This is a genomic window from Tychonema sp. LEGE 06208 (assembly GCF_015207505.1).
In the GTDB taxonomy this organism is placed as follows: Bacteria; Cyanobacteriota; Cyanobacteriia; order Cyanobacteriales; family Microcoleaceae; genus Microcoleus.
Genome location: NZ_JADEWT010000036.1, coordinates 1 through 48,966 on the forward strand (window position 1 = coordinate 1; position 48,966 = coordinate 48,966).

Genomic DNA, 48,966 nt, shown 5'->3' on the forward strand with positions numbered 1-48,966 from the left:
CCATGCCCCATGCCCCATGCCCCATGCCCCAAATAATTGTCCCCGCACCTACTCGCGAAGCAGGTACGGGGATTAATTTATCAAAAAAGTTGTGTTGTGCAGCTCTAGTGCTGCGGGCGATCGAAGAGTTCACATTTTCTTCATCCAATACTTTAACAAATTTTCCTTGACCATGTTCTGCCGCATAACTTCTAGCAGATATTCCTGAGCTTGGTCTAGGCTTAAGCTTTTGACTTGTTCGCTGAGGACTTGCAGTTTGAACTGCTGTTCCATGCTGAGGCTGGTTGTAGGCATATCCATAATTCGCTCCTCCAGTTTGCTGAGATCGATGCGAGATAGATCGAAATGACGTTTCGCAGGATTTGTTGTGTCTCCTACATTGTAAACTATCATAACATTCGCTTGACAATATGTCCAAAGTAGACATTTTGAGACTAATTTGTGCCGCAAAAGTACATCTAAGTGGGGAGAGCTTTATCATAAAAAGGCGTAAAGACCGGGAAGCCTAAGCCAAAGGAGTTAGTTTGTATGGATGCAATGGAGTTTTTTCAGAGTAGTGCTGGAGAATGGCGTTCTCAGCGGAGCACTCACCACCTCGCTTTCCGCCAAGCGGAGATTGGGGATTCAAATATTCAGGTAACGGCCCTAGGTGCGGATGACGCGCGAGTGGCTGAAATTTGCCAGATGCACGAGGTAGATCCGAGTCGGGCTGCTGGGGGAGCATTTGTGACTTGGCACGGCACTATGGCGTGGGATAAGGATGATGAGAATCACAAGGGCTCTACCGTATTCGCGATCGTCCCAGATCCTGAGAATCCGCGGCAGGGTTTGATGTTGCGGGAACGGGGCTATGCGGAAATTGTGCCGGTGGCCGGCCGTTTTGAGATGGATGATGAGGATGCGCTGCTGCTGATTACGGAATACGAGACGATGAGTTCGATCGAGCGTTTTTGGTTTGCCAATCCCAACGTGCGGATGCGGACGAGTAGCGTCAAGCGCTTTGGCGGTTTCAGCACTTCAACTTTTTGCACTGAAATTCGGGTGGAACCAGACTCGGATGCAACATCAGAAGCAGCAGGAGCTCAAGTGCCCGCCAGCGAGTTTTATTCGGCTCTGGGCTGGTAATTTAGTCATTAGTCATTAGTCAGCAGTCAGCAGTCAGTAGTCATTAGTCAGCAGTGGGCTGAGTCTCGAAACGACGCCAAAGTAATGACTAATGACCAATGACCAATGACTAATGACCAATGACTAATGACTTCCCCAAAGTCAACAAATGTTACAGATTGTTGCAAAAAATCAGGAAAACCAGATTTAGATTGCGGGAATCCCCTAATCTGTATGTTGGTTAGTTGTATCGTTATGCTGGCAGCTCGCGGTATCAACTATTTCTGAAATTTGAGATAACGGAGATTATAACGTGGCGCTTCCTTTGTTAAATTACGCCCCTAAGAGCCAAAATCAGCGTGTTGCTGGTTATGAAATAGGGGGCGACGAGCAGCCGAGAGTTTTCACAACTGAAAACGTGCTCTCGTCGGGAGACATGGAAAATTTGATTTGGGCTGGATATCGCCAGATTTACAGCGAACACCAAATCCTCAAGAGCAACCGCCAAACGTTTTTGGAGTCGCAACTGAAGTTCGGCCAGATTACGGTGCGGGATTTCATTCGCGGTTTGGCGACTTCGGCTCCTTTCTTGGAGCGGAATTACCAAACTAACAGCAACTACCGATTTGTGGAAATGTGCGTGCAGCGCGTTTTGGGTCGGGATGTGTACAGCGATCGCGAAAAGATTGCTTGGTCGATCGTGGTAGCCACTAAGGGGCCTCAAGGGTTTATTGACGAGTTGGTCAATAGCGAAGAGTACCTGGGCAAGTTTGGCTACGATACAGTACCTTACCAACAGCGCCGGATTTTGCCTCAGCGTGTTGGAGGAGAAACTCCTTTCAACTTGAAGACTCCTCGCTACGGTGAGTACCACCGCTCGCAGCTAGGCTTCCCGCAAATCATTTGGCAGACGACTGTTCGCCGTTTTGTTCCTCAAGAGCAGCAAGCGAAGGCTGGCGATCCGTCCAACTATTTGGGTATGGCGCGGCAAGTCGCACCTCCTGCTACTCCTCCGCAGCGGGTGCCGTTGGCCAATATCAATATCGAGACGATGGTTCCTTACCGTCGGTAATTGATGCTGCCTGGTGCGATTATTTGTGTCGGGCGATCGATTTTGAGTCTAAAAGAATTTTGAGTTTTGAGTTTTGAGGTTTGAGTTTTTTGATAAACTTGGAATCCAAAACTCAGGACTCATAATTTTTAGCCCACATTCCGCCGTGGTAAAACTTCGTGTTACAGCGAACTCAGGTTAATTCGGCTCCACGACCTTACCGTAGTCTAATTTAATGATGCGATCGCAAAAATCAAAATAGCGGTCATCGTGACTAATTGCCAGGACGGTTTTACCTCGGTGTTTTAACTCTGGTAACAGTTGTTTGTAGAAGATTTCTCGGAAGTTGGGATCTTGATCTGCTGCCCATTCATCGAATAAATAAATGGGACGATCTTCTAAATAAGCAGTTAGGAGTGCCAGACGTTTACGCTGTCCTTGGGAAAGTTCAATCGTGGAAAAACGACCATTTTTAATTTTCATTTTTTGGTCTAATTGAAGTTTTTTCAGATAATTATCCGCTTGAATATCTAGATTATCTAAATCTAGTCCCAGCAAACGTTCAAATAAATAAAAATCATAAAATACAGTAGAAAACAACTGACGGTAATCTTGACGGTTACGATCGCTAACCATCTTAGCATCGAGATAAATCGCGCCCGCATCAGGAATATACAGTCCAGTAATTAGTTTTGCCAGAGTGGATTTACCACTACCATTTCCACCTACAATAAAAATTATTTCTCCTGGATATAACTTTAAATCAATTGGTCCCAATGTGAAACTTTCCTCCTGCTCTTTGCCGTAGGTATGACTAATACCAATGAGTTCAATACTCTGGAAATTAAGCGGTGTTTGAAGTTCAGAAGAAAATGCTTCAGAACGACTAGCAAGTGATAACCCCAATTTTTCAATATTGTGCAACGCGACGCTGGCGCGACTCAATCCAGGTAGCAAAGCAAGCGCTCGCTGTAACGGTTCAGTTAAATAAGTAATGACAAGTACGTAACCTGATAAAACAGTGGCATTAAGAGGCGTAAATTTGGGCAAAGCGAAGACTAATAAACCGACAATTACCAAGAATATTAATTGTCCAACGCCGTTAGAAATACCGAATAGTTTTACACATTCAATGTCGTAATAAAGAGTTGCTGCCGCTGTAATTTTCAGTTCTTCATTGACAAAAGCTTGATGGCGTTTGCTATTTAATTTTAGTTCTTTAATTCCATTAGTAATCGTGTGAAAATGTTTAAATAAATTATCTTGCTCTTTTCGGGCAAGGCTGAGAAATACCTGAGCTTTTGCTGACAAAATTTTCAGCAATACTAAGGCAAATGTTAATGCGATCGCCGTCACTAAAAATACTACCCACGACAACCAGTACAAGTATACCAAGCAACCTAAAATTAGTGCAATATCAATCCACAAAAAGGGGATGCTACCAATCGTGTTGCCAATCATTTCGGTATCTTCTGTTAAAGTGGCTATAATCCGATTCGTCCCGATTTCTTCTAGATGCCGAAGGGGACAAGCTAAGATCCAATCACTTAATTTCAACCGCAGTTCGTAAACGCTATTCTATGATACACTAGATAATAAATACTGAGATGTAAGATTAGTTAAAAAAGCGACGGTTGCTAATCCAATAAAACCTAAAAAGAGTTGTTCTGTTTGATTAACAGTGCTACTAATGGCATTATTAATTAACGCAATTAATGAAGCGCTACAAGCCCCGCTGATTGAACCTGTGAGGGCTGCGATCGCAACTGTAAACCAAGACGACTGGAGGAGAAACCACATCATCTTCATGATAATTCAACCTCAAAAAATGATTTTTATTTTGGGTTTTATAAAATACTAGAAATTAATTTTAAATTTCCAGGGTTTTTTTCAAATCGTGTTCCACATAATCTGGTTCACGAAATGGCTTACCATCTATCTCTACCCAAGCATGAGCTTCAAATGGTTTAAGCTTCACTCCTGTACACCATAAAACTGACTGACCTTTGCTTAAAGCGAAAAGTACGAAAGCTAATGAGAATTCTAAGCAAGCAGATCTTCCCAAATAAAATGAGCTAGATTGATGTATGGCTGTCCACGCAGTGTCTGCTTCTTCCCTGCTCATTTTACGAAAGTAGGAACGTCTTGCTAGGCGAATAAACTTGACAATCGTTATAAGAGAAAAAAGTCGTAGCATGACATGTGCTGCGGTTAGAGCCAACAAACCTCTGAGCCTATCTACCCATTTTAAGCTTGAGTCAATCGAACTCAATGACATTATTTTACTCATGATCGATATTTACTCCTGACACTAACGTTTATTGCCAATCTAGTTTTTAACTCAGTTATACTTGCTTAAAAAAATATTATAATTATTACTTAGCCAGCCACAATAGCTAGTTTATATACCGGTGGGTCTTCTGTCAAGCAAGCCAGCTTTTAACAGAGAAAAAACAAAATTCTCCATATCTTTTTTAATCACATCTTTTGAGGCATTATATGATTTTGATACTTCGTTGATTGCCAAATCAAATGAGTCATATTTTTCCAAAGCTTGCCAAAATTCAACTGCACTGTCTTTTAAAGCATAGTAAGTGTTTTTACGTAAATCCATTAAGATTATAACATCTTCAAGTATCGTTGTGGTAACGTATTTGGGAATATAAAATTTTGGCATTGTAATTTGTCCTGTTAAATACAAACAATGAAAATTAGCATCTTTAGACTTTAAGCATTTTCACTTTAAATAAGCTCGATCAAAAAAATGGTTAGAGTTAAGTACGCTACGCAGCCAAAACTCAACTTCTAATGTAATTTCAAATTGGCATAAACCTATATTAAATCCCATGCTAAAATTTTCTATTGCAATCCTAAATTTTTCTAGGTCTATTAATCCAAGGTCTGCTAAACAGGAACTTTGGAGCAATTCATTAACCTGGGTTTGATTCTGCCGTATGCCGTCAAACATATCACGCGTGTAGTCACCTTTAGTTGTTCTGTTTAGTATAATCTCTGGTAAATCATAACGAAAGGCTGCATGTAGTAGTGGCTTAAACATAAATGGAGTGGTTTTTTCCTCAGTTCTTGCACAGAGACAAGCATCAACTACCAATGAGTCCAAATAAGGGACATCTAGATTGACGCCATAAATTTCAGCTACCTGCTGGAGAATCCTGCAACTGCGCCCCATAGCATAAATACTCTCAATAGCACCATGCTGACCTGGCTGGTTTGAAAATGGTTTAGCATCTGCCATGTACTGTTGTAACTGCTGTATGACCAACTCAGTGGTTTTTTGTGTATACCAACTAGCACAACTTGGAGGACTAGACCAAGCTATAATTTTCTGAATTTGTTCATATGATATTTGACCACTTTTTAGTTTTTTAGTTTGCTGCAACAGCCAACGACGGTAAGAGGTAGTTGCCAGCTTTACAGAATTACTTATTAAAGCTATTGGTGAAATATTTTTAACTTTTGCCCAACCAAAAGAATGCCGAATTAGTGTACCTAAATGTGCATTCTGAACAAGATCTGCCAGATATGAATAGGGTGCCAAAAGAACTGCGTCACCACCATCTCCGCTCAGATGCAACTGAGAGCCTTTCGACTTAACGACTTCTAGACCATAGAGAAATCGGCCCAAGGTAGTCGCAACTGGCGCAGGCTCATCGGTCATTGGCATTTCATCCAGATTGCTATAAGCCATAGGAAATTTGTTACTATCCAAAACTACGGAGCTAATATTGGGATAAAAACTAGCCGCCTGCTGTGCATACTTTAAATCTTCCAGCTCAGTAACAGAACTACTTGCAAACGTTATAGTGTGCAATTTACGACCCTGATTAGCTAAAGTTTTAGCCGCTATTAAAGATAAGCTGGTAGAGTCCATACCACCACTCAGATCGCTAGTTACAATGTCGTATAAATCTACTCTTCGTTCAACAGCAGCGATCAACTGTTCTCGTAACTGTTCGGCTGCTTCTAACCTGTCTTTAAGCTCTGTTGGCTCTGTCCAGTATGGCTCACAGACAACCTTGCCAGGGGATACTTGCAGATAGTGGCCTGGAGGAACTATTTGTATGTTGCAAAAAGGAGAGGAATTTTTATCTATACCTATCATTCCAGGATACATTAGCCAAGCAGCAAGCCAAGATAAATTTACTTTTGCATCGATCAGTTCTTTGATCGCAACACAATGCGAAGAATACACGATCGAAGAATTTTTTACCGTGTAAAATATGGGCTTAAGGCTTGCTCTATCTGTAAAAATATAATTTTGATTCCCATCTTTGACAATAAGGTTGTAATTACCTGGCAACTTCATTAAAATCCTGTAATCTTTAGTTCTTACAGCCAAATTAATTTGGTCAAATAGAGGCTCACTATGTATCAATAATCGACCAATAATCGCCAGCTCGACTTCTCCCTGAGATAAGTAAAAATAGTCAGTTTTCTTCCAAGACCCGCAGAGGAAAAGATAACTTTTATCTTTCCATATAATCTGAGAGTTACAAGGCTTTGCGAAAGCTAGAGCAACATCTTCAGCTTCAGCTAAAAAGCCATAAAACCAACGAAACATTGTTTGCTTCATATCTTTAATTAAGCTTTGAATTTTATACAATGCCGATCAAAACTTGTTGTTATAAAGTCTTAGTACCTGTAAGTTTTTACTCTCAAACTACCCACAACTTTTTTTATTATTAGTTGTTGAAAACAGTATTTATCATGCTGTTGTGAAAATATTCTGTAGCGCGAGCACCACGCTCGCGCTATAGTCTACAGAACAAGCGGAAACGTTACAACCATAAGATACCCTACTTACCAGTAGAATCTTCTCTGATCTCGCGTGTCAGCTAAACCACCACCCAACGTGGCTTCAACTACGTTGCCAAGTGGCAATAGTTGGGGAGCTTTATATGGCTTCAGTTTGATATCTTGAGCTTGGTTTTGTAATGATTGATGATCGGTGTTCATACACTTCTCCTTTTTCAGCTTTTAGTAACTGCTTTTATAAATATATCACTAAGCCAGCAAGTTTTGGCTCAAAGCATTCATAGTTTTTTTTTTATCGTAGATACCTTGAGGTATTAAAAAAGCTTTTCAATTGAGATTTACAATATCGAATAAAATTAAAAATAAAACTCAAAGAGATACAGCAAAATATTTGAATAGAGAGAAAAAACATGAGCGATACAGTAGACTATGCCTTGACCGATGTTGTGATGGATGGCTATGTTTTACAACCAGACGGGCAACCGATTCCCCAAAGTTCTTCTCCAACAGTCATTGCTGCAGCATTACGGCTTTTACAGGTATCGCCAGGTGCGAGGATTTTGGAAGTGGGGACGGGTTCAGGTTACAGTACGGCTTTGTTGGCTCACCTTGTCGGTTCTGACGGCTTTGTCGTCTCTTTGGATGTAGACTCAAATCTGGTTAAACGTGCCAGCAGTTTATTAGCCAAAGATAATTTAGCTAATGTAAAAGTTGTGGTGGCAGATGGTCGAGAGGGCTACTCAACAGAAGCACCTTTTGACCGCATTATTGTGTGGGCAACCGCGGATCTACTCCCACACACCTGGATTGAACAATTATCTCCGGGTGGGTTAATTGTCGCACCTGTCCGATTAAGGCAATTAGCTGCTACTACAGCGATCGCCCGCGTGCGTTTGGATACCAATAAAAACCTGGTGGGAGAACGGGTAATTCCTGGGGGATTTGTCCCCTTAACTGATAAACCCTTAACTCGCTGGTATGGCCCTGCTCAAGATGCCGACATTAAAGCTGAAATTAAGATAGAAGATCCTGAAATGGAGACAGATGTAATCTGGGCTAGTGCTGAGTGGTTGCGACAAGAACAACAGAGGGAGCAAGCAGAACAAATCCTTGAATTGATGCAAGTAGCTTCACACCAGGACAGCCCTCTCGACCCCGATGAGGATGTGGAAGCTTTGCGCGCTTACTTGTTGGCTACCTATCCAGAGGGTCTGACAAGTGCATATACGCCGACTCTCGGACCAGCTATTGGTTGCAGTCAGCCCGGAAGTCTGGCTTTGCTGTCTCTGTGGGGCGAGGGTTATGCTGCGGCTGGGGAACGCGAGGCGGCAGTAAAGGTTTCAGACTGGATTTCCAGTTGGCGTACCAGTGGGCGACCGAGTTTTGAGCAGTTGCGACCTGTTTTAAACTACGTTGAGTGCGGCTATCAAGTAGGGGTAACGCTGTAGTAAGGTCTTTAGTCCTTCTTTCTGAATAAAAAAAGAAAGGACTAAAGTCCTTACTACAAACGGCGCAACCGCAATATTTTCAACAGGGTGTTGAATTGATCTGGTAAAGGTGCGATCGCCTCAATCAACTCTCCAGTTAAGGGATGTTGCAATTGCAGCCTCCAGGCGTGGAGGGCTTGTCCGGTTAAATTTACGCCGATGGAACGGTTGGAACTGTACATCGGGTCGCCGATAATGGGATGTTTGATTTCGGCTGTGTGGACGCGAATTTGATGGGTACGGCCTGTTTCTAATTGATAGTGGATTAAGCAATAGTTGCCGATTCTTTCTTTGATTGTCCAGTGAGTAACTGAGGGGCGGCCGCCTTTTTCTTCTGGCACTACTGCCATTTTTTTGCGGTCTGTGGGATGCCGACCGATTGGTAGGTCTATTGTGCCTGTTTCGGTGTTAGGAACTCCGTAAACTACGCCTAAATATTCGCGGCGGGCGGTTTTGGTTTTCAGTTGGGCTTGCAGGTGTTGGTGGGCTATGTCGGTTTTGGCGATCGCGATCGCACCTGTTGTATCTTTGTCTAATCTGTGGACGATTCCGGGGCGTTGAACTCCGCCGATTTCTGCTAGGGGACAATGGGCTAAGAGGGCGTTGACTAATGTGCCGTCTTGATGTCCTGCTGCTGGGTGGACGACTAATCCGGCTGGTTTGTTGATGATAATTAGGCTGTCGTCTTCGTAGAGGATGTCGAGGGGAATTGCTTGGGGTTCTAATTTTGTGGGCTGGGCTTCGGGTAAGGTGAGGTGGATGCGATCGCCCGTTTTGACTGATATTTTTTTCGAGGTGCAGGTTTGGTCGTTGACTTTGACGTGGCCTTGTGATATGAGGGTTTGCACGCGCGATCGGGATAAATCTGGTATCTGGTTTGACAGCCAAATATCTAATCGTTGATTAACATTATTTTGATTCAATTCCCCTGTATTTTCGACTGTATACATTTGTTCCGTGTCTATTTCTATCATTTAGTTTATTTGTAATTGGTAATTGGTGATCGATCATCGATATACAATTATACCTTAATGTAAAGTGCGTTGCTATTAGATTGTCGATTTTTCTTAGGGATTTAAGGGTGGCGAGGTACTCTACGGCTACGGATCAGATTGTTATTGAGAATATTTTAGCTCGATATTTCAATAGTCCAGATGTTGAAGAGGAGTAGTAAGGAAGCAAGTTATTATGTCCTATAATAGAAACATATTTATCGGAGATTACCATGCAAGCATATAAGCTTAGAGGTAAAATCGATGCAACTGGCAACTTGGTAGTTGTGGAACCTGTGAATATGCCACCGGGAGATGTGGAAATCATCGTCTTGCAGCTAGCCGAGCCGGTTAAAGGAGCTGACGAGTACCCAGAAACCGGGTTTTTACCAACATCCTTCACAGAAACTGCAAAAAACCCGGTTTCTTTGCTGGTAATGAGTAAATTTATTATAAAAATAACTTAAATCCAGCCGCAACAAAAATGGCAGAAAACTCCCTACGCATCAACCACGATACAGATTGCATCCAACTATTCTGGCAGCGGGGCAACTCAGCACCCCGAACCGCCCCTCCCGTCACCTTTGAACATCCCTTTGACAGCAAGGTATTAGCCGATTTGCGCTGGTATCTCGAAGAATATCTGCGCTTTCCCTACGGACTTGAACCGGAAAATGCTAAAAAAATTGAACAGAAATTGCAAGCTTGGGGACAGCAACTATTTGACTTAGTATTTCGCAGCAGCGAGAAAGCGCGGGAGTTTTTTCAGGAAGCGACACGAGCCGGATTAGATAAATGCGAAATTAGTATTGTTTCCGACAATCCAGCCGTGCTCAATTTGCCCTGGGAATTGCTGTTTGCTCCAGATTATCAATTTCTCGCACCTTTGCTGGCGGGGATGTATCGCAGTCTGAGCGAGTATGCAGTTCGGGCAGAATTGGGAACAATGTCTGACGAACAATTAAATATTTTATTAGTGATTGCTCGACCCTATGGAGAGCGCGATATTAATTTTCAAACCATCGCCCGCCCCATGCTAGAGGCACTCAAACCTATTCAAAAACAGGTAAATCTCACCGTATTGCGTCCGCCTAGTTTAAAGCAGTTTGAAGCAGAACTTAACGCGCGGAAAGGCTTTTATCATATCGTGCATTTTGACGGACATGGAGACTTTCAAGCTGACAGCAAAACTGTTCAAACTCAGTACGGCAAATCGGGAGAAGGCGTTTTAGTCTTTGAAGATAATGACGGCGAACCGGAAATAGTTACTGCAAGGGAAATTGCCCAATATTTGACTGATTGCCGCGTGCCGATTTTTATTCTCAATGCTTGCAAGTCGGGACAAGCTGGGGAAGAAGCTTTTTCTTCCGTGGCGGGACAGTTGGTGAAGTTGGGCGCGAAAGGCGTTGTCGCAATGGCTTATTCCGTATACGCGACAGGCGCGAAACACTTTATGGGACGGCTGTACGGGGAATTGGTGCGGGGACAAGACATCGCCTCTGCGGTGGCGGCGGGGCGCAAATCTATGTCCATCGACAAGCTGCGTGACAGTCCCAAAGGGCTGTTACCCCTGCAAGATTGGCTGGTGCCGGTGCTGTATCAACAGGAACCTTGCAGGCCTTTTCGGCCGAAAGCTGCGACTTCGAGTTTTGCAGATTTGATGGCGGAATCTGACACAGAGGCTACGCTGGCGGTAGATTTGCCAGAAGTTAGCGGTTACGGTTTTATCGGGCGAGATTACGATATTTTGTGTTTGGAAAGAGCTTTTCGCCAAAATCATATTGTATTGTTGCAGGGGATGGGCGGCGTTGGGAAAACTGAGTTAGCCGGAGGTTTTGCGCGGTGGTTGGGTGATACTCAGGGGCGAAAAAGTGGCGTTTTCTTCACTTCCTTTGAACGCGGTGCGGGATTGAGTCAGGTAATCAATCAAATTGGTAGGGCAAAGTGGGGCGAAAAATTCGCTTCAGCTACGGCAGAAAAACAGCAAGATGTGGTGCGAAAATATTTGCAAACTAATCCTTGTTTGCTGATTTGGGATAATTTTGAACCGGTAAATGGGTTTCCCCAGGGAAATCCGCCGCTTGTACCTGCTGGGGAAAGAGAAAGTTTGAAACAGTTTCTGAAACAGTTGCGCGGGGGGAAATCTTGGGTGCTGATTACGAGTCGGCGCGAGGAAAATTGGTTGGATTGCGGTTACGCGCTGCGGGAGTTGCGGGGATTGGTGCAGCCGGATGCGGAAGAGTTGGCGGCGCGGATTCTGAAGGAAGCGGGGGTTGACAGGGCGAAATTGCCTGGGGAATATCTGGAGTTGCTGAAACTGTTGGGGGGACATCCGCTGTCGCTGAGGGTGGTGTTGCGGCATTTGAAGGCGCAGACTCCGGTGCAGTTGATTGAGGCGCTGCGGCGGGGATTGGATACTTTCCAGGGTGCAGAGGAGGAAGGGAGGGAGAAATCGCTAACGGTGTCGCTGGATTATTCCTTTGCTAATTTGTCCGCACGGGCACGGCTGCATTTGCCGTTTTTAGGACTATTTTGCGATCGAGTTGATGCACATTGGCTTCATACTTTTTCAGAAAGTCCTGATAGTGATTTTGGACAAGCATATCAGGCGGTGTTTGGGGAAAATTTGCAGAAATCGGATTGGATTGTACTGTTGAATGAAGCGACTGCGGCAGGAATTTTGGAACATTTGGGGGAAACTATTTACCAAATTCACCCGGCATTGCCTTGGTATCTGCGACAACAGTTAGACAAAATGGGTTCGCAGGAGGTAATCAGTAACTTGGAAAAAAAGTTGCTGTTTTTCTACGCAATGTTGGCGTATAAATACCATCAGGAATTAATCGGCAATGCAGAACTGGCAAGCTTTGTGCTGCGAGTGGAAGAACCGAATTTATTGCAACAATTGCGACTGGCAGAACAGCAACAGCAATGGAATTATGCTCAAGCAATTATGCAAGCTTTGCGAGAGGTGTATGAACGGTGGGGACGCAAACCGGAACTTAAGTCGCTACGAGAACAAGGGCTAAAGAACGTGGGCATCGATTTGGCACAAGCCAAGGCGAAGGGTAAAGATGCTTTTAATTTCTGGATGCATCTGCGGGGAGAGGATGCGAATGAAGCTCTTCTAAGTGCTGATTTGGAAACAGCAAGAGCAGTTTATCAAGAAATTCAAGATGAACTTGCAGCTTTAAATGACCCCTTACTCAATAACAATATTGCTGTTATGTGTCACCAACTGGGAATGGTGACCGAAGCGCAACGGCGCTTTGAAGATGCGATCGCTTTTTACAACAAAGCTCTCAAAATTAGAGAAGATGCGGGAGATTCTCACAACGCTGCTAATCAATATCACCAACTGGGAAGAGTAGCCTTACAGCAACAGCGTTTTGAGGAAGCGATCGCTTTTTACAACAAAGCTCTCAAAATTAGTGAAGATGAGCAGGATTTTTACAATGCTGCTAAGGAATATCACGAACTGGGAAGAGTAGCCGTACAGCAACGGCGCTTTGAGGAAGCGATCACTTTTTCCAACAAAGCTCTCAAAATTTTTGAAGACGCAAGGGATGCTTACTCCGCTTCTGCTGTTTATCAACAACTGGGAATCATAGCCCATGAGCAACGGCGGTTTGACAATGCGATCACTTTTTACAAAAAATCTCTCCAAATTAGTGAAGATGCGAGGGATTTGTACAGGGCTGCTAGCGACTATGACCAACTGGGAAGATTAGCCCAATTGCAACGGCGCTTTGATGATGCGATCGCTTTTTACAATAAAGCTCTCCAAATTTATGAAGAGGCGGGGGATTCTCACAACGCTGCTAAGGAATATCACAATCTGGGAGTAGTAGCCCAAGAGCAACGCCGCTTTGATGATGCGATCGCTTTTTACAATAAAGCTCTCCAAATTTATGAAGAGGCGGGGGATTCTCACAGAGCTGCTAGCGACTATCACAATCTAGGAGTAGTAGCCCAAGAGCAACGGCGCTTTGACGATGCGATCGCTTTTTACAACAAATCTCTCAAAATTACAGAAGATGCGGGGGATTTTCACAAGGCTGCTGCTGTTTATCACAATCTAGGAGTATTGGCCCAAGAGCAACGGCGCTTTGATGATGTGATCGCTTTTCACAATAAAGCTCTCCAAATTTATGAAGATGCGGGGGATTCTCACAGGGCTGCTAGCGACTATCACAATCTAGGAGTAGTAGCCCAATTGCAACGGCGCTTTGATGATGCGATCGCTTTTTACAATAAAGCTCTCCAAATTTATGAAGAGGCGGGGGATTCTCACAACGCTGCTAAGGAATATCACAATCTGGGAGTAGTAGCCCAAGAGCAACGGCGCTTTGATGATGCTCTTGCCTATTTCCAAAAAGCATTTGCAGCTATGAGCGCAGCAAATGATTTGCCTCAAGCTTCCTCAACTCTAACTGCATGGGGCAGAACCTTAGAAGCCCAATCGAATTGGACGGAGGCGGTGAAAATTTACATTCAAGCCTTAAAAATTGACATCGAGCATAACTCTGAATGGGTTTGCTCCGATATCACAGATTTAGGGCGGATGCTCAAGCAGTTGGGAGACAGTCAGTTTCAGGTAATTTGGCGAGAGTTTACGGGTGATGAGTGTCCGGGAGAGTGGTTTTCAGCTATTCAGAAAGCCAGTGAAACAGAGGAGGAGGGAGCAGATTAATTGTGACAGGATTTACGATGGGGGCCCAGAAACCGGGTTTTTGTGAAAATATTCGTTGCGACACGCAGATTCGGGAAAAAACCCGGTTTCTTGGTGTGACGCATGGGCTCAGAAACCGGGTTTTTGTGAAAATATTCGTTGCGACACGCAGATTCGGGAAAAAACCCGGTTTCTTGGTGTGACGCGAGGGCTCAGAAACCGGGTTTTTGTGAAAATATTCGTTGCGACGCGCAGATTCACGAAAAAACCCGGTTTCTCTGGTCGTAGCGAGTAATTCCTAACTGGTATAATCATTACAATCAAAATTGTTTAACTAACTTACTCGCAATTAACAATATGGAACCGATACTCACTCCCGCCGAAATCAATAAAATGCGGCAAATGTTGCAAGATTATGCTCCCGCCCAAGAAGCCTTTGCAATGCTGGAAAAACACCAGGGCAGACTTGACAGTAGTTTTGATGAATTGTGGTTTGAAAACAACAATCTTGAATCTTACAACCGCAAATCCCTATGGCAAGTCACGCTGAAAACTCTCCGCGCGGAAATCTGCGGCAATGATGGTTTGCGCGCCCAGTTCAAAGACTACACCAAAAATCCTGGAAGTGCACCTTTGCTGACGGGATTGATTGTTGCTGTTGTCGGTTTGGGCGCTTCGTCTGGAATACCGATCGATCCTAGTATAGCTACTATTGTTGTTCTGTATCTGCTCAAAATTGGTCTTAATATTTTTTGCGAATATACTGAACCTGTGAGTTAGAATTTAGGCGCGATTATCTCGTGGATGATTCGGCGATTGAAATTAGGGCAACCACGGGGGGATTGCCCCCTACTACACAAACAAAGTCCGCCTCCGCGGACTAAGAATCACATACTTTATATATTTTTCCACTCATTTACTTACAATTATCGCAGTGCCCGCACCGCATAGATTTAGCCTCATTTGCAAAGCCAAAAGCTTGCAGCAAAAATTGCCACCGGCACTTTCGGTGTTTGAGATATTGTGCCATTTCAGCAGCGGCGGTAAAATTTTGTTTTGCGCCTTTTTGCTGTGCGGATTTGTCGATCGCATAATTGAAAGGATCTTGCCATGTTAATTGTCCGCTGCTGTGCAAGATGGAAAGGGCGATCGCGCTTTCGGGAAATTCGCGAGAAACTGCTTCTACATCGCCTTTAACTGGCAGTTGTTGGGCCAACTGCTGCGCTTCTCGGTATTGCGATCGCAATTTATCTTGAAAAAATTGTGCTCTTTGTTTGTCATCGGGATAAAGCAAACCCGTAGGTTCGCTAATCAACGTCAGGGCGATCGCCGATTTGCCGTCGCGTCCGCCTCTACCAATTTCCTGAATGTATTCCGATAATAGCAAAGGTGCTTGAAAGTGAACAACCCACCGCACATCCGGCTTGTTAATTCCCATCCCGAAAGCACAGGTACAAATCACAAATTTAAGATCGTTATTTAGCCAAGCTGTTTCTATGTTTCGGCGCGATTCAGGACTCAAACCTGCATGATAGGCTGCGGTTTTATAACCTGCACCTTCCAGCAAATTAGCCAAATTTTCGCTATCTTTTCTTGTGCGGACGTAGACTAAACCTGCTTGTTTTGGTCGAGATTTAATAAAATTTAATAACTGTTGTTTGCGTCCCCTCGGTGTCCAGACAGTCTGCACTTGCAGGTGCAGATTAGAACGGTAGGGACTTAGCAAAAATGCTTCTGGTTTTTGCAGTTGCAAGACATTTTTGATGATTTTTTGTGCTTCCGGGTTGGCGGTAGCGGTGAAAGCTGCGATCGCAATTTTACTACCTTCCGGTTTAGCTTTCAACAAAGCCGGTCGCACTGTTCCCAAACGGCGGTAAGCTGGTCGAAAGGTATCGCCCCACTGCACTAAACAGTGAGCTTCGTCTAATATTAAACCGTTGATTTGGATGTGGGGCTGACTGAGAATTTCCCAGACTGGTTTGCTGAGCAATGTTTCGGGAGACAAATACAGCAATCTCAACTTGTTTTGTTGCAGCGATTGCATTGTTTGTCGGCGCTGCTGTGCTGACAGTTGACTGTGGAGGAGGGAAGCGGGGAGATTGCGATCGCGCAATTCTTGCACTTGATTTTCCATCAAGGCGACTAAGGGCGAAACTACCAAAGTCAAGCCGGTTTGTAACAAAGCTGGCAGTTGAAAGCAGATTGATTTGCCGCCACCTGTAGGCATAATTATAATTGTATCTTTTCCTGCTAATAAACTGCTAACTATTTCTCCTTGCGGCGGTCGAAAGTCGTCGTAGCCCCAAATTTTTTGGAAAGCGGCGCGCGCTTGATTTAATAATGTTGGTTCTGGTTGGTATTTCATTTTATTTATTCCCAAATCAGAAGAGTTAATTATAGCAGACAGTCCTGGATGCAGAAGATTGAGATATATCTAAGGTGGCGCGCCCTCAGCCATTAATACCAAATCCGTTAGTATCGGAACGATTCATTTATCTGTCTGTTCTCGCTCCTCGGTACGGAAGCATCTCCGACTTGGCAAAAAGCATTTTTTGTTGAGAGTACGCGCACAGATTCTCCCTCTGCGTCCTCTGTGCGCTCTGCGGTTGAATCATTCCGGTGGAGTCGGATTTGATAGGATAACCTCGCGGCTGGCGCTCTTCAACACTAAGGGCGTTGGCACCTTACAAAATGAGTAAAATTATCATTGCTATATATTATGAATTTTGTTTGAGGCGCGATCGACAAATAAACGGAAAATGTCATATTTATTTGAGAGTTGGAGTTTTGGATTTGAGATTGCGATCGATTCTAGAGGCTGGTAAATCTCCGAATATCTTGAGCAATCCAAAATCCAAAATCCAAAATCTACCATCGCCTAAGATTGACCGTCTCGGCGGCCGAGTTCGTAAACGCCGCCGCCAATACAGGCGATCGTCCCCATAGATACCGCCCAACCAGTACCCAGAGACCATTCGACTCCCCAATTGCACAATCCGCCCGCAATCAAAAAGGGCAGAATGCTCAACAGGGAAGCGTAAAAGGCATTTTGAGATTCTCTGGCTTGGCGGGTTCTCTCAAACTCCGCTTCCGAGGTGTAGAGGGATCTTTCGGCAAAATTCATCCAGCGGTTGAGTTGCAGGATTACCCATTCTGTCAGGGGCGACAGACCCCAGTACAGGGCTAAAGACCACAATGAGGCACCGGCGATCGCAGTTGCGTCTATGGCAAAACTAAAAGGGAAAATTTCAGTAAGCATTGCTTATGTGTGTTATAAATTTGAGATTTGAGACTGCATCCAAAATCCCGTACTAAACTATAGTGTCAAACAAAAGCTCGATCGAATTCAACCGCAGCACAAATTTCACCGGGCCAATGACTTTCTGTTCGCTACAATATTTAAGCCGAAGGCTTGACACCAGTTCTCTATGCAGTAAGATACACCTTGGTTAACTGATTCGCTAGTAGATTCAGCACGCGAGGCAATCTTGCAGCGAATTGGCACAACAGACAACGCAGATTCGCCCACACATTAAACTTTCAGGAGTTAAATAAATCGTGCAAGACTCTAGGGGCCCGCTGACGGTTAAACGCTTTTTTCGCCTTAGACGGATACTACTGTTAGTTCTTTCGCTCTGTATCGTGGTGATTAGCCCTTATTTACAGCAGGAGTTGGTCAAGGCTCAGTCAGCTTTACCAACCAAAATCGCTACGGGTAAGTTGTGGCAAGAAGCTTCTTTCCCAGTCGAAAATTTTGAAGCCTACAGTTCCACCTTCGGCCCCCGTGGTGGAGATTTTCATTACGGTTTGGACATGGCGGCGCCAGAAGGTAGCTATATCCGCAATTGGTGGGGCGGTCAAGTGGTGGAAGTTTGGGAAGATGGCAGGTGCGGCACTGGTATGGTGGTGCGATCGGGAGATTGGGAGCACATCTACTGTCACCTCAGAGGTAGAGTAGAAAAAGTTAACGGCGGGCGCTATTATGTCGATCGCGAAGGCGGCCTGCAAATTTGGCAGGGTCAAACGGTGCCGGCTGGTGCGAGAATTGCCAGAGTGGGAATGACCGGCCGCACGACCGGCCCTCACCTGCATTGGGGATTGAAGTACGGCGGCCGCTGGGTAGACCCGGCTTTGGTACTTCGCGAAATGTATTCCAATCAGTCTTAATTAGTCATTAGTCATTAGTCATTAGTCATTAGTTAAGATAAAGAGTCATTAGTCATTAGTTAAGATAAAGAGTCATTAGTCATTGGTCATTAGTCATTTTTTTGGGTTAGTAGTAAAGTGCTTCAGGCGCACTCTAAAAATAGAGTCGGTGCATAATTCCTACTTCGTTAACTAATGACTAATAACTAATCACCAATGATTGATGACTAATGATTCTTTACCTGAATTAATGACTAATGACTGATGACTGATGACTAATGACTCTTTACCAACTGCCAACTGACAACTGACATAGTCATTAGTCATTAGTTAAGATAAAGAGTAATTAGTCATTAGTTAAGATAAAGAGTCATTAGTCATTGGTCATTAGTCATTTTTTTTGGGTTAGTAGTAAAGTGCTTCAGGCGCACTCTAAAAATAGAGTCGGTGCATAATTCCTACTTCGTTAACTAATGACTAATCACTAATCACCAATGATTGATGACTAATGATTCTTTACCTGAATTAATGACTAATGACTGATGACTGATGACTAATGACTCTTTACCAACTGCCAACTGACAACTGCCAACTGACTCTTTACGCTGGTTCCAATTCTTTTTTGGTCAACTCGGCGTATCGATCGACAATTTTGCGGAATTCATCACCGTCGATCGTTTCTTCATCCAACAGCACTTCAACCAGCTTGTCTACCAAATGGCGGTTTTCGCGGATAATCCGGCGGGCTTCTTCGTAGCAGTGAATAGCAATTTCCCGGACTTGCCGATCGATCTTGATAGCCATTTCTTCGGAATACTCAGCCCGCGAATTCCAGCTTTGGCCCAAAAACACCTCATTGTTCGGACTTTCCAAAGCCACAGGCCCCAAATCCGACATTCCGTAAAGCGTTACCATCTGTCTCGCTAATTTGCTGACTTCTGTGATATCGCTGCTGGCGCCGAGAGTTACTTCGGCATCGCCATAAATTTCAGCCTCTGCAGCCCGTCCCCCCAAAGCTACTGTAATCCGGCTTAACAGCCACGCCCGACTCCTCAAACCTTCGCTGTCGATCATTTCGTCGTCGAGCACGTAGTTGGCAAAGCCTGCGATACCGCCGGAACGCGGAATAATCGTGACTTTTTCTAGGGTGTCGGTATTTTTGAGCATGGCTGATACGAGGGCGTGTCCGATTTCGTGGTATGCTACTAGCCACTTTTTCTTGCTGTCGAGCAGTGGATTCAGAGTAAGCCCGATCGTGATTCGGTCGATCGCATCGTGAACTTCTAAGTTACTAATCGTGTCTTTGCGCCGCCTCGCGGTGAGAATTGCCGCTTCGTTAAGCAAGTTTGCCAAGTCAGCGCCGGAAAAGCCGGGAGTGCGGCGGGCGATCGTATCTAGGGCAACTTCTTCGTCGAGTTTTTTGTTGCGCGCGTGAACTTGCAAAATCCCCAAACGCCCTTTGTAGCTGGGTAAATCTACCGTTACTTGGCGATCGAACCTGCCGGGCCGCAGCAGGGCAGTATCGAGCACGTCAGGGCGGTTAGTCGCTGCAATCACAATCACGCCGCTGTTACCCTCAAAGCCGTCCATTTCTGTCAGCAACTGGTTGAGAGTTTGTTCGCGTTCGTCATTTCCACCGCCGATCCCAGCGCCGCGCTGCCTTCCTACCGCATCTATTTCATCAATAAAGACGATGCAGGGGGCGTTTTCTTTAGCTTTTTTGAACAAGTCGCGGACGCGGGAAGCGCCGACTCCGACGAACATTTCGACAAATTCGGAACCGGAGATGCTGAAGAAGGGGACGGCTGCTTCGCCTGCGATGGCTTTTGCCAACATTGTTTTACCGGTTCCCGGAGGCCCGATCAACAAAACTCCTCTGGGAATTTTCGCGCCTATGGCGTTAAAGCGTTCGGGTTTTTTGAGGAAGGTGACGACTTCTTGCAGTTCTTCTTTGGCTTCTTCGATCCCTGCTACGTCGTCGAACATCACGCCGGTTTTGGCTTCCATTTGGAAACGGGCTCGGGATTTGCCGAAGTTCATGGCATTTCCTTGGGATTGGGTCGATCGGCGCACAATAGCCATCAACACCGCCAACACTGCAAAAATCACCAGTAAGTTTATTACTAAACTGACCGCCGCGGCATTGTCGGCTGTTTGTTTGACTTCAAAGTCAATCTTTTTGGCGCGGATTTGCGAGTAAAGTTCTCGGTTGTTGTAATCGAACAGAGTAACAGTTTGTTCTCGATCGGTTTTTTGATTTTTTAGCTTAACTTTTGCAGTTCTTTGAGTTTCGTCTATTTCGATTTTACTGACTTGCCCTTTCTCTATGTTGTCCATGAGTTTGCTGTAACTCATGGTGTTAGGCGCGCTGTCGGCAAAAACCGGGGGCGAGAGCAATATTCCTTGAGAAATCACCAAACTGCCCAGGATGCGCCAAAGATTCCGTCCCGGCATTGATTTTTTAGGATTCTGCTGGCTCGATTTGTCTTTGTTTACAGCTAGATGCCCCAGCCATACCTGTTTCCAAGAATTTTTCATATTGGTTTTTTGCCCGAGGTTGAAGACTGCCAAGATTGACCGCTTTGGATTTGCTACATTCATTTATTTTAACAAGATGCCGGGTGTTGGATGGGTTTCTCTGTCGCTGGCTTCTCAAGAGTCCGCTTGAGAGGCCTGGTTTTGAACCCACTGCCACTGATAAACCGGGTTTTTTACTGAATTTGGGGCTTCGATCGGGGATTTTGCTCAAAAAACCCGGTTTCTCGGTCACGTCTACTCAACTTACGGACAGCGACTCAGAAACCGGGTTTTTTCCCAAATCTGTGGCTTTAATCAAGAATTTTGGCAAAAACCCGGTTTCTCGGCCACGTCCATAAATCTCAAATCTCAAATCGATTGACAGTTGCCGATCGCACTTGTTATATTAATCATAGTCGTAATGAGTACGCTTTATTTCGGCAATTATTGTTTTTAAGTTTTATGGTGAAAATTGTCGGCATTGGTGGGAGTTTGCGGGCTGGATCTTACAGCCAGTTAGCGTTGAAGGTGGCAGCAGAACGAGCGCAAGCCCTGGGCGCGGAAGTTGAAATATTAGATTTGCGATCGCTCGATCTGCCCTTCTGCGAGGGTGAGAATTATTATCCCGATTACCCCGATGTGGAAAAGCTGCGGAATGCGGTAAAGCAAGCCGACGCTTTGATTTTAGCAACGCCGGAGTATCACGGTAGCGTCAGCGGTGCTCTCAAGAATGCCCTCGATTTACTCACTTTCGAGCATTTGGACGGCAAAGTTGCGGGTGCGATTAGCGTTTTGGGAGGGCAAGTTAACAGCAACGCACTTAACGATTTGCGAACTATTTTGAGATGGGTGCACGCTTGGGTAATTCCCGAACAAATTGCGATCGGACAAGCTTGGAACGCTTTTAGTCCTGACGGCAAATTGTTGGATGAAAAATTGTCTGAAAGGTTCGATGAATTTGCTCGCAGTTTAGTAGAAAATACGCGGAAATTGCGAGGAATTTCTTAGTATAAGGACTGTTAGCTGTTATTTGTTAGCTGTTATTTGTTAGTTGTTATTTGTTAGTTGTTATTGGAAATTGAGAGGTGGAAAGTGGCAATTCGTAGCAAGTAACCAATAACCAATAACCAATAACCAATAACCAATAACCAATAACCAATAACCAATAACCAATAACCAATAACCACTAACTACTGACTACTGACTACTGACTACTGACTACTGACTACTGACTACTGACTACTGACTACTGACTACTGACTTCAAAATGGCATATCGATGATTTCTCCGAAAGGATGCGGTACGTCGATCGCCATTCTTCCGGGTTTTGACTCGTACTTATCAATCCACTTTTTCGCCAATTCCAAAGCTTCCTCTTCAGTCTTGGCATTTTGGACGGCGACGTGGCGGTTGCCGCGGCTATCCCAAACTTCGACGTAGAATACTTTCTGGGATTGCATAATCCAACCTTTTTGACAACTCCCCAGCCTGAAGGCGTGGGGATTCTTCCTTCACCCAACATCGCCTCTAAAAGCAGTGCCTTTAGATGGTCTTACACGTTGTCCAGAAGCAGTAGCGAGATGCCCTCCCGCCAAAATTCGTAAACCTTCATCTCTGATGTTGATAGCCGCGTTGATATCCCTGTCATGCCTCATGTGGCATTTAGGACATTGCCAACTACGTATCTCTAAACTCAGAAGATCTATTTGATGCAAGCAGTTATTACAAGTCTTTGAACTCGGAAAAAATCGCTCTACTTCAATATATATTTTCCCTGACCATTGGGCCTTGTATTTTAACATGGTGGAAAATTTACTCCAGCCAGCGTCAGTAATTGACTTGGCTAGCTTGTGGTTTTTCACCATGTTTTTTACGGCGAGATTTTCTACTACGATGACTTGGTTTTCGTCAACTAATTTACGACTTAGTTTGTGTAAAAAATCTTCTCGGCATCTAGTAATTTTTACCTGGATTTTAGCAACTTTAATTCGTGCTTTGTTCCTATTAGCAGAACCCTTGTGCTTGCGGCTGAGTTGCTTTTGCTTTTTAGCAAGTCTTACCTCATATTTGCGATAATATTTGGGATTGCCGTGCTTGGTTCCATCTGAAGTAATGGCATAATGAGTTAATCCCAGATCTATGCCTACAGCTTTACCTTCTGATGTTGAATATGGCTGGTTTTTACCGTCATCATAGAGACAAGCTGCATAGTATTCCCCAGATGGTGTCAGAGATACAGTCACAGACTTTAATTTTCCGACGGGAAATCGAGATATTTTGCCGTAAATTTTACCTAATTTTGGCAAAATTAAGTAGCTACCATCTAGTTTTATTTTTTGAGGAAAACGAATAGATTGCTTTTGTTCCTTCTTCTTAAAATTTGGATATTTAGCCCTCTTTTCAAAGAAATTTAAGAAGGCAGTAGACAGGTCTAACGCTGCTTGCTGCAAACATTGTGATGGAGGTTCTGTTAACCATTCATGTTCTTTTTTTAAAGATGGTAGTAGGTTAATTATCTGATTACGACTTAAACCTTTACCTGTTGCTTTGTAGGTTTCGTTAGTAAGGTTGAGAGCAAAATTGTAAAACCATCGCGCACAGCCAAACGACTTAGCCAGCAATGCCGCTTGCTCGTCGGTTGGATAGATTCTGTACTTATAGGCTTTTAACACATAGCTTACCAAACCACTCATACTATGGTAAACTAAAGTGAGCTAAATGTAAAGTCCCCCTACAAGGGGAGGTTTTAAACCCAATTTTTATGATAACTATCTGCTGGTTCCATAGTTGAAATCCTTAAATCATCGGGCGGGGAGTTGGACTGGCGACCTAATTGTAAATATTGCACCGTGTAAAATGAATTTTACGCTGGTTTCTATAGTATTTTTGGAAAAAAGTCAGTTTTACGGTTAACCTCATGACTAGACTCTTCAAGCAATTATTTAACTGGAGAAAATATCTCCAACCAGCGGCGGCGGCGATCGCGATCGCCCTGATCGCCTCGCAGATAGCGGTGTTGCCGGCGTTGGCGACTGGCGTGTATGAGTTTCCCCTGTTGTCGGCGGGCGATCGAACTTGGGTGTTCGACAAAGGCGACGTACTCAGCCGTAGCAGCGAAAGCAATATCAACAGCGAACTCGACAAGGTGGAAAAGCAAACTGGCAAAGAAGTCAGGTTTGTCACCATCCGTCGCTTAGACTACGGCGAAACAGTTGCCACTTTTAGCGATCAACTATTTGAACAGTGGTTTCCCACAAAAGAAGACCAGGCTAATCAAATTTTACTCGTTCTCGACACTGTTACCAACAGCGCGGTAATTCGCACCGGCGAAGGGGTGAAATCCCTGCTACCTGATGAAATTGCCCAGAGTGTAGCAGGGGAAACCCTGCAGGTTCCCCTGCGGGAAGCTAACAAATACAACGAGGCTTTGACTGAGGCCAGTTCGCGCATTGCTACTGTTTTGTCCGGTGAACCAGATCCGGGCGCGCCTAAAGTTGTTGACAACATTCAAGTTGAAGGCACCTTTAAAAAAGCTGAAGAAACAGAACAAGGTAATGCCACAGTTGTTGTGGTTGTGCTGTTGGTGTTGGCGACAGTGATTCCCATGGTGACTTATTTCTGGTATCAAGGTTTTTCGTAATCGCGTACTGCTAAATCCGATAAGTTACCTTTTTTTCCGGAAATTCGGGCGAGGCTGGACTAATCTTGAACGTATTCTCGATCGCTCAACAATGCAAGTTCTGCCCGTACAAATTCCCGTCCCAGATAAGCCGCGTGATCTAACATTGTCACCGGGCTGGGGCGGGTTTCTTCTAGGATTTTGACGCAAAGTTCTTTGGCGGTTCTGCCGCTAAACAGCGTGCACTGAGTGCGTTCTACCTTGCCACGGGCGGGGATGGGTTTGCCGGTTTCGGGATCGACAGCCAGACCGCGATCGTCGATGATGTTGGTGAAGTGTTTGGCACAAATTAAGCTGGTTTCGCGATCGAGATAGATGATGAAGTAGCCGCCTGGATCGAGGTCGATGTGGCGTTTGGAGAGCTTGTCATCGATGGCGGTGAGGTTTTCCAAGGTTTGACTCATGGTTGGTGAAAGGAAGTAAACAGTAGCTATATTTTTTTTGCTATTCCTAGTTTAGTGGGCTGCGGGACCAGTTTGGGAATTTTGGGCGATCGACATTATAGGCGATATCTGCAGACACGGCAATTTCCTGTCCGGCGCTGGGTTTTTGTTTAAATGAGTATTATTAACCGCAGAGAGCGCAGAGAACGCAGAGTGAAAGAAGAAAGAGAAACAAAATCTGTTATCTTTAGCTTTAGCAAGATTTAGGATTAAATTATCGATGAAATTTATAGATTTATTTTCGGGAATAGGAGGTTTCAGACAAGGTTTTGAAAAAATTGGCTTTGAATGCGTTTTTTCCTGCGAAATTAACAGCAAGTGTCGAGAAGTGTACGCAGACAATTTCGGCGAAGTGCCTTTTGCAGACATCAGTAACATCAATCCCGCCGAGTTAGTAGATTTTGATGTTTTAGTCGCCGGTTTTCCGTGCCAACCTTTTAGCATCTGCGGCAAAAAGCTCGGCTTTGAAGATACTAGAGGCACGCTATTTTTCGATATTTGTAAAATCATCAAAGTAAAACAACCTCAAGTAGTTGTCCTGGAAAATGTCAAGCACTTAATCCATCACGACAAGGGAAATACCTTAAAAGTAATTATCGCCAGCCTTGAAGATTTGGGCTACAGCGTGAATTACAAAATGCTGAATGCTAAAGACTTTGGACTTCCCCAACACCGCGAAAGAATATTTATTATTGCAACTAAAGGTAAATCCTTCAATTTTTCATTCCTAAAAAGCAAGTTTCCTCCCAAACTCAGGGAATTTCTAGACGAGACGGGGGATTTTGAAATATTGGATAAATCAGAATATACTTTAATTGATTATCCGAGAAAGCAAGATTCGGGACTTGTGTTTGTAGGATACAGAAATAAAGGTACTTGGAAAACTGGGGTGAGGCCGAATACAGAACATTTGTCGAGGGTGCACAGACAGCCGAATCGCATTTATTCGGTGGATGGCGTGCATCCGACAATTCCTTCGCAAGAAACATCGGGCCGGTTTTTTGTCTATTTTCCCGATCGAAATTTGGTGAGAAAGTTAACGCTGAAGGAATGTTACCGTCTCATGGGTTTTCCTGAAGATTTTAAGACTTATTCCAGTGCGGGGGAGAGTTACAAGCAAATTGGGAATTCGGTTTGCGTGCCGGTGGTGGAGGCGATCGCGCAAGAAATATTAAGTCAAAACTTATTGTATGATGATCCAAATAAACAGCAGACAAAAACAGAAGAATATATACAGCTTGTCGTCTTAAATTGCTGATATCAACTTGACGAAGATTCCCATACAATTCGAGACTGTCTTGCTAACAAAAGTGCAAGCTCATCAGCCCTTGGACGGTTATCTTCACGATAGGGCAAGCCTATAATACTGCCATGAGATGAAGAGTCACATACTACATTTAGACCTAATTCTCGAATTTCCCCTACATTAAGGCTAGCAACTCCTTCACAGTTTCTCAATGCACTCAAAGATTGCTGAATGGAAAAATTGACAGAAATACCCTGTTCGTTTATACGTTGGCGCAAATAGTAGGCATCCGATTTGACGATCGATCTATCTCGATCTATCCATCCTTTTCGGAGAGCTCGGTAAACAAGTGTAGGATCCGGTAATTTTTTAAACTCTGACGCACTCCCTGAAGATTGTTCTATCATATTTTGTTAAACCACTGCAACCAGTCAACTAATGTTGATGATGAAACGATATCTTCGACCACATTTTCATTCTTTGCATGGTGATAGATATCAACTGGTTGCTCTGCACTGAAGGGACAAAATAGGCGGACTGTACGCTCTGGTTCTAAGCTTGTCCAATCTAGTGTAATACTGCCTCGGTCATCAGTACCAGTAGAGCATTTTGGAAAACTGTTTCCCATGCTATCATAAGCCTCAACAACCAATTTCATTGCTGTTCTGAAAGCATATTCAGTCGGTCTCAAAATCCCGTACTCATCCTCTTCTTCTAAATCTAAAAGTTCGATCAAACGTTCGATGGTAATGCGAAAATTAGAGAAACCGCTATTGCTGCTATCAGTAATCTGTTCCTTCGCTACAGTCATAAGATTAAATCCCTTGGTTTCCATATAATTTGAGATTGCTCTGCTAACAAATCGGCTAATCTTTCAGCTCTGTCTCGGTCGTCTGTCACATAAGGTAAACCGACAATCTGAGTGTGGGAGGCAGAGTCAGGTATTGCGTCTAAACCTAATTCGCGAATTTGTCCTACTTGAATACTAGCAACTCCGTAACAATTTCTGAATTTTGCCGCACATTGTTCCGGCGAACAAACACTGGCAATTGTTACCGACAAACCTGGTTCATTTGCTCTAAGTAAATAAGCGAAGAGTAAAACTAGATCGCTTGTTTCATCCATCCATTGTCGGCGAAGTAAAGCTCTATAAACAATAGCAGTTTCATTCAAAGGCTCCAACTCTAATTCACTCGGAGAAGATTTATCTGTCATAGCTTGTTAAACCACTCTAGCCAATAAACTAAGGTTACTGCTGAAGTAATATCTTCCGAGCCATATTCCTCACTGTTTTGATGATAAACGTAAGTTTTCTCCTCGGCATTAGATGGGCAAAATAACCTAACTTTGCGATCGGCTTTTCTATTTTGCCAAGCAAGTCTAATACTGCCTCGGTCATCTGTAGCAGTAGAGGCTTTTGGAAAACTGTTTCCCATGCGATCGTAAGCCTCAACAACTAATTTCATCGCTGTCCTGAAAGCATATTCAGTCGGTCTCAAAATTCCGTATTCATCCTCTTCTTCTAAATCTAAAAGTTCTAGCAGACGTTCGACAGTGATGCGGAAATTTGATAAACCGCTATTGCTATTGCTATCAGTAATCTGTTCCTTCGCTACAGTCATAAGATTCAATCCTTTTGAGCCGATCGCCAATTCGATCCTAACACAGCCTAATCATCTGCAATAATGACACGGCAGCAATAAGCAATAAGGACACAGTGCCGTGTCCCTACTACTACTACTACTACTACAAACAAGTATTACGCTGGAACTTGGACTTTTTCACTGCCCGAAAGCTCAAACGCCGCGTGAATTGCCTTTAAAGCTGTGACACCCTGTGCCTCATCCACAACGCAGCTAATCTTAATCTCAGAAGTTGCAATCATTTGAATGTTGATTTCGTGCTGCGAAAGTGCTTCAAACATCTTTGCCGCAACTCCCGGATGCGCTACCATCCCGGAACCGACAACGCTAACTTTAGCGATTTCTGTATCGACTGCTACTTCGCCCCAGCCGAATTCAACTGCTGATTTTTCTAGGACTGTTTTAGCTGCTTCTGCGTCAATTTGTGCTACGGTAAATGCAATGTCGCGCGTTAATATGCCGTCGATATTGTGACACCGCTGCGATTGAATGATCGTGTCTACGCTAATATTTTCTTCGGCTAAAAGTCCGAACATTTTTGCTGCTACTCCGGGTCGATCGGGCAATTGGCGAATTGCTAGACGCGCTTGATTGAGATCCAACGCAACGGCGCGGACTGCGGGCGGTTTGTGGGATGATGAATGGAGTCCAATAGGGGAGTTGGCGACATCAAATGCTTTGCAGAGTTCGGCAACGGCCCGATCGCACTCCGCAGCATCGATCGTACAACTAACCTTCACCTCGGAAGTCGAAATCATCTGAATATTAATCCCCGCATCCGCCAAAGTATTAAACATCTGGGCCGCTACCCTCGGACGGCCGATCATTCCCGCACCCGCAATGCTAACTTTAGCTATGGGTCTTTCTTCTGCCCTCACTTCCGGTTCCCCCAATTCTGGGCGCGAATTCTTGCCGAGGGAGGGCACGATCGCATCTGCAACCGCCACAGCTTGATTCAACGAATTTCGCCTTACCGTAAAGGCGATATCGTTAGTATTTCCCTCGTGAATTGACTGAATAATTAAGTCTACATCGAGGTTTTGCTGCGCGATCGCCCCAAACAACCGCGCTGCTACCCCCGGACGATCGGGCAAACGCAACAGCGACACCCCCGCCTGATCCAAATCAAACTCCACCGCATCCACCGCTTTCGCGAGCTCCAAGCCCTCCAAAGGCCGGGGCGATGGAGGGGGGGAAACTACCCGCGTACCGGGCGCGTCACTCCAGCTAGAAAGCACCACCAGCGGCACACCGTAATTCTTGGCAATTTCTACGGCGCGCGGGTGCAGGACTTTTGCACCCAAACTCGCCAATTCCAGCATTTCGTCGCAGGTGATTTCGTCCATCAGTTGCGCCTGTGCAACTAAGCGCGGATCTGTAGTCAGAATTCCGGGCACGTCGGTATAAATTTCACATCTATCGGCCCGCAGCGCTGCGGCGAGGGCTACTGCTGTGGTGTCGGAACCGCCTCTACCCAAGGTGGTAATTTCCAATTCTCCGGCGTTAGCAATGCCTTGGAAACCTGCGACGACGACGACTTTACCGCTGTTTAACTGGGTTTGGAGCCTGTTCGGGTCGATTCGCAAAATCCGGGCGCGGGTGTGGGCGGCTTCGGTGACAATGCCGACTTGGGCTCCGGTGAGGGAAATTGCCGGCTGTCCCATTTCTTGCAATGCCATGCTCAAAAGTGCGATCGAGACTTGTTCCCCAGTGGAAAGCAACATATCCATTTCCCGCTTGCTGGGATTTGCGGAAATTTCCTTAGCCAGTTTCACTAAACCGTCAGTCGTTTTTCCCATCGCCGAAAGTACGACAACTAAGGAGTTTCCAAGCTGTACTGTTTTTACAACTCGTCGCGCTACTTCCAAAATGCGATCGACTGTACCAACCGAGGTGCCGCCGTATTTCTGAACAATTAGTGCCATAGGACTTTACACAAAAGTGATGCAATACTTTACTCTTAACCAATTAATATACGCAAATTCTGGATTATAGCCTACGTTTACCTATGCACTGCCAATAAAGAAACCGGGTTTTTGGCGAGATTGAGGGTTTGAATCGAATATCTTGACCCAAAAACCCGGTTTCTCGTCACCGCTGCGTAAGTTCAAAGAAACCGGGTTTTTGGGAGATTGAGGATTTTTTGCGAATATTTTGGCGGAAAAACCCGGTTTCTGGCTACCTATTAGCTGCCTTCTAACTCTCGCAAACGCGCTTCCAAAGCTTGAATTCGCAACTCAGCTTCTATGCACCTTTGTCGTTCTTGTTCTGCTCGTTCCTCCGCCGCCGGCAGCAAAGTCCCCGATGCCTCCCACCAGCGCAGCCAAGGCCGTTCTACGCCCCGATCGACTCCTTGCCAAATGCCTAATTCTACTTTTATTTGCGCGATCGGGTAATGTCCGCGATTATTTTTTGTGGCTAGCTCGAAGCGGTCTTCGATTAAATGATAAACTTATAAGTAGAAAGGCGTAAATATTTGTAGTTGGGATGAGGCAGGAGTCAGGAGACAGAATGCAGGAGGGATTGGGGTTTTAGCCTCATTTATCTTTCTTAACACAGTTGTGTTTTTCCCCACCGACTTACTTACTAATAACTAGAAATATTTGTAGACACCGGGTTTATCAGGTCGATTGTCGGGGCGGGTTTAGCCTGTAAGCTCTAATACAATGGAGTTTATAACTACTGCAAAAGTCGCATCTCTATGTTAAATTTATTCGCACCTATTCTAATTTGAGGATTTTTTGAGGAAGATGAGTCAGTATAAGTTAATTATTTTCGATTTTGACGGCACCTTGGCAATTACTCACAAAGCTATTGTATATTGCTTTACCAAAACTTTTGAAAGTTTCAATATTGATCCGCCTGCTGCTGAGACAATTCAAGGGACGATCGGGATTAATTTAGCAAATAGTTTCAAAATCCTCAATCCGGCGATCGAGGAAAGCGCAATTCCCCAATGGGTGGAAACTTACCGCTCTTTTTATCGGACAGAAGGTGAAAAGCAGCTAGATTTATTTCCCGGAACCAAGCAAGTTTTGCAGTTGGCGAGCAAGTCGGGATTGAGTCTGGGAGTTTTTAGCAACAAGCACGTTAGTTTTGTTAATTTGTTTCTAGAAAAGTTGAAAATTCACAGTTTTTTTGACTTGATTGTAGGTGATGACGGACAAATTATTCAAAAACCTAATCCGAGTGTTTTTCACTCGATCGTTAAACCGCTGTTCCCGGATTTGGAGAACAGTCAAGTTTTAATGGTTGGCGATACGGCGGTTGATTTGTTGTTTGCGAAAAATGCTGGGATAGATGTTTGTTGGGCGGCTTACGGATATGGCGATCGCGCTGAGTGTCTCGCCCTAAAACCGACTTTGGCGATCGACAATATTTCGGAACTTGCTGCGATGATTCAAAATTAATCTTGAGTCGGTTTGTTTCAGGAGAAGTTCAATTATTTTTATTAAATAAAATAATTACAGCACTTAATATCAATTCTGGTTGCACTCCTCATGATGTTAACGGTTAACCGTTGACTGTTAACCGTTAACAGTGAATTTACTATTCCGAGGCTAACGGATTTGATATAATCGGCAATTTTAAATAGATTTTAAAATTGCAAGTTCTGAATAAAAAAATATTTAAAGATAGCAGGTGTTTTTTTGTTCGTTATAAACAATTAGCTGTGCGAACCGGTAAGCCGCGCGACATCTGCAAACTAAACCATACCAGAGATAGAGATATCCTAGCAACAACTATTATAAATTAGCAAGTAGGATTCGTTTGAAGGCACAAAGCAAAAGGCTCAAGGCAGAAGAAAAGAAAAATGAGGGAGACTAGATTTTTTCTCTTGTAGGATTTACGGCATAAATTCTGCACGATCGCCTTCTCACTTGGGGCGCAGGAAAATAGGACAATTCTGTTGAACTTTGGGGTGCAGTCAGTCGGAACCGACAAGAAACTCAATCTATAAAAAACTCATGCAGATCGATAATATAAGTATTCCTTCTGAAACGCTATCGCCGACTCGCACTGGTGGCAATGCACCGAATTTAATAGAAGAAGTATGGAGGCTGTACGATCGCGCCTTGGCAGCTACTAGCAACGGCATCGCGATTTCGGACGCTACCTTACCAGACCAACCAATAGTCTACTGCAACCCAGCTTTCGAGAGGATTACAGGCTACTCGACGGGCGAAGTCATCGGGCACAACTGCCGCTTCCTGCAAGGCCCGGATACCGATCGCGCCGCCGTCGCTAAAATCCGCGCAGCCCTGAAAGAACAACACGACTGCAAAGTAGTTCTGAAAAACTACCGCAAAGACGGCACTCCTTTCTGGAACGAACTCACCATCTCGCCGGTGCGCGACAGCAGCGGCACCGTCACCCACTTCATCGGAGTCCAAGCTGATATCACCGATCGCAAGCACGCAGAAGAAGCCCTCAAACAAGCCGAAGCAAAATACCGCAGCATCTTTGAAAATGCCACCGAAGGCATATTTCAAACCGCCCCAGACGGGCGCTACCTCAGCGCCAACCCCGCACTCGCCCGAATGTACGGCTACGATTCCCCCTCAGAACTGATCGCAAAATGTTCGGCAAAAAACCTTTACGCCGATCGCACCCGCCGCGCGGAATTTATCGCCGAAATCAGCCGCACCTCGTCCCTGAAAGAGTTTGAGTCCTGCGTCCGTCGCTCTGACGGCAGCACTACCTGGATCTCGGAAAACGTGCGCGAAGTCCGCAGCAAAGCAGGTAAACTCCTTTACTACGAAGGAACTGTCGCCGAAATCGCCGATCGCAAATCAGCCGAAGCAGCCCTGCGCGATCGAGAATACTGGCTGAAAACCGCGATCGATGCCGTGCCCGATGCCATCAACCTCACAGACAACGAGGGGCGCTGGCTGATTGCTAACGACTGCGCCCTCAAACTTTTGGGCTGGGAAACCGCAGATTACCAAGGCAAAACGACTGCCGAACTCGCAGCAGCAGCCGATCCGAGAGTCAGAGAAATCCTGTTAAATTGGCAGGAAACCGACGAAACCACCTGGGAAGCAGGCACTCTTACCTCCTGCAGCCAAATTGTCCCCTTACCCACAGGCGGCAGCAATTTGTTTGAAGTGCGGAAAGTGCCGCTGTTCAACCCCGACGGTTCCCGCAAAGGCATGGCAGTGGCGGGGCGGGACATCACCCAGCAAGTGGAAGCAGAAGCAGCTTTGCGCGAAAGCGAACAGCGGTTTCGGGCAATTTTTGAACGCGGTGCGATCGGCATGGCAGTCGCTACTCTCCAAGGTATGGCGATCGCCACTAATCCGGCATTTCAAGCTATGCTGGGGCGATCGGAAGCCGAACTCCGGGGGGTGGATATCGACTCCTGCGCGCACCCGGAAGACGCACCAGTTGCGCGCCAGTTGCGCCGGCAGTTGGCCGGAGGCGATCGCCAAGCTTACCAAATCGAGAAGCGCTATCTCCGCCCTGACGGCAGCACTAGGTGGGGACGCCTCAGCGCCTCTGTCATCGACAACAGTCAGGGAATGCCGCAGTTTATTCTCAAAATGGTCGAGGATATTACCGATCGCAAACAAGCCGAGTCAGCTTTATTGCAAAATGAGGCTAAGTGGCGATCGCTAATTCTCAACAGTTCCGACATCATTACTATTCTCGACAAAGGCGGCGGCATTGTTTACGAAAGCCCTTCTGTAGAAACAGTCTTGGAGTACGAACCAGAGGAACTGATGGGTCGAATGGTTCTCGATTTCATTCACCCTGACGACCTTCCCTCGGTGATTTCCTATCTCCAACAACTGATCGCAAATCCCGGCGATCCGATCGCCGTAGAAGGTCGGTTCCGGCGCGCTGACGGTTCTTGGTGTTTTCTCGAAGGAGTCGGCATTAACCTGCTAGCAGACCCCGCTGTGAGGGGAATTGTACTCAACTCCCGCGACATGACCGCGCGCAGGCAAGCAGAGTACCGCCTCAGCAAAATCAACGAGTGCTTTTTGGGATTCACCACCGATGCTGCTGACAACATCCAGCGCCTGACAACCTTAGCCGGCGAGCTTTTGGGCGGAACCTGCGCCGTCTACAGCCACGTCGGTGGCGGGCTGCTGCGCGCGATCGCAACTTGGCAAACGCCGCCTGACTACCCGGAGGTCGATCGCGCCGAGGGCCACATCTGCACTGACGTATACCAAAAAGCCAGCGATCTGGCTGTGGCAATTCCTGACTTGCAGAACACGATCTACGGCCAAAGCGATCCCGCTGTCATCCGCTACGAACTCAAAAGCTATCTGGGACAAGCAGTGCGGCGCGGCGACGATTATGTCGGTTCGGTGTGCGTTGTCTACACCGAACCGATCGCGCCTTCTCAAGCCGATTGCAAGCTGATCGGAATTATTGCTGGGGCGATCGGAGTTGAGGAAGAACGGGCCGCCTCCGCAAAGCGCGATCGGCAAAAATCCCAAGAACTGCAAACAGCTTTGCACAATTTGCAGCAAACTCAAATGCAGTTAGTCCAAACCGAAAAAATGTCTTCCCTCGGACAAGTCCTAGCAGGAATTGCCCACGAAATTAACAACCCAGTGGGCTTTGTCGCCGGCAACCTCTGCCACGTCCGCGACTACATTCTCGACTTGTTAGACATCGTGCAAATGTATCGAGAAGAGTACCCAACTCCTCCAGCCAAAATTCAGAAACAAGCCGAAGATATAGACATAGAATTTCTCGCAAAAGACCTGCCAAAATTGCTCAATTCGATGCACACAGGATGCGATCGCATTGTAGAAATCATTCAAACTCTCCGCAATTTCTCGCGGGCGGACGAAGCAAAAATCAAATCTGCCGACATTCACGAAGGTTTAGACAGTACCTTGTTAATGTTGAACAGCAGGCTGAAAGCCAAAGCCAACTGGCAGGGCATTGAAGTTATTAAAGAATACGGAGAAATGCCGGAAATAGAATGTCATCCCGGACTGTTAAATCAGGTCTTTATGAATGTATTAGCCAATGCGATGGATGCCTTGGAAGAAAACAGCAGCCCAGGAAAAAATACCGCGGGTTTTAGCTTTCCTACAATTACAATTAAAACTGAAACAATTGATAATAAGAGTATTTGTGTTCGGATTAAAGACAACGGCCCTGGCATTCCCGAAGATAAGATTGTGCGTTTGTTTGACCCGTTTTATACCACAAAACCCGTAGGTAAAGGTACAGGTTTGGGTTTATCAATTTCGCACCAAATTGTCGTTGAAAAACATAACGGCAAATTGCAGTGTGTCTCCCAACCGGGTAAAGGTACTGAATTTATTATCGAAATTCCAATTCGTTGACATTCGGACGCAGGGGAGAAATCAAATCGTCTCCCTTTGATTACCAAAATAAAAACGGTTTGTACTGCGTCCAAGTGTCCGCAGCGAAAACGGATTTAATATCAAATCCGGTAGCACTCATAGATGACTGTTGACTGTTGACTGTTGACTGTTAACTGCTGACTGTTGACTGCTGACTGCTGACTGTTGACTGTTAAGAGGGCGGGCCCGCACCATCCACCGCCCCTACGGACTGTTGACTGTTGACTCGATTTTATTTTTCCGATGCAACCGGAAATGATATAAGTCCGCACTACGAACCCGATCGATCGCAGTCAAGCCATCGGACATGATATCATATCAAATCCGGTAGCATCGGAATGATTCAGATATGTATTCTCGGACTCTGTGTACTCTGTGTTCTAGCGCCGGTTAAATCACCTGACGATGCAACGGTCAACGATATCATTAATCACTGATGACTGATGACTGCTGACTATTGAATAATGCCAAAAATGAAGTTTTTATTAGTTACAGATTTAGACAATACGCTCGTGGGAAATGACGAAGCAACTCAAGTTTTTAACCAGCGCTTGCAATCTATGCGATCGCAAATTTGTTTGGTTTACGCTACCGGGCGTTCTCATGCTTCGACTTGCGAATTAATTGCAGAAAAACAACTGCTAGCACCGGATTATTTAATCGCAGGTGTAGGTAGCGAGATTTACCAAGATGGCACTCTGGATTTAGATTGGGCTCAATATATTTCTCAAAATTGGGATAAAATGGCGATCGTCTCTTTAGCTCAGCAGTTTAAGAAACTTAAACCCCAATCCCCACAAGCACAAAATCCTTGGAAAATCAGTTATTGTCTGGAATCATCAGCAGAACACAGCTCGATTCTTCAGGAATTGCAGCAAAAACTAACAGCATCGGGACTGGCCGCTCAAATCATTTTTAGCAGCAATCGCGATGTAGATATTTTACCGGAAACTAGCAATAAAGGTAAGGCCTTGACTTATTTACAAAAGCGCCTGGAAATTCCATCAGAGTTAACATTAGTCTGCGGCGATTCTGGTAACGATATCAGTATGTTTGAACAAGATGTTCGCGGAGTAATCGTCGCTAACGCCATGTCAGAACTCTTAGCATGGCATCGCGAATTCGGCGGCAACAATCATTATTTAGCTCGCTCTGCTGGCGCTGGAGGAATCATGGAGGGAATGGCATATTTTTGGGAATTTTGAGGGTACAAAATCCGGTTTTGTTCCCACTCAGGATGACCGTCCTCATCGGGAGAATCTATGTTTTGCATTTCAAGCCTGCGAGCACCTAAGCGAGCTCGCGCCCGATCGAGATCCGAGGACTGAAGTCCTTACTACAAACGCACCGCAAGTCCCGCAAACCGTTAAAATCCGTTCAGAATCTCCACCGCATCTCGATCGAACCTGTGAGTGCGATACCATCAGCGTATACTAGCTTGCCAGACCGCCACATGGAACAAAATACTTTACCAGTAGAATTAATTTTATCTCACCCCCGCCAATCTTTAGGCAGCATTCGGCTCGATTGGACACCGCAACCGGGGAACTATCTAGATTTCGAGGAACAAACCTATGCTGTTTTGGAACGCCACCACCGCTATCAACTCAAATCCGGCCGCTACCAACTGCAAAAAATTGCCCTGTACGTGCAGTCTGTGGAACCGCCGACGGAAAGAACATTTGTCAGCGGTATCTGGATTATCGGAGATCCTAGCTGTCGCTTTAACGCTCGATCGGAAATTCTCCGCTGTGCTGTCAAACCTAATGGCCCCTGCGACGGCTGCGGCGATTACCAAAAGTGTTAATCGCGATCGAACAGGTACACAATTATAGCTCGATCGCTCAACCGAGAGTGCCGAGCCGACTGACATCTACCCCATCAAGCGAAAAACTATTCTTACCAACTAGCAGCCCTCTCACCAGATTTAACTTGTTCCCAAACGCGGTAATCTATCTTCTGATAGCTGTGCAGCACGTCGCGAATCCCAGTATGAATCAAATTTTCTATGTGCAGCAACTGCTCTGAAGAACAGCGAATCTGCACTTTTTGGTTGAGAGACTCACCGGAGTCGATCGCAATATATTTATTAGGAACTCGGCTGAGCACGTAAGCAATCAAATCCTGCCGCAAGCCCCAAGGGGAAAAAGCTTCTTGGTAAGGATACTTGGGATAAGAACCCAAGATAATTTCTACTTCCTCTGTCACTAAAGCCAAGGTCATATTGACCAGATTTTTCTGCATTTTTCCCGTCCTAAAAGACTACTTAACTAATACTTTTTCCGTGCTATTTATTTGGATTTCTCCTTAATTTTAGCGCGACAATACGGCACATTTTTCTTTATGAAAAACTAGAGCTAACTCAGAACCAACCTCTTCTATAAACCGCAACACGTAGCACGGAATCTTGTCTGATAAAATAGCAGTTGCTACGGCGCAGGTGTGAATTTCTAAGACTGCTTCTACCGCAGCTTTAAACATCAGTCGCTCTCCCGGAAACACCACCCTTTCAAAGTACCAATTAGGAATGTTCCCAATCCGAAACACCTGAATTTGGTTCGTAGTATTTGGGTAATAGCACAAAATGTGGTCGCTATCTTTAGAAGATACCCGGTCTAACATTTAACAAATCTCCACAATCTTTCAAAAACTTATGCTGTGGCACCAGTTAATCGAAAGCACCATCCCTGACCCCGACTCCCCAGACTGCAGGTTTTTTCTTCGGCAGCGGGATACTGCTGAGAGTGCGACCTTCAACTGTAGAACCTAAAACAAACAATATCTAAAAAATCTGAGGGAATTATGAAGACTATCATTTTTTTTCGATGAATATACTTTTGCCGCAGCAGGCATTACCGCACTAGCGCAGAAACCCGGGTTTTTTACCTAATCTGTCGGCTGCAGACTCTGTATATTCGTGAAAAATCAAGGTGATTGCCGCCCGCGCGCCAGTCCTAAAAAAACTTCGCTGCCTTCGACAGTCCGGGTTTTTAACCAGTGCTTGACGCAAGTCTCGGTAACTTCAACAACAGTTATTCTGCGCGTAAATAATGTAGAGTCCGCTATATTTTGCCGGCAACAAAAAACCCGGACTCCCCGAGGTTATCTGTGGAACTTCTGGGGAATCAGGGTTTAAAGTAACCAATCACCCGATCTCAAAGCTAAATCCCAAAAATGAGGAAATTCTGAAAACAGCCGAATTAGGATTTTCCTGGACGCAGAAACCCAATTCATTAACATAATTGCGTGATTTTTGCAAGGAAATTACTGCGATTTGAGGGGGTTTTACCTTGATATTGTCGCTTTTTTCCGAGATTATTAGCTAACTTTTTCCCCTTCGCTTTCAAACGGTCCAGGCACCGTGAAATAGAAACTGCTGCCTTCAGAAACAACACTTTCGGCCCAAATTCTGCCGCCGTGCTGCTGTACGATGCTGCGACAGATAGCCAAACCCAAACCCGTACCTCCTTTTTGGCGCGAGTCAGAAGCATCCACCTGTTGAAATCGTCCAAAGATAGTTTCTAGTTGATCGGCAGGAATCCCCCGACCCCGATCTTTGACTTCAAATAAAACTCGTGAAGCGTAGCTATCCCGTAGGGAATCGCCCAAATCTTCAACCCTGACAGTTACTGTACACCCGCTCGGCGAAAATTTAATCGCATTGCTCAACAAATTTACCAGCATTTGAACGATCCTGTCCGGGTCAGCCCAAACTTTTGCAGAAGAGGGCAAAACCGACAAATTAATTTGATTTTCGGCCGCCACAGACAGCACAGCTTCCGCAGACTTCCGCATCAAAACCTCCGCGTCGCACCACTGCTTAATAATCGTAACTTGGCTCGATTCTAGCCGCTCTAAATCGAGAATATCATTGACCAAACGCACTAACCGTTCGGTCTGGTTCGACGCAATTTGTAACATCTTATTGGCCGTTTCCGGTTTGTCTTTGAGTACCCCAGCAGCCAGCAAACCTAAAGAACCGTGAATTGAAGTGAGCGGCGTTCGTAGTTCGTGGCTGACAATGGAAATAAACTCATTTTTCATTTTTTCAATTTCCCGGCTTTCTGTGATATCCGTGACTGTGCCGACGTGACCGATTAGTTGACCTCGGTTGGAAAAAATCGGAGCTGTTTTTAGCCAACAAAACCTGATTGTTCCGTCTAGTTTGACGTGGCGAAATTCGCAGGAAAATACCTCTTCTAGCGATCGCGATTCCGACCATTTAGACCGAATTAGTTTAATGTCTTCCGGGTGAACAAACTGCATCCAGCCGTTTCCCAAAGCTTGTGCTGCTGTGAAGCCACCAATTGCTTGACAGCGCGGATTTGTATAGGTACATTGTCCCCCACCATCGATTTTGAAAATGCCCACGGGGGAACTCTCGCTCAGAGAGCGAAATAAAGCTTCGTTTTCCCGGAGTTCTGCTTGAGAATTTCCTAGTTCTCTGGTTCGCTGCAAAACTCGCATTTCTAACAGTTCGTTGAGCTGTTGGAGGGCGGCTTCAGCTTGTTTGCGTTGCGTAGCTGCCGCCACGGCATCGCTAATATCGCGCTGCACGGCCACCCAATGGGTAAAGCAACCACTTTCGTTGGTTATGGGAACAATACTCAATTCTACCCAAAATTCCGTCCCGTCTTTGCGGCAATTTATCAACTCAACCCGCACCGGCTGCCAATTTTGCAAAGCTGTCCGAATGCTATCTAGACTTGCTCTATCTGTTTTTTCTCCTTGCAAAATGCGCGGCGTTTTGCCCAAAACTTCTTCTAGCGTATAGCCACTCATCCGCGTGAAAGCTGGGTTGACATACAGAATTCGCGGGCCCGGTTCGTCAATCGGTTCAGCTTCGGTAATTAACACCGCGTCGTTAGTCGTGGTGACTGCAGATTCCAACAAACGCAACTCTAATTCTCTAGCTTTGCGATCGGTAATTTCTCTAACAGTCCCCACCATCCGCACTGCATCGCCCGCTTCGCTATAAAAAAACTTACCTTTCCCCTCAATCCAGTGAATGCTGCCATCAGGCCAAATCACGCGGTGTTCGTGACAGAAGTTCGATCGCTGCACTCGCGCCACATTCACAGTATTCTCCAAACTTTCTAAATCTTCGGGGTAAATGCAGGCTACAAAGTTTTCATAATTTCCGGCAAAAGTTCCCGGTTTCAAACCAAACAACTCTTGGTGTTCCCTCGACCAAACAATTCGATTTTGCTGCACGTCCCAGTCCCAAAATCCGATTTTGGTAGCCGACAAAGCTAAGTTAAGCTGCTGGTTGATTTTCCGCAACTCAATGCTAGCAATCGCCACTCGCAGTTCTCGGGCAATTTCAATTTCGCACTGCTGCCAAGGCAAAGATTTTAACCTCACAGTTTCTTGCCACAAATCAAAGGAAGTGCGAGGAGACATCAACCTGCTGCCATCCGGTTTAAATTCAATTGGCCAGTCTGGTTGACCGGCCCAATTGACAGTTTGAATTGCTTCTGGACGGAACCACAAAATATAATAATTTTGCATTTCCGACAAAGCGATCACCAGCAAACCGCTAGCAACTTCTTTAAAGTTATGGGCTGGCGGATACAGTTTTGCCAGACAATCTGTATAAAAAATTTCATTATTTATTTGAGGTTTTATCCAAGCAATTAACTTTTCGATTTCTCCTAATTCCGGGGTTTTGCCGGTAGCGAGCAAATTTTCATTGGCACACACAACTCCACCGGTAGCCCCCACCAATGCCAGCCATGCCTCTGGGGATTTAAGTAAACCTTCTACAAAACAGTTTTCTTGAGAAAATTCTGCGATAAATTTACGGCAAATTTCTTTTAAAGAAATTGCATAGTTTCGATCTTCGTTATCTTGTTTGTAGTTTAGTTCTAAATTAACAAATTTGGCTAGTAATTCGCAACTCTTTCTTGTTCTGTAGTTGAGATACTTTGGTGTTTGGTGGTGACAGGCGATTAATCCCCAGAGTTTTTGATCTTTCATTAATGTCACAGTCATGCTAGCGCCAATCTTCATATTTTTTAGATATTGAAGATGGCAAGGAGAAACTGTTCTCAACAAAGAAAATTCCAGCTCCAGAGGGCAACCAGTCAGCGGATTGCAGTGAGGAATTAGTTGTACGGGCTGATAGTGAATATCGGGAATAAACCGAATTAAATTCATCGTGAACTGGTTTCTGGCCTGGTGGGGAATATCGGTAGCCGGATAGTGCAGCCCCAATAAAGGAGCTAAATTTTCTACTTTGTCTTCGGCGACGACTTTCCCGGCACCGGTGGCATCAAATTGATAGACGATCGCCCGATCGAAACCGATCGTTCTCCGCACTTCTTCAACTGCTGTCTGACACAGCGCTTGCAGGTTTGGCGTGTTGTGGATTTTGTCAATCTGCTGTTGAATCAAATCATCAGAATTGAAACAATCGCTAGCTTTGGGCGCAACAATCGGCTCTAGTTCCACAATTAATACTGAACTTGATTGATGCAGCGTTCCCTCAAAAACAGACTGGCGCTTTTGATTTTTGAATGATAATGTAATACGATTACGTTGAGAGCTATTTTCCAATAAAGCTTTTTCAATAGCCTCAATTTCCGCACTTTCAACAAATTCCTGTAAAAAATGATCCAAAAGTGCTTCGGGGTCAATGCCGAGTTCCTCAAAAGTATTGTTGCTAACTTGCAAAATTTTCAACAGCGGAGATTCTAGCACCAACAAAATACCGTGAGGTTGAATGGAACCCGGTGCGTAAATTAATTCGTATTCGCTGTCATTTAGAGCGGCTTTGTCTGAGGGTAATACCATTACTTTCGTGTTTTTGTAAATATGTTTTTAAATGAGTTTGTGTTTTTGCCTGTCGGTCATATCAAGTCTGGTCTATTGACCGCAGTAATACGAATTTCATAAAGTAGCGCTACATATTACCTTCCCCCAACCCCCCAAAGCATCGGGGGGCTATGACTTTATCCATAGCAAATCTTTAGAAAAATGGTATAAGGTTCGTGCGTGCGGACTTGCACAGGCTCAATATTGGGTACTTTTGTGGGCACGCGGGAACAGTATTTGTTATGGTAATCGACCTACATGATATCAAACATTGATCGGCACGCATCCGAATCGCACAACCTAACCATCCCAAATCTCGGTGAAAGCTTGCATTCACCGTCTCGGACATCTGCTGCATCCTTGATGTCAACAATTCCCTGAAAATCTTTGTACCTCGGGTTTACCGTCGAGTTCGGATTCCCCTCCCATCCCCCTTAAAAAGGGGAGTAGGGGTTGACGTCGATCCGCCCTAAATCACCCGATCATCCGGGGGATATGACGCTCTTGTCCCCCCTTCGATCGGAGGGCGCTGGGAGAATCGAGACTAAGCTTAACCCTGTGTCAGAGACAGTCTGTGTCTGAGTTGGCTTCGTTCCAAACGGTTCAGGAGGCGAGCAATCAATTCCGGTTCTACGATCGGCTTATTCACGTAATCGTCAGCACCCGCAACAAACATTTGGCGCACTATTTCCGACTCGGAATGAGCAGTCAAAAATAGGACTGGGAGCTTGCTCCAACGCAAATCGTTCCGTACTGCCAAACACAACTCAATACCGTTATAACCGGGCATTTCCACATCTAAAATTAGCAAATCGGGACAAGTGGTTTCGAGTACATCCCAGAATTTTTCTGGATTATCTAATGTTGTCACCTGAAATCCCCAAGGTTGTAGAATCACTTTCAGTACAGCCAATAGATGCACGTCATCATCTACCACCATAACTTTGGCTTCTGTAGAGTCCGTATGGTCGAGGAGTTGGGCGACTGCTTTGAGTATATCTGCTGCGGGAATTGATTTGTGTAAAAAGCCGGAAGCTCCCAAACGAGCAACTTCTATTCGATCGCTCAATTGATTGTGCCCGCTAAAAACCATCACCGGAATTTCGGGCTTTTCACTGCGGAGTTCGGCTAGGAGATTAAGTCCGTTTTCCTGAGTTCTGGAAAAGGTCAAATCCAGCAAAATCGCGTCGGGAGGCCGTTGAGAAATCGCATTTCTTGCGGATTGCGGAGAGTTTGCGACTTCTATCTCGAAGCCGGAACCGGAGGCGGCTATTTTTAGTCGATCGCTCTGCAAAGTATCATCATCAACAATCAGGATTCGGTATTGTTGGACAACCTGAGCAACAGGCTCGGTTTCAGGTTCCGGCGGGCGATCGAATACCTGTTTGAGCAAATCCAGAAATTCCTCCATCAGCTCAGCATTCCCAGGTTTCAAGACATTTTCCGCCTTGAACAAATGTTCGATTTTGCGCGCCACTTCCGAACCTTTCGGCAGCCCTAAAGTTCCCAAAGAACCGACTAATTTATGAGCTTGCTCCTGAGCTTCCCGTCGCAGTTCGTCCTCCAAGCTTCCGCTTTTGAGTTGAGCGATCGCGCGATAGAATATCGCCACCTTTTCGCTAAAATCGACTTTTAACTTTTCCCTAATTTGGGCGATCGCACTCAGGACTTTCAAGTGGCGCTCCTCATTATTTAATTCCTGATTCTGCCCGCTGGATTCAGCAGATAAACTCTCTTGACTTATAGTAGTTTCTGCCGTTTCCTGGAGAACTTTTTGGTTCTCCATATCCTCCGGCAGACTTTTGAGCCGATAGCCTAATCCGTACACAGTTTCGACTAAATCTACAGTCATCCCGGCTGCTTTCAATTTGTGCCGCAACCCCTTAATGTGAGCGGTAACGGCTTCTTCTTGAGGAAATTCGCCGGACGACCAAATGCGATCGAGCATAGCGCTGCGGCTGAAAATGCGCCGGGGATTTCTCAGAAAAAGTTCCAACAAATTGTACTCTTTAGGAGTCAAATGCAGCATCTTTTCGGCATAAGTGACTTCCGTAGTATCCGGGTTGACTTGCAGTTTTTCCCAAGTCAAATTTGTACTCGACAAACTTGCCTTACCCCGGCGCAACAAAGCCCGAATCCGAGCAATTAATTCTTTCAGATTGAAGGGTTTGACCACATAATCATCTGCACCAGCTTCTAAACCTTCAACTAAATTGCTGCTGCTATCTAGCGCCGTCAGCAGTAAAATTGGCATTTTGCAGCCGGACGATCGCAATTTCCGACACAAACTAATACCGTCTAATTTAGGAATCATCACATCCAAAACAATCAAGTCGTAATCGTAGGCCCGCGCCAAATGTAATGCTGTTTCACCGTCTGTTGCCGCATTCACATTGTAATTGTGAGCGTTGAGCGATTGAGTTAACAAATTAATTGTAATTGTGTCATCTTCTACTAGCAAAATTTTCATAATTATCACCTTTTAATTAAGCTGTTTGTGGAATTTGCGATCGATTTTTGCGGATTTCAATAGCCGGCCTCATGTCAAATGAAATCGTAACTTCTTGATACATCTCGAATAATTATTGTGGAGCGGCGAGGATGCCTGCTCTGTACAGGCTTTTTATGAGAGGTCTTTTGTATCTCTCGTCCGATTGGTCTCGATGGGGAGCATACCCACTAATCCCCCTCAACAATACTCACTTTGAACACTCTTCTCCCAAGGGAACAGGGGCGCAGGGGTTCTGCCCGTCAAACAATAGAGCGGCACGGCACAAGAGATTAACTTGACACTCATGTTCAATAGCCTTTTCCAACTCTTATTTTAATTTGTTTCACCTCGCTCCAACAAATAGTATTTTTTCAACAGTCAAAATGTAAAGTTTTATTATGCTTGTAATTTTGGGAAAAAATTCAATTTATTACCATATTTTTGCTAAAATTTTAGGGCTTTTTCGACTTCAGAGCCTGCTGAATTTTTTCGATCAGATATTGCGAAGAATTTTGCTGCTTAACTATTTCTTCTAATTCAGAAACCGCGATTTCTGCGTGTTCTATATCTTTAACTAAAGAATGGGCTGTAACACTTTTGTTGATACCTAAAGATTCTTGAGTATCTATAAATGAATTAGGATTTTTTTCTGCTATTAATTCCTCCAATTCTAACAGCGCCATTTCGGCACGATCGATCTTGATGGTCACGAATTTTGCCACATTAGCACCCGCTCTTGCTGCCTCCGTGAGTTCGTGAACGCGAAGTTTAAATCGGCTGGCAATTTGCTCTATTTGAGTCCCCAATTCAAAAGTTTTACTTGCCAGTCGGCCAATTTCTAAACTCACTTGACCGAGACCGTTGGGTTTGCTTCCCATCTGATTGGTAACTACAGCCACCTGTACTGCTAAATGCCTGACTTGTTCGATCGCCTCCCGGATAGTTCGGGAAGTGCGGTTAACCGTTTCTAGATCGTTAGCTATGGCTTTGCCAACTCCCAAAATTTTATCTGTATTGTTGCAAATAGAATTAGCACCTTGAAAAGTAGCTTGAAATGCTTGGCGACCCTCCGACGAAATCAACTTCGCAATTCTCACAAATCGCCGATTCATTTGAGCAATTTGTTCGGCTTGTTTTACCAGTGCCAATTCCTGAGAACTGGGAGTATTTTGCGATTTTTTTGTTTCCAGAAGTTGGGATTGTAAAAGCTTATGATATTCGCGAACTTGGGCTTGCTCTTTTTGAATTATCGCCAGATATTTTTGTTTTTCTGCTCGATATTTTTGAATAATTTTGTAAGCTTGCGCTAAATTTTGAGATTGCGCTATTACCAGAGTTTGAACGTCCAAAAGGCGGAGTGTGTGGTTTTTCATTACCACAATAATTGGTTCATAAATCAAGTCTTTTTGCCTGTTGAGAGAGGCTTGCACGGCATCATCAATTTTCCAGTTTTCCTCCATCACCAAAGGCGGAATTCTAATAAAATCTAACAAAGAGCGAATCGGGTGCTGCCCGTAAAGTTCTACCCGATCGGGAAGAATCATTTGCTCTCGAAATTTGACACGAGAAATCATTCCCAACACCTGCGATTCGTGAGTAATAATTACTCCCGGCAGGTCTGGTTCTTCCTCGAATTTTTCAGCCACTACCTGTCCTAGAGTTGCAGCACTCACTTGGCAGTGGTGAGACGGCAGATGTCCGATCGTGAAATCGGGGGTGAGTTGAGTTGGATTGCTCATTTACCCGGATAGTGTTAAGTAGAAGTTAACAAATTATATATTGATATTATACTGGAATAAGATTGTTTAAAGTAATCACAACTATAGGGAGAAATGTACTCTCCCACTCGCGGGCCTGATGAGAGCCTGCCTTCTGATTACTTTCATCTCAAGTCTTTGGGAGCGTTCGCGCCTGCTGCGCCCCGGTTTCGTCCCTAAAATATCGGGCTCGATCTTGTGTTCTTGAAAACAACCGGAAAAATACCTAGATTGAAACCAAAAAGCTTAAGTCGAACTTTGCCACTAGCAACCTTTGAGGCTGCTTACCAGTTGTTACAGCAAATGGCTGAACTCCCGGGGGCGATTTGGCTGGCGGACGATGCTCCTGCCTTTACTGAAAATCGGGAAAACTCGTCGGAACGGTTTGCAGCATTAATATCAGAGGGGTTTAGCGCGCTGCTGCGGGGGAAGCCATTAGATGCTGCTGCAACAAACGAACGCAAACACAGCGAAAAACATCTCAATTGGCAATTAAATGTGGAGTTGACTTTCGAGCCAGAGGCGATCGCAAATTTCCTCTCCCCCATAGTAGCAAAAATCGCCAAAACAACGCCAGGAACCAAGGGAAAAATTAATATTCGCGCCCTGAAACAAGCCATTAAAAATATACAGTCAAACTCGGCCGTTATTCAAAGCGAATTTACCCTGAATTTGCTGGATATTCTCGCAATCGATGCCAGAAAAAATAATCACCAGCCCCTACAAGCCCAAACGGAAATAGAGGAAAATTCCGCGCCCCAACCGATCGCTCCCGAAACGCTACAGCACCAGATGACTGAAGTGGGCGATCGCGCAGAAGAAATGCCAAATTCCTGCATTCAATTTTATCAGCCAGTGGAAGATGCTTTGCAGCAGCAGCTCGAACAAGAGCGACTTTTGAATCAGGTGACAACTCAAATCCGCCAGAGTTTGGAATTGCCTGTCATTTTGTCAAAAGCAGTTTCGAGGGTGCGAGAATTTTTGGATGTAGATCGCCTGTTAATTTATCAATTTGACAAAATGCCAGCCTCTCCCGATGGTAAATTAAGTAAACAAATACTGGCAGAGGTTTCTGCGTCGGGCGAACTCAAAGAAAATTCCCAGTATTTCTTGTATTTAGGTCGCGTTACCTACGAAGCTTTAGCCAGCGATGCTATCTCGTCTGTACTCAATTTTAGTGAAGGTGCCGACTGTTTTCTCGATCGAGTCATCGACACAGAGAAGTATCGCAAAGGTTTAGCTTTGTGCGTCGCGGATGTGGAAAAAACTTACTCTTCGCACCCTTGTTTTTTAGAGTTGATGCGGCGGGCTCAGGTGCGGGGGAAATTGCTAGTGCCGATCGTAGTTCAAGACGACTTGTGGGGGCTGCTAATTGCCCACCAGTGTACTGTGCGGGAGTGGGAAGAAAGCAAAATAACATTTTTGCGACAAATAGCAGAACATTTGGCGATCGCCATTTACCAAGCCGAACTTTATGCAGAAGTTCAGCAACAAAAGCGCACCTCAGAACAGCGCGTCATAGAGCGCACGCGAGAACTGCGCGATGCACTGGTCGCCGCCCAGTCTGCCAGCCTCGCCAAGAGCGAATTTTTGGCAGCTATGAGCCACGAATTGCGGACTCCCCTCACCTGCGTCATCGGCATTTCCGACACGCTGTTGCGGTGGTCTTACGGCAAAGTTGGCACAAAACAAGTGCCGCTGCAAAAGCAGCGACAATACCTGCAAACTATCCGAGATAGCGGCGACCACTTATTAGAATTAATCAACGATATTTTAGATTTATCGCAAGTAGAAGCGGGAAAAGCAATCTTAAAAATTAGTGAATTTTCAATTTCTAAATTAGCTTCCCAGAGCCTGCACGCCCTCAAAGAAAAAGCTGCGGCTAAAGGAGTAGAACTAATACAAGAACAGCGGGTAAAACAAGAGTGCGATCGCTTCACTGCAGATCCGCGCCGCGTGAGACAAATTCTGTTCAATCTCTTAGGAAATGCGATCAAATTTACTCCCGAAGGCGGGCGAGTCATCCTGCGAGTTTGGGTAACAGAAGATAAAAATCAAACGCCAGCAGTGCGACAGCCCGGTACTGCACCTGCAGGTAGCACCGCTGTGTTTCAAATCAAAGATACTGGCATTGGAATCCCCGAAAATCAGCGATCGCTCTTGTTTCAAAAATTCCAGCAATTAGATTCTCCCTACCGCCGCGAATACGGCGGCACCGGTCTGGGATTAGCCTTAACCAAACAGTTAGTAGAGCTTCACGGCGGCGCGATCGAAGTCAACTCTACAGTTGATGTCGGCTCTACCTTTACCGTTTTTATACCGAGTCAAACTAAAAGCAAAGATGAATCCACAAAATTCAAATATGAAAAATCCAATTCATCTTTACCGCTGCACTCCTCCTCCCTGCGAGGCAGCATCGTGCTCGTCGAAGAAGATGAAGAAACTGCCATGCTCATTTGCGATATCCTGACAGCAGCAGGACTGCAAGTAGTGTGGATGATTGAAGGTTCGGCAGCCGTAGAACAAATTGAACTTTTGCAACCGAATGCTGTGATTGTAGATATGCGTTTACCAGGAATGAATGGCTGCGAAATCATCCAACAACTGCGCCAAAAACCAGCTACTGAAAATCTCAAAATCCTGGCTTTAAGCGCCCAGGAAATTCCTGCAGATCGAGTATCTTTCGTGACGGCGGGAGCTAACGATTGTTTGGCTAAACCGATTCACCCTCAGCAATTGCTAGACAAAATTCTTTCTTTAATGGTGGGGATTGGTAATGGATAATTGGGCATGGGGCATGGGGCGGAGC

Annotated in this window: 39 protein-coding genes; 17 read left to right on the forward strand and 22 right to left on the reverse strand. The window is 45.1% G+C overall.

Annotation, left to right across the window (positions count from 1 at the left end; genetic code table 11):
• Positions 1-129: 129 nt before the first annotated feature.
• Entirely contained in the window at positions 130-300 is a 171-nt protein-coding gene (locus tag IQ263_RS11885; RefSeq protein ID WP_194067610.1) for an NblA/ycf18 family protein, read from the reverse strand.
• 228 nt (positions 301-528) lie between these two features.
• Here IQ263_RS11885 and IQ263_RS11890 point away from each other — a divergent pair, with 228 nt between their 5' ends.
• Together IQ263_RS11890 and IQ263_RS11895 are read left to right on the forward strand one after the other, a co-directional pair.
• Positions 529-1,125 (forward strand): phycobiliprotein lyase, encoded by a 597-nt coding sequence (locus IQ263_RS11890; protein WP_194067611.1) that lies wholly within the window; start codon positions 529-531, stop codon positions 1,123-1,125.
• 292 nt (positions 1,126-1,417) lie between these two features.
• Entirely contained in the window at positions 1,418-2,176 is a 759-nt protein-coding gene (locus IQ263_RS11895) for a phycobilisome rod-core linker polypeptide (RefSeq protein ID WP_194067612.1), read from the forward strand.
• Positions 2,177-2,353: 177 nt separating this feature from the next.
• Here IQ263_RS11895 and IQ263_RS11900 read toward each other — a convergent pair whose 3' ends face one another.
• Positions 2,354-3,712: a cyclic peptide export ABC transporter gene (locus IQ263_RS11900; protein WP_228049989.1), complete on the reverse strand. Its 1,359-nt coding sequence runs from the start codon at positions 3,710-3,712 to the stop codon at positions 2,354-2,356.
• A 133-nt stretch (positions 3,713-3,845) separates the two neighbouring features.
• Here IQ263_RS11900 and IQ263_RS28490 point away from each other — a divergent pair, with 133 nt between their 5' ends.
• Complete coding sequence (locus IQ263_RS28490; protein WP_228049990.1) at positions 3,846-4,016, forward strand: hypothetical protein; 171 nt, start codon at positions 3,846-3,848, stop codon at positions 4,014-4,016.
• A 9-nt stretch (positions 4,017-4,025) separates the two neighbouring features.
• On the opposite strand, the gene IQ263_RS11905 is transcribed toward IQ263_RS28490, so the two are convergent.
• From IQ263_RS11905 to IQ263_RS11920, 4 genes are all read right to left on the reverse strand, one after another.
• Positions 4,026-4,445 (reverse strand): lasso peptide biosynthesis B2 protein, encoded by a 420-nt coding sequence (locus IQ263_RS11905; protein WP_194067613.1) that lies wholly within the window; start codon positions 4,443-4,445, stop codon positions 4,026-4,028.
• Positions 4,446-4,556: 111 nt separating this feature from the next.
• Positions 4,557-4,832 (reverse strand): PqqD family protein, encoded by a 276-nt coding sequence (locus tag IQ263_RS11910; protein WP_194067614.1) that lies wholly within the window; start codon positions 4,830-4,832, stop codon positions 4,557-4,559.
• Positions 4,833-4,892: 60 nt separating this feature from the next.
• Complete coding sequence (locus tag IQ263_RS11915; RefSeq protein ID WP_228049991.1) at positions 4,893-6,779, reverse strand: albusnodin/ikarugamycin family macrolactam cyclase; 1,887 nt, start codon at positions 6,777-6,779, stop codon at positions 4,893-4,895.
• Positions 6,780-6,976: 197 nt separating this feature from the next.
• Positions 6,977-7,132, reverse strand: a complete 156-nt coding sequence (locus tag IQ263_RS11920; RefSeq protein WP_194067616.1) for a hypothetical protein — start codon at positions 7,130-7,132, stop codon at positions 6,977-6,979.
• Positions 7,133-7,341: 209 nt separating this feature from the next.
• On the opposite strand from IQ263_RS11920, the gene IQ263_RS11925 reads away from it, so the two are divergent.
• Positions 7,342-8,379: a protein-L-isoaspartate O-methyltransferase family protein gene (locus IQ263_RS11925; RefSeq protein WP_194067617.1), complete on the forward strand. Its 1,038-nt coding sequence runs from the start codon at positions 7,342-7,344 to the stop codon at positions 8,377-8,379.
• Between the two features lie 53 nt (positions 8,380-8,432).
• Here IQ263_RS11925 and IQ263_RS11930 read toward each other — a convergent pair whose 3' ends face one another.
• Positions 8,433-9,392, reverse strand: coding sequence for an RluA family pseudouridine synthase (locus tag IQ263_RS11930; RefSeq protein ID WP_194067618.1), 960 nt, complete (start codon positions 9,390-9,392; stop codon positions 8,433-8,435).
• A gap of 251 nt (positions 9,393-9,643) precedes the next feature.
• Here IQ263_RS11930 and IQ263_RS11935 point away from each other — a divergent pair, with 251 nt between their 5' ends.
• The 3 genes from IQ263_RS11935 to IQ263_RS11945 all read left to right on the forward strand — a co-directional run bounded on the left by IQ263_RS11935 (position 9,644) and on the right by IQ263_RS11945 (position 14,862).
• Positions 9,644-9,877 carry a hypothetical protein gene (locus tag IQ263_RS11935; protein WP_194067646.1) on the forward strand — a complete coding sequence of 78 codons (234 nt, stop codon included), beginning with the start codon at positions 9,644-9,646 and terminating at the stop codon, positions 9,875-9,877.
• A gap of 17 nt (positions 9,878-9,894) precedes the next feature.
• The gene (locus IQ263_RS11940; RefSeq protein ID WP_194067619.1) at positions 9,895-14,103 is read left to right on the forward strand and encodes a tetratricopeptide repeat protein; all 4,209 of its coding nucleotides are present in this window, start codon (positions 9,895-9,897) and stop codon (positions 14,101-14,103) included.
• Positions 14,104-14,439: 336 nt separating this feature from the next.
• On the forward strand, positions 14,440-14,862 hold the full coding sequence (locus tag IQ263_RS11945; RefSeq protein WP_194067620.1) for a hypothetical protein: 423 nt from the start codon (positions 14,440-14,442) through the stop codon (positions 14,860-14,862).
• A 136-nt stretch (positions 14,863-14,998) separates the two neighbouring features.
• On the opposite strand, the gene IQ263_RS11950 is transcribed toward IQ263_RS11945, so the two are convergent.
• Both IQ263_RS11950 and IQ263_RS11955 read right to left on the reverse strand, forming a co-directional pair.
• Entirely contained in the window at positions 14,999-16,447 is a 1,449-nt protein-coding gene (locus IQ263_RS11950) for a RecQ family ATP-dependent DNA helicase (RefSeq protein ID WP_194067621.1), read from the reverse strand.
• Between the two features lie 513 nt (positions 16,448-16,960).
• Complete coding sequence (locus IQ263_RS11955; RefSeq protein WP_194067622.1) at positions 16,961-17,341, reverse strand: hypothetical protein; 381 nt, start codon at positions 17,339-17,341, stop codon at positions 16,961-16,963.
• Positions 17,342-17,637: 296 nt separating this feature from the next.
• Between IQ263_RS11955 and IQ263_RS11960 the strand changes: the two genes are divergently transcribed.
• Positions 17,638-18,249 carry a M23 family metallopeptidase gene (locus tag IQ263_RS11960; protein WP_370589097.1) on the forward strand — a complete coding sequence of 204 codons (612 nt, stop codon included), beginning with the start codon at positions 17,638-17,640 and terminating at the stop codon, positions 18,247-18,249.
• 579 nt (positions 18,250-18,828) lie between these two features.
• Here the strand turns inward: IQ263_RS11960 and ftsH are convergent.
• Positions 18,829-20,766, reverse strand: coding sequence for an ATP-dependent zinc metalloprotease FtsH (gene ftsH / locus IQ263_RS11965; protein WP_194067624.1), 1,938 nt, complete (start codon positions 20,764-20,766; stop codon positions 18,829-18,831).
• A 303-nt stretch (positions 20,767-21,069) separates the two neighbouring features.
• Between ftsH and IQ263_RS11970 the strand changes: the two genes are divergently transcribed.
• Positions 21,070-21,753, forward strand: coding sequence for an NADPH-dependent FMN reductase (locus IQ263_RS11970; RefSeq protein ID WP_442922693.1), 684 nt, complete (start codon positions 21,070-21,072; stop codon positions 21,751-21,753).
• Between the two features lie 254 nt (positions 21,754-22,007).
• Here IQ263_RS11970 and IQ263_RS11975 read toward each other — a convergent pair whose 3' ends face one another.
• Positions 22,008-22,205, reverse strand: coding sequence for a hypothetical protein (locus tag IQ263_RS11975; RefSeq protein ID WP_194067625.1), 198 nt, complete (start codon positions 22,203-22,205; stop codon positions 22,008-22,010).
• A 51-nt stretch (positions 22,206-22,256) separates the two neighbouring features.
• Positions 22,257-23,417, reverse strand: a complete 1,161-nt coding sequence (tnpB, locus tag IQ263_RS11980; protein WP_194067626.1) for an IS200/IS605 family element RNA-guided endonuclease TnpB — start codon at positions 23,415-23,417, stop codon at positions 22,257-22,259.
• Positions 23,418-23,662: 245 nt separating this feature from the next.
• On the opposite strand from tnpB, the gene psb32 reads away from it, so the two are divergent.
• Positions 23,663-24,385: a photosystem II repair protein Psb32 gene (psb32, locus tag IQ263_RS11985; protein ID WP_194067627.1), complete on the forward strand. Its 723-nt coding sequence runs from the start codon at positions 23,663-23,665 to the stop codon at positions 24,383-24,385.
• A 59-nt stretch (positions 24,386-24,444) separates the two neighbouring features.
• Here psb32 and IQ263_RS11990 read toward each other — a convergent pair whose 3' ends face one another.
• Entirely contained in the window at positions 24,445-24,828 is a 384-nt protein-coding gene (locus IQ263_RS11990) for a DUF4346 domain-containing protein (RefSeq protein WP_194067628.1), read from the reverse strand.
• Positions 24,829-25,087: 259 nt separating this feature from the next.
• Here IQ263_RS11990 and IQ263_RS11995 point away from each other — a divergent pair, with 259 nt between their 5' ends.
• Positions 25,088-26,125 carry a DNA cytosine methyltransferase gene (locus tag IQ263_RS11995; protein ID WP_194067629.1) on the forward strand — a complete coding sequence of 346 codons (1,038 nt, stop codon included), beginning with the start codon at positions 25,088-25,090 and terminating at the stop codon, positions 26,123-26,125.
• A gap of 391 nt (positions 26,126-26,516) precedes the next feature.
• Here the strand turns inward: IQ263_RS11995 and IQ263_RS12005 are convergent, their stop codons facing one another.
• The 4 genes from IQ263_RS12005 to IQ263_RS12020 form a co-directional block, all read right to left on the reverse strand.
• Positions 26,517-26,924 carry a hypothetical protein gene (locus tag IQ263_RS12005; RefSeq protein WP_194067631.1) on the reverse strand — a complete coding sequence of 136 codons (408 nt, stop codon included), beginning with the start codon at positions 26,922-26,924 and terminating at the stop codon, positions 26,517-26,519.
• Positions 26,921-27,328 carry a hypothetical protein gene (locus IQ263_RS12010; protein WP_194067632.1) on the reverse strand — a complete coding sequence of 136 codons (408 nt, stop codon included), beginning with the start codon at positions 27,326-27,328 and terminating at the stop codon, positions 26,921-26,923. Before IQ263_RS12010 ends, IQ263_RS12005 begins: the two co-directional genes overlap by 4 nt.
• Entirely contained in the window at positions 27,325-27,735 is a 411-nt protein-coding gene (locus IQ263_RS12015; protein ID WP_194067633.1) for a hypothetical protein, read from the reverse strand. Before IQ263_RS12015 ends, IQ263_RS12010 begins: the two co-directional genes overlap by 4 nt.
• Positions 27,736-27,872: 137 nt before the next feature.
• On the reverse strand, positions 27,873-29,681 hold the full coding sequence (locus IQ263_RS12020; protein ID WP_194067634.1) for an aspartate kinase: 1,809 nt from the start codon (positions 29,679-29,681) through the stop codon (positions 27,873-27,875).
• Between the two features lie 321 nt (positions 29,682-30,002).
• On the opposite strand from IQ263_RS12020, the gene IQ263_RS29825 reads away from it, so the two are divergent.
• From IQ263_RS29825 to IQ263_RS12045, 5 genes are all read left to right on the forward strand, one after another.
• Entirely contained in the window at positions 30,003-30,152 is a 150-nt protein-coding gene (locus IQ263_RS29825; RefSeq protein ID WP_194067635.1) for a hypothetical protein, read from the forward strand.
• Positions 30,153-30,506: 354 nt separating this feature from the next.
• The gene (locus IQ263_RS12030) at positions 30,507-31,166 is read left to right on the forward strand and encodes an HAD family hydrolase (RefSeq protein ID WP_194067636.1); all 660 of its coding nucleotides are present in this window, start codon (positions 30,507-30,509) and stop codon (positions 31,164-31,166) included.
• A gap of 558 nt (positions 31,167-31,724) precedes the next feature.
• Entirely contained in the window at positions 31,725-35,072 is a 3,348-nt protein-coding gene (locus tag IQ263_RS12035; protein ID WP_194067637.1) for a PAS domain S-box protein, read from the forward strand.
• 494 nt (positions 35,073-35,566) lie between these two features.
• Positions 35,567-36,298, forward strand: coding sequence for a sucrose-phosphate phosphatase (locus tag IQ263_RS12040; RefSeq protein ID WP_194067638.1), 732 nt, complete (start codon positions 35,567-35,569; stop codon positions 36,296-36,298).
• Between the two features lie 248 nt (positions 36,299-36,546).
• Entirely contained in the window at positions 36,547-36,900 is a 354-nt protein-coding gene (locus tag IQ263_RS12045) for a DUF6464 family protein (RefSeq protein WP_194067645.1), read from the forward strand.
• A gap of 92 nt (positions 36,901-36,992) precedes the next feature.
• On the opposite strand, the gene IQ263_RS12050 is transcribed toward IQ263_RS12045, so the two are convergent.
• From IQ263_RS12050 to IQ263_RS12070, 5 genes are all read right to left on the reverse strand, one after another.
• Entirely contained in the window at positions 36,993-37,337 is a 345-nt protein-coding gene (locus tag IQ263_RS12050; RefSeq protein WP_194008929.1) for a late competence development ComFB family protein, read from the reverse strand.
• A gap of 69 nt (positions 37,338-37,406) precedes the next feature.
• Positions 37,407-37,715, reverse strand: a complete 309-nt coding sequence (locus IQ263_RS12055; RefSeq protein ID WP_194067639.1) for a DUF1830 domain-containing protein — start codon at positions 37,713-37,715, stop codon at positions 37,407-37,409.
• A 696-nt stretch (positions 37,716-38,411) separates the two neighbouring features.
• A complete protein-coding gene (locus IQ263_RS12060) occupies positions 38,412-41,888 on the reverse strand; it encodes a PAS domain S-box protein (RefSeq protein ID WP_194067640.1) in 3,477 nt (1,158 codons plus the stop codon).
• A 571-nt stretch (positions 41,889-42,459) separates the two neighbouring features.
• Positions 42,460-44,379 (reverse strand): response regulator, encoded by a 1,920-nt coding sequence (locus IQ263_RS12065; protein WP_194067641.1) that lies wholly within the window; start codon positions 44,377-44,379, stop codon positions 42,460-42,462.
• A gap of 473 nt (positions 44,380-44,852) precedes the next feature.
• A complete protein-coding gene (locus IQ263_RS12070) occupies positions 44,853-46,139 on the reverse strand; it encodes a CBS domain-containing protein (RefSeq protein WP_194067642.1) in 1,287 nt (428 codons plus the stop codon).
• 249 nt (positions 46,140-46,388) lie between these two features.
• On the opposite strand from IQ263_RS12070, the gene IQ263_RS12075 reads away from it, so the two are divergent.
• Positions 46,389-48,941, forward strand: coding sequence for a hybrid sensor histidine kinase/response regulator (locus tag IQ263_RS12075; RefSeq protein ID WP_194067643.1), 2,553 nt, complete (start codon positions 46,389-46,391; stop codon positions 48,939-48,941).
• Positions 48,942-48,966: the final 25 nt, after the last annotated feature.

Excerpts from the sequence above, each read along its gene's own strand:
- IQ263_RS12055 (WP_194067639.1), bottom strand. The coding sequence starts at position 37,715 with ATGTTAGACCGGGTATCTTCTAAAGATAGCGACCACATTTTGTGCTAT.
- IQ263_RS12035 (WP_194067637.1), top strand. The coding sequence starts at position 31,725 with ATGCAGATCGATAATATAAGTATTCCTTCTGAAACGCTATCGCCGACT.
- ftsH (WP_194067624.1), bottom strand. The coding sequence starts at position 20,766 with ATGAAAAATTCTTGGAAACAGGTATGGCTGGGGCATCTAGCTGTAAAC.
- IQ263_RS11935 (WP_194067646.1), top strand. The coding sequence starts at position 9,644 with ATGCAAGCATATAAGCTTAGAGGTAAAATCGATGCAACTGGCAACTTG.
- IQ263_RS12050 (WP_194008929.1), bottom strand. The coding sequence starts at position 37,337 with ATGCAGAAAAATCTGGTCAATATGACCTTGGCTTTAGTGACAGAGGAA.
- IQ263_RS28490 (WP_228049990.1), top strand. The coding sequence starts at position 3,846 with ATGGCATTATTAATTAACGCAATTAATGAAGCGCTACAAGCCCCGCTG.
- psb32 (WP_194067627.1), top strand. The coding sequence starts at position 23,663 with ATGACTAGACTCTTCAAGCAATTATTTAACTGGAGAAAATATCTCCAA.
- IQ263_RS11955 (WP_194067622.1), bottom strand. The coding sequence starts at position 17,341 with ATGCTTACTGAAATTTTCCCTTTTAGTTTTGCCATAGACGCAACTGCG.
- IQ263_RS12030 (WP_194067636.1), top strand. The coding sequence starts at position 30,507 with ATGAGTCAGTATAAGTTAATTATTTTCGATTTTGACGGCACCTTGGCA.
- IQ263_RS11905 (WP_194067613.1), bottom strand. The coding sequence starts at position 4,445 with ATGAGTAAAATAATGTCATTGAGTTCGATTGACTCAAGCTTAAAATGG.
- IQ263_RS12070 (WP_194067642.1), bottom strand. The coding sequence starts at position 46,139 with ATGAGCAATCCAACTCAACTCACCCCCGATTTCACGATCGGACATCTG.
- IQ263_RS11945 (WP_194067620.1), top strand. The coding sequence starts at position 14,440 with ATGGAACCGATACTCACTCCCGCCGAAATCAATAAAATGCGGCAAATG.
- IQ263_RS11990 (WP_194067628.1), bottom strand. The coding sequence starts at position 24,828 with ATGAGTCAAACCTTGGAAAACCTCACCGCCATCGATGACAAGCTCTCC.
- IQ263_RS11940 (WP_194067619.1), top strand. The coding sequence starts at position 9,895 with ATGGCAGAAAACTCCCTACGCATCAACCACGATACAGATTGCATCCAA.
- IQ263_RS12065 (WP_194067641.1), bottom strand. The coding sequence starts at position 44,379 with ATGAAAATTTTGCTAGTAGAAGATGACACAATTACAATTAATTTGTTA.
- IQ263_RS11890 (WP_194067611.1), top strand. The coding sequence starts at position 529 with ATGGATGCAATGGAGTTTTTTCAGAGTAGTGCTGGAGAATGGCGTTCT.
- IQ263_RS12060 (WP_194067640.1), bottom strand. The coding sequence starts at position 41,888 with ATGGTATTACCCTCAGACAAAGCCGCTCTAAATGACAGCGAATACGAA.
- IQ263_RS11930 (WP_194067618.1), bottom strand. The coding sequence starts at position 9,392 with ATGATAGAAATAGACACGGAACAAATGTATACAGTCGAAAATACAGGG.
- IQ263_RS12015 (WP_194067633.1), bottom strand. The coding sequence starts at position 27,735 with ATGACTGTAGCGAAGGAACAGATTACTGATAGCAATAGCAATAGCGGT.
- IQ263_RS12040 (WP_194067638.1), top strand. The coding sequence starts at position 35,567 with ATGAAGTTTTTATTAGTTACAGATTTAGACAATACGCTCGTGGGAAAT.
- IQ263_RS12045 (WP_194067645.1), top strand. The coding sequence starts at position 36,547 with ATGGAACAAAATACTTTACCAGTAGAATTAATTTTATCTCACCCCCGC.
- IQ263_RS11910 (WP_194067614.1), bottom strand. The coding sequence starts at position 4,832 with ATGCCAAAATTTTATATTCCCAAATACGTTACCACAACGATACTTGAA.
- IQ263_RS29825 (WP_194067635.1), top strand. The coding sequence starts at position 30,003 with ATGCACCTTTGTCGTTCTTGTTCTGCTCGTTCCTCCGCCGCCGGCAGC.
- IQ263_RS12010 (WP_194067632.1), bottom strand. The coding sequence starts at position 27,328 with ATGACAGATAAATCTTCTCCGAGTGAATTAGAGTTGGAGCCTTTGAAT.
- IQ263_RS11885 (WP_194067610.1), bottom strand. The coding sequence starts at position 300 with ATGGATATGCCTACAACCAGCCTCAGCATGGAACAGCAGTTCAAACTG.
- IQ263_RS11995 (WP_194067629.1), top strand. The coding sequence starts at position 25,088 with ATGAAATTTATAGATTTATTTTCGGGAATAGGAGGTTTCAGACAAGGT.
- IQ263_RS11975 (WP_194067625.1), bottom strand. The coding sequence starts at position 22,205 with ATGCAATCCCAGAAAGTATTCTACGTCGAAGTTTGGGATAGCCGCGGC.
- IQ263_RS11925 (WP_194067617.1), top strand. The coding sequence starts at position 7,342 with ATGAGCGATACAGTAGACTATGCCTTGACCGATGTTGTGATGGATGGC.
- IQ263_RS12020 (WP_194067634.1), bottom strand. The coding sequence starts at position 29,681 with ATGGCACTAATTGTTCAGAAATACGGCGGCACCTCGGTTGGTACAGTC.
- IQ263_RS11950 (WP_194067621.1), bottom strand. The coding sequence starts at position 16,447 with ATGAAATACCAACCAGAACCAACATTATTAAATCAAGCGCGCGCCGCT.
- IQ263_RS12005 (WP_194067631.1), bottom strand. The coding sequence starts at position 26,924 with ATGACTGTAGCGAAGGAACAGATTACTGATAGCAGCAATAGCGGTTTC.
- IQ263_RS11920 (WP_194067616.1), bottom strand. The coding sequence starts at position 7,132 with ATGAACACCGATCATCAATCATTACAAAACCAAGCTCAAGATATCAAA.